Source organism: Vibrio sp. 1978 (assembly GCF_033344345.1).
The window spans coordinates 1-57,671 of record NZ_JAWPOP010000012.1 but is presented as its reverse complement, the minus strand read 5'-3'; the positions used below and the strand labels follow the sequence as shown (position 1 = coordinate 57,671).

56 protein-coding genes and 2 pseudogenes (1 of these 58 running past the window's edge) are annotated in these 57,671 nt (G+C 43.4%); 17 read left to right on the top strand and 41 right to left on the bottom strand.

Annotated features, from left to right (window positions below):
* From R8N49_RS13420 to R8N49_RS13355, 14 genes are all read right to left on the bottom strand, one after another.
* On the bottom strand, positions 1–84 hold the 5' portion of the coding sequence (locus R8N49_RS13420; protein WP_053307008.1) for an HrpE/YscL family type III secretion apparatus protein. Its footprint begins 555 nt before the window's first position; 84 of the gene's 639 nt are visible here — the first part of the coding sequence; it begins with the start codon at positions 82–84; the stop codon falls past the left edge of the window.
* Complete coding sequence (gene vscK, locus R8N49_RS13415) at positions 63–728, bottom strand: SctK family type III secretion system sorting platform protein VscK (protein WP_005377204.1); 666 nt, start codon at positions 726–728, stop codon at positions 63–65. The genes R8N49_RS13420 and vscK overlap by 22 nt, the downstream gene beginning before the upstream one ends.
* Positions 721–1,467 (bottom strand): type III secretion system inner membrane ring lipoprotein SctJ, encoded by a 747-nt coding sequence (sctJ, locus tag R8N49_RS13410; RefSeq protein ID WP_086012989.1) that lies wholly within the window; start codon positions 1,465–1,467, stop codon positions 721–723. Before sctJ ends, vscK begins: the two co-directional genes overlap by 8 nt.
* Positions 1,467–1,811: a type III secretion system inner rod subunit SctI gene (gene sctI / locus R8N49_RS13405; protein ID WP_005387149.1), complete on the bottom strand. Its 345-nt coding sequence runs from the start codon at positions 1,809–1,811 to the stop codon at positions 1,467–1,469. The genes sctJ and sctI overlap by 1 nt, the downstream gene beginning before the upstream one ends.
* 8 nt (positions 1,812–1,819) lie before the next feature.
* Positions 1,820–2,455 (bottom strand): YopR family T3SS polymerization control protein, encoded by a 636-nt coding sequence (locus R8N49_RS13400; protein WP_186584992.1) that lies wholly within the window; start codon positions 2,453–2,455, stop codon positions 1,820–1,822.
* Entirely contained in the window at positions 2,452–2,811 is a 360-nt protein-coding gene (locus R8N49_RS13395) for a YscG family type III secretion system chaperone (RefSeq protein WP_005377200.1), read from the bottom strand. Before R8N49_RS13395 ends, R8N49_RS13400 begins: the two co-directional genes overlap by 4 nt.
* Positions 2,812–2,814: 3 nt before the next feature.
* Positions 2,815–3,063 (bottom strand): type III secretion system needle filament subunit SctF, encoded by a 249-nt coding sequence (gene sctF, locus R8N49_RS13390; protein WP_005377199.1) that lies wholly within the window; start codon positions 3,061–3,063, stop codon positions 2,815–2,817.
* 18 nt (positions 3,064–3,081) lie between these two features.
* Entirely contained in the window at positions 3,082–3,285 is a 204-nt protein-coding gene (locus R8N49_RS13385; RefSeq protein WP_005377198.1) for an EscE/YscE/SsaE family type III secretion system needle protein co-chaperone, read from the bottom strand.
* A complete protein-coding gene (gene sctD / locus R8N49_RS13380; protein WP_053304386.1) occupies positions 3,272–4,573 on the bottom strand; it encodes a type III secretion system inner membrane ring subunit SctD in 1,302 nt (433 codons plus the stop codon). Before sctD ends, R8N49_RS13385 begins: the two co-directional genes overlap by 14 nt.
* Positions 4,574–4,578: 5 nt before the next feature.
* Positions 4,579–6,453: a type III secretion system outer membrane ring subunit SctC gene (gene sctC / locus R8N49_RS13375; protein WP_064353990.1), complete on the bottom strand. Its 1,875-nt coding sequence runs from the start codon at positions 6,451–6,453 to the stop codon at positions 4,579–4,581.
* Positions 6,450–6,878, bottom strand: coding sequence for a YscB family type III secretion system chaperone (locus R8N49_RS13370; RefSeq protein ID WP_085569994.1), 429 nt, complete (start codon positions 6,876–6,878; stop codon positions 6,450–6,452). The genes sctC and R8N49_RS13370 overlap by 4 nt, the downstream gene beginning before the upstream one ends.
* Before the next feature lie 12 nt (positions 6,879–6,890).
* On the bottom strand, positions 6,891–7,871 hold the full coding sequence (locus R8N49_RS13365) for a T3SS regulon anti-activator ExsD domain-containing protein (RefSeq protein WP_005377193.1): 981 nt from the start codon (positions 7,869–7,871) through the stop codon (positions 6,891–6,893).
* A 148-nt stretch (positions 7,872–8,019) separates the two neighbouring features.
* Entirely contained in the window at positions 8,020–8,880 is an 861-nt protein-coding gene (locus R8N49_RS13360; protein WP_005377191.1) for an AraC family transcriptional regulator, read from the bottom strand.
* 609 nt (positions 8,881–9,489) lie between these two features.
* Positions 9,490–9,903 carry a YscW family type III secretion system pilotin gene (locus R8N49_RS13355; RefSeq protein WP_047102708.1) on the bottom strand — a complete coding sequence of 138 codons (414 nt, stop codon included), beginning with the start codon at positions 9,901–9,903 and terminating at the stop codon, positions 9,490–9,492.
* 388 nt (positions 9,904–10,291) lie between these two features.
* Here R8N49_RS13355 and exsC point away from each other — a divergent pair.
* Together exsC and exsE2 are read left to right on the top strand one after the other, a co-directional pair.
* Positions 10,292–10,738, top strand: a pseudogene (exsC, locus tag R8N49_RS13350) (type III secretion system regulatory chaperone ExsC).
* Between the two features lie 8 nt (positions 10,739–10,746).
* On the top strand, positions 10,747–11,052 hold the full coding sequence (gene exsE2, locus R8N49_RS13345) for a T3SS regulon translocated regulator ExsE2 (protein WP_005377171.1): 306 nt from the start codon (positions 10,747–10,749) through the stop codon (positions 11,050–11,052).
* Positions 11,053–11,178: 126 nt separating this feature from the next.
* Here the strand turns inward: exsE2 and R8N49_RS13340 are convergent, their stop codons facing one another.
* The gene (locus R8N49_RS13340; protein WP_005377169.1) at positions 11,179–12,699 is read right to left on the bottom strand and encodes an aldehyde dehydrogenase family protein; all 1,521 of its coding nucleotides are present in this window, start codon (positions 12,697–12,699) and stop codon (positions 11,179–11,181) included.
* Between the two features lie 239 nt (positions 12,700–12,938).
* Here R8N49_RS13340 and R8N49_RS13335 point away from each other — a divergent pair, with 239 nt between their 5' ends.
* Positions 12,939–14,705, top strand: a complete 1,767-nt coding sequence (locus R8N49_RS13335; protein WP_047102709.1) for a sigma-54-dependent Fis family transcriptional regulator — start codon at positions 12,939–12,941, stop codon at positions 14,703–14,705.
* A gap of 61 nt (positions 14,706–14,766) precedes the next feature.
* On the opposite strand, the gene R8N49_RS13330 is transcribed toward R8N49_RS13335, so the two are convergent.
* On the bottom strand, positions 14,767–14,904 hold the full coding sequence (locus R8N49_RS13330; RefSeq protein WP_005377165.1) for a hypothetical protein: 138 nt from the start codon (positions 14,902–14,904) through the stop codon (positions 14,767–14,769).
* 578 nt (positions 14,905–15,482) lie between these two features.
* On the opposite strand from R8N49_RS13330, the gene R8N49_RS13325 reads away from it, so the two are divergent.
* Positions 15,483–15,686 carry a hypothetical protein gene (locus tag R8N49_RS13325; protein ID WP_054576969.1) on the top strand — a complete coding sequence of 68 codons (204 nt, stop codon included), beginning with the start codon at positions 15,483–15,485 and terminating at the stop codon, positions 15,684–15,686.
* A 93-nt stretch (positions 15,687–15,779) separates the two neighbouring features.
* On the opposite strand, the gene gnd is transcribed toward R8N49_RS13325, so the two are convergent.
* From gnd to zwf, 3 genes are read right to left on the bottom strand one after another with little or no spacing between them, the layout of a single operon-like run.
* Complete coding sequence (gene gnd / locus R8N49_RS13320) at positions 15,780–17,228, bottom strand: decarboxylating NADP(+)-dependent phosphogluconate dehydrogenase (protein ID WP_005377160.1); 1,449 nt, start codon at positions 17,226–17,228, stop codon at positions 15,780–15,782.
* A 38-nt stretch (positions 17,229–17,266) separates the two neighbouring features.
* Positions 17,267–17,983 carry a 6-phosphogluconolactonase gene (pgl, locus tag R8N49_RS13315; RefSeq protein ID WP_005387158.1) on the bottom strand — a complete coding sequence of 239 codons (717 nt, stop codon included), beginning with the start codon at positions 17,981–17,983 and terminating at the stop codon, positions 17,267–17,269.
* Positions 17,980–19,482, bottom strand: a complete 1,503-nt coding sequence (zwf, locus tag R8N49_RS13310) for a glucose-6-phosphate dehydrogenase (RefSeq protein ID WP_017634563.1) — start codon at positions 19,480–19,482, stop codon at positions 17,980–17,982. The genes pgl and zwf overlap by 4 nt, the downstream gene beginning before the upstream one ends.
* A gap of 537 nt (positions 19,483–20,019) precedes the next feature.
* On the opposite strand from zwf, the gene R8N49_RS13305 reads away from it, so the two are divergent.
* Positions 20,020–20,985: a helix-turn-helix domain-containing protein gene (locus R8N49_RS13305; RefSeq protein WP_047102711.1), complete on the top strand. Its 966-nt coding sequence runs from the start codon at positions 20,020–20,022 to the stop codon at positions 20,983–20,985.
* Positions 20,986–21,084: 99 nt separating this feature from the next.
* Positions 21,085–23,220: a TonB-dependent siderophore receptor gene (locus R8N49_RS13300; protein WP_213968878.1), complete on the top strand. Its 2,136-nt coding sequence runs from the start codon at positions 21,085–21,087 to the stop codon at positions 23,218–23,220.
* Between the two features lie 91 nt (positions 23,221–23,311).
* Here R8N49_RS13300 and R8N49_RS13295 read toward each other — a convergent pair whose 3' ends face one another.
* Both R8N49_RS13295 and R8N49_RS13290 read right to left on the bottom strand, forming a co-directional pair.
* Entirely contained in the window at positions 23,312–23,998 is a 687-nt protein-coding gene (locus R8N49_RS13295) for a response regulator (RefSeq protein ID WP_017634565.1), read from the bottom strand.
* A complete protein-coding gene (locus tag R8N49_RS13290) occupies positions 23,995–25,614 on the bottom strand; it encodes a sensor histidine kinase (RefSeq protein WP_005377131.1) in 1,620 nt (539 codons plus the stop codon). Before R8N49_RS13290 ends, R8N49_RS13295 begins: the two co-directional genes overlap by 4 nt.
* 476 nt (positions 25,615–26,090) lie before the next feature.
* Here R8N49_RS13290 and R8N49_RS13285 point away from each other — a divergent pair, with 476 nt between their 5' ends.
* The 5 genes from R8N49_RS13285 (at position 26,091) to R8N49_RS13265 (ending at position 31,185) form a co-directional block, all read left to right on the top strand.
* Complete coding sequence (locus R8N49_RS13285) at positions 26,091–26,318, top strand: hypothetical protein (RefSeq protein WP_005377125.1); 228 nt, start codon at positions 26,091–26,093, stop codon at positions 26,316–26,318.
* Positions 26,319–26,448: 130 nt separating this feature from the next.
* On the top strand, positions 26,449–27,864 hold the full coding sequence (locus R8N49_RS13280; RefSeq protein WP_025768106.1) for a TolC family protein: 1,416 nt from the start codon (positions 26,449–26,451) through the stop codon (positions 27,862–27,864).
* A 3-nt stretch (positions 27,865–27,867) separates the two neighbouring features.
* Entirely contained in the window at positions 27,868–28,848 is a 981-nt protein-coding gene (locus R8N49_RS13275; RefSeq protein WP_149192518.1) for an HlyD family secretion protein, read from the top strand.
* Between the two features lie 22 nt (positions 28,849–28,870).
* Positions 28,871–30,037 carry an ABC transporter permease gene (locus R8N49_RS13270; RefSeq protein WP_213894317.1) on the top strand — a complete coding sequence of 389 codons (1,167 nt, stop codon included), beginning with the start codon at positions 28,871–28,873 and terminating at the stop codon, positions 30,035–30,037.
* Positions 30,034–31,185, top strand: coding sequence for an ABC transporter permease (locus R8N49_RS13265; RefSeq protein WP_318190001.1), 1,152 nt, complete (start codon positions 30,034–30,036; stop codon positions 31,183–31,185). Before R8N49_RS13270 ends, R8N49_RS13265 begins: the two co-directional genes overlap by 4 nt.
* A gap of 287 nt (positions 31,186–31,472) precedes the next feature.
* Here the strand turns inward: R8N49_RS13265 and R8N49_RS13260 are convergent, their stop codons facing one another.
* The 6 genes from R8N49_RS13260 to aspT form a co-directional block, all read right to left on the bottom strand.
* Positions 31,473–32,381, bottom strand: a complete 909-nt coding sequence (locus R8N49_RS13260) for a LysR family transcriptional regulator (RefSeq protein WP_017821360.1) — start codon at positions 32,379–32,381, stop codon at positions 31,473–31,475.
* A gap of 143 nt (positions 32,382–32,524) precedes the next feature.
* Positions 32,525–32,953, bottom strand: coding sequence for a hypothetical protein (locus tag R8N49_RS13255; RefSeq protein ID WP_047102715.1), 429 nt, complete (start codon positions 32,951–32,953; stop codon positions 32,525–32,527).
* Positions 32,954–32,970: 17 nt separating this feature from the next.
* A complete protein-coding gene (locus R8N49_RS13250; protein ID WP_017634571.1) occupies positions 32,971–34,140 on the bottom strand; it encodes a patatin-like phospholipase family protein in 1,170 nt (389 codons plus the stop codon).
* A 210-nt stretch (positions 34,141–34,350) separates the two neighbouring features.
* Positions 34,351–35,208, bottom strand: coding sequence for a pyridoxal kinase PdxY (gene pdxY / locus R8N49_RS13245; RefSeq protein ID WP_033906186.1), 858 nt, complete (start codon positions 35,206–35,208; stop codon positions 34,351–34,353).
* A 125-nt stretch (positions 35,209–35,333) separates the two neighbouring features.
* Entirely contained in the window at positions 35,334–36,929 is a 1,596-nt protein-coding gene (locus R8N49_RS13240) for a bifunctional aspartate transaminase/aspartate 4-decarboxylase (protein WP_186584977.1), read from the bottom strand.
* A gap of 95 nt (positions 36,930–37,024) precedes the next feature.
* On the bottom strand, positions 37,025–38,740 hold the full coding sequence (aspT, locus tag R8N49_RS13235; RefSeq protein ID WP_186584976.1) for an aspartate-alanine antiporter: 1,716 nt from the start codon (positions 38,738–38,740) through the stop codon (positions 37,025–37,027).
* Positions 38,741–39,166: 426 nt separating this feature from the next.
* Between aspT and R8N49_RS13230 the strand changes: the two genes are divergently transcribed.
* The 6 genes from R8N49_RS13230 (at position 39,167) to R8N49_RS13205 (ending at position 47,382) form a co-directional block, all read left to right on the top strand.
* Positions 39,167–39,379 carry a DUF1656 domain-containing protein gene (locus R8N49_RS13230; RefSeq protein WP_005377106.1) on the top strand — a complete coding sequence of 71 codons (213 nt, stop codon included), beginning with the start codon at positions 39,167–39,169 and terminating at the stop codon, positions 39,377–39,379.
* A 10-nt stretch (positions 39,380–39,389) separates the two neighbouring features.
* Positions 39,390–40,253, top strand: coding sequence for an HlyD family secretion protein (locus R8N49_RS13225; RefSeq protein WP_186584974.1), 864 nt, complete (start codon positions 39,390–39,392; stop codon positions 40,251–40,253).
* Between the two features lie 13 nt (positions 40,254–40,266).
* Complete coding sequence (locus R8N49_RS13220; RefSeq protein WP_186584972.1) at positions 40,267–41,622, top strand: FUSC family protein; 1,356 nt, start codon at positions 40,267–40,269, stop codon at positions 41,620–41,622.
* 302 nt (positions 41,623–41,924) lie between these two features.
* Positions 41,925–43,580: a hypothetical protein gene (locus R8N49_RS13215; RefSeq protein ID WP_186584970.1), complete on the top strand. Its 1,656-nt coding sequence runs from the start codon at positions 41,925–41,927 to the stop codon at positions 43,578–43,580.
* A 209-nt stretch (positions 43,581–43,789) separates the two neighbouring features.
* Entirely contained in the window at positions 43,790–45,829 is a 2,040-nt protein-coding gene (locus tag R8N49_RS13210) for a carboxylesterase family protein (RefSeq protein WP_318190000.1), read from the top strand.
* Between the two features lie 101 nt (positions 45,830–45,930).
* Positions 45,931–47,382 carry a phospholipase D family protein gene (locus R8N49_RS13205; RefSeq protein ID WP_130546142.1) on the top strand — a complete coding sequence of 484 codons (1,452 nt, stop codon included), beginning with the start codon at positions 45,931–45,933 and terminating at the stop codon, positions 47,380–47,382.
* 58 nt (positions 47,383–47,440) lie between these two features.
* Here the strand turns inward: R8N49_RS13205 and R8N49_RS13200 are convergent, their stop codons facing one another.
* The 14 genes and pseudogenes from R8N49_RS13200 to R8N49_RS13135 form a co-directional block, all read right to left on the bottom strand.
* Positions 47,441–49,099, bottom strand: a complete 1,659-nt coding sequence (locus R8N49_RS13200; RefSeq protein ID WP_250157698.1) for an autotransporter assembly complex protein TamA — start codon at positions 49,097–49,099, stop codon at positions 47,441–47,443.
* Positions 49,100–49,435: 336 nt separating this feature from the next.
* Positions 49,436–49,900, bottom strand: coding sequence for a DUF2846 domain-containing protein (locus R8N49_RS13195; protein WP_005377099.1), 465 nt, complete (start codon positions 49,898–49,900; stop codon positions 49,436–49,438).
* A 169-nt stretch (positions 49,901–50,069) separates the two neighbouring features.
* Positions 50,070–50,696 carry a LysE family translocator gene (locus R8N49_RS13190; RefSeq protein ID WP_186584964.1) on the bottom strand — a complete coding sequence of 209 codons (627 nt, stop codon included), beginning with the start codon at positions 50,694–50,696 and terminating at the stop codon, positions 50,070–50,072.
* 326 nt (positions 50,697–51,022) lie between these two features.
* Complete coding sequence (locus R8N49_RS13185; RefSeq protein ID WP_042523838.1) at positions 51,023–51,649, bottom strand: LysE family translocator; 627 nt, start codon at positions 51,647–51,649, stop codon at positions 51,023–51,025.
* 129 nt (positions 51,650–51,778) lie between these two features.
* Positions 51,779–52,132 (bottom strand): DUF1428 domain-containing protein, encoded by a 354-nt coding sequence (locus tag R8N49_RS13180; protein WP_017821465.1) that lies wholly within the window; start codon positions 52,130–52,132, stop codon positions 51,779–51,781.
* Between the two features lie 97 nt (positions 52,133–52,229).
* Positions 52,230–52,835, bottom strand: a complete 606-nt coding sequence (locus R8N49_RS13175; RefSeq protein ID WP_186584962.1) for a hypothetical protein — start codon at positions 52,833–52,835, stop codon at positions 52,230–52,232.
* Between the two features lie 81 nt (positions 52,836–52,916).
* Positions 52,917–53,213, bottom strand: a complete 297-nt coding sequence (locus R8N49_RS13170; protein WP_033907479.1) for an antibiotic biosynthesis monooxygenase family protein — start codon at positions 53,211–53,213, stop codon at positions 52,917–52,919.
* A 143-nt stretch (positions 53,214–53,356) separates the two neighbouring features.
* The gene (locus tag R8N49_RS13165) at positions 53,357–53,644 is read right to left on the bottom strand and encodes a putative quinol monooxygenase (RefSeq protein WP_053306982.1); all 288 of its coding nucleotides are present in this window, start codon (positions 53,642–53,644) and stop codon (positions 53,357–53,359) included.
* Between the two features lie 138 nt (positions 53,645–53,782).
* Entirely contained in the window at positions 53,783–54,424 is a 642-nt protein-coding gene (locus tag R8N49_RS13160; RefSeq protein WP_258489660.1) for an alanyl-tRNA editing protein, read from the bottom strand.
* Positions 54,425–54,566: 142 nt separating this feature from the next.
* The gene (locus R8N49_RS13155; protein ID WP_186584958.1) at positions 54,567–55,112 is read right to left on the bottom strand and encodes a GNAT family N-acetyltransferase; all 546 of its coding nucleotides are present in this window, start codon (positions 55,110–55,112) and stop codon (positions 54,567–54,569) included.
* Positions 55,113–55,365: 253 nt separating this feature from the next.
* Positions 55,366–55,929, bottom strand: a complete 564-nt coding sequence (locus R8N49_RS13150) for a sugar O-acetyltransferase (protein ID WP_005389307.1) — start codon at positions 55,927–55,929, stop codon at positions 55,366–55,368.
* A 131-nt stretch (positions 55,930–56,060) separates the two neighbouring features.
* Complete coding sequence (locus R8N49_RS13145) at positions 56,061–56,474, bottom strand: RDD family protein (RefSeq protein ID WP_031778951.1); 414 nt, start codon at positions 56,472–56,474, stop codon at positions 56,061–56,063.
* Between the two features lie 141 nt (positions 56,475–56,615).
* Positions 56,616–57,224, bottom strand: coding sequence for a pyridoxamine 5'-phosphate oxidase family protein (locus R8N49_RS13140; protein ID WP_005389306.1), 609 nt, complete (start codon positions 57,222–57,224; stop codon positions 56,616–56,618).
* 143 nt (positions 57,225–57,367) lie between these two features.
* Positions 57,368–57,598: pseudogene (locus tag R8N49_RS13135) on the bottom strand (DUF2007 domain-containing protein); the annotation flags it as partial.
* Between the last annotated feature and the right edge of the window lie 73 nt (positions 57,599–57,671).

Here is a 57,671-nt window from a genome sequence, read left to right as displayed (position 1 = left end):
ACTGGCATAATCTTTCGCTTTCAGCACCTTTAAGCCAGGTGCCAGCTGCAAATTGTCTGTTTTTATTTCAACAAATGAAACCATTGAGGAATAACCTGTTTTGCGATTTTTTTTGTGAGTCGATACGCCAGATCCCGTTGATCTGCTTCCAACCAGTTAGCTGTTTCCGCGTTTTCGCTAAGTTGCTTTTCCAATTTGAATTGCCAACGAAGAACAACATCTTCCGGTGAGTTAATCAAAATAAACCTCATCCAAAAATATCCCAGCGCCCTCATGCTTGCTTCAACAGACCTTTCATCCAGTAGTTCTGGTAACGAACGCTGCCAGCCTTGCGGCCAGCAGGATAACAGCATCGGCCCGTTTTGAATTAAGAACCGAGCGCCTTCCAAACCAAAAACGTTGTTCAGAACCTGTTTAGGATGTTTTAAGACAACGCTTCGCATCGCAACACAATGCAAAGCTCCACCCACCATCAATACGAGTTGATTCAACGCGTCTGTCGGGAGCAATGCCAAACTATGACAAGGTCTGTTAAAAGCCGTCTCAGGAACGGGAGATAACGCCCACTCATTGATACACCATTGGTTGAACATGGGGTTATCTCTCCAGCCTTCGATATTTAGTAACCAAGGCTGCTTTTGCTCTATCCAACTTCTATGGATGTACTGGCAAGGCGCATAGTTAAACTGGTGTTGTACCTGCGCGAGTGGTGTTTCTGGTTTAACCACGCTTCGTGTTCCTACGACACCATGTAAAAGTAGCGATATTCGAGCCGATGAGTGCCGCTACCAAGAACACCAAAATGGCGATAAGATTATTCGCCGTCTCTTTGGTGACCTGAACCGACAAAATGCTTTTAAATTGATTGTTTTGAGTAGCAACTCGAACCTCTGATGAGGGTACCATCACTACGCTGATTCGATCGTAGTTCAGCCCCTCAATGCTATTGTTCACTAATAATTTGATCTGCGGAACATATGAATCAAGCGCAATATCTGCTGCGTGTTTAATAAATACGGAGGCAGAAGCTGGAGTTGGACGCTCTCCTGGACGCAGATCTTGATCTTCCAAAACAACATGAACACGTGCCACCAGCACACCATCAATCTGAGATAAGGTTGAGGAGAGCTCTTGAGATTTCGCGTACACCAAACGTGCTCGCTCTGCTAATGGTGACGAGATCAAATCGTCTTTGGGAAACACCTCTTTCAGTGTGGAAAACTGCTCTCTTGGATAACCTTTTCGCTTTAGCGCGTCTACCGCGAAGGCGATTTGAGAACTGTCTACCATTAACTTGACGGTGTTGTCTTTGTCAGGTTCTTTTGTTGCAACGACACCTTCGGATAGTAAGATCGACAACATCTCATTACCCTCTTTCTGAGTAACGTTGGTGTATAACTCGGTCTGACAACCTACCAGAAACAACGTGAGCATGATGAAAACTGCTCTCATTTTATTCATCATCACTATTGTGCCTTCAATAAGGTTTCTACGTTTTGTGTGGTTTTACCCACGGTTTTCGCGATCAGCTCTTCTTGAAAAGTAATGCGTGTGAGCGCCCACTGCATTTGCAGTAATTGCGCCGGATCATCACCCACCATCTTCATGTTGTCTTGCAGGTTACTTTTCGCGTTATCGATAGTGTTTTTCAACTCGCTGATGTTTTCTAGCAAACCTCCCTCCAGGCCATTACTTGCCTCGGGAACCGACATGGCTTGCTCAAAACGTTCGCTTAAACCGTCTTCGACTTGCGCATCCTGTAACTTATCAATGTTGGTTTGCATCACCTCGGTGTACTGCGTGTTTATCATATGTACTCCTAAGATAAATCTAACTTGTGACTGTGAGTCATGATGTTTTTCACCATCGCATTTTTTTGGATCATGAAGCTAAGTTCATCACGAACCATGTCCAGTGTTGATGCCATATCAGGTAACGACTTCAACTCTGCCCAGCAATGCCATAAGGCTTGTTCTTTCTGGGCACCCAGTGGAAAATGCTGCGCTAGCATTGCTTTTAGTGCTGTTTTATCAGCAGGTGGTTCGGCAATAAGCTGTCCCGAAAAATTCCCTAGTAACTCCTGCTTCAACACCTTTAACAAATCAGATTGTGGCTGCTCGTTGCCTTTTGCACTCTTCGCCTCATGAAAGGCGTACCACATTGCCTCTCGTTTAACTTGAGGGTCGGAGAACGCTTCATTTAACGATGATAAGACACTTTGTTTACTGACAACCTCTGCGTCTTTTAATGATTCGTACCACGCTTTAATCTCCGCCAGTTTCGCTTCTGTTTTCTCTAGCGTCTCTTTTGGAGAAACATGTGAAACTTGCTCTTGCTTGTCACTTCGCTCCATGAACGTTTTCATCTTGTCTTCATCGCTCCGCTCATAATGGCGCGACTCCGACTGACGCAAAGATTGGTGTTGAAGACTTAGGTTACTTGAATCAATGATCATCCAAGATTCCTAATGTCCTGAGAAAAGCTCGCAGCAAATGCTTGGCTTTCTTCGCTTCCTTGTGACGCAAGTTCTACCCAGCTTTCCGCTTTGCTCAGTAAACCGGCTTTGGCAGAAGCAAGAGCCGCTAAGCTGATCAGATCTGGATAGGCGTTACAAAGTGGTTCGAGTAATTGATGAGCCTCTTCATACAAGCCTTTATTCATGAGGCTCATTGCACGAATCATCGCAACGGTCTCTTCAGAACCTGAGCTTGCTTCAAGGCCATCTGCAATCGTGTTGGCTTCTTGATGACGATGCATACCTGTTGCCATCAGCGCGATTTCAGCCAGCAGTTGGCGCGTTTCTCGTTCCATGCTTTACACCTTCTGGAGAATCGACTGCATCACATCTTTAATCGCACGAGTGGTGGTCGCATTGATATTGTAAACAACAGACCATTTGTTGATCGCGTGCTGAAGCTCGGCAAGCTTTGATGGATCATCGGCATTGGTTTCTAGGTTCTTGATGGCTGCCGTCACTTCTGTGTTGGCATCTTTCGCTTGTTGTTCTAACTTAGCTTTAACATCATCAAGGTTTACACTGTTACTAGCATCGTAAAATGACATAAGACTTCCTCGTATTTTTTAGTTAGCTTCGTATGATTCAACGACCGCATGGGCGGCTGTGTAAGCTTCATACTGTTTGAGTAGCAATTGGTACTGCTGTGGTGAGCACCCTAAATCCAACTGACGTTTCACCACCGCTTGTGCTTCTAAGAGCTTGCTCTTAATCTTGTGCACTTCCGCACCGTTTGTGTCGTTATTTAAAATTTGTTCAAGATTTGTCATTGTTCGTCTCGCCTTCATATCCAAGTTCTATTGTTATCACCCGCCCGCCTTTAACCAACTCAATACCAGCAGGTGTAACACTGGATATTCGGTAGCCCTGAGGCGTTCTTGCACCGACCATATAGCGAACATTATCGGTCAGAATCACATATGGAACCTGGCCAAAGTTAACGCTACGAAACGGGAAATCGATGTTGGTGCCTTTACTCACCTTAGGTATGGATTTCAAAACTAAGTACGGTTTCTCACCATATTGTTCCCGGAAGTCTCGGGTCACACCGTAAAATCGAGTCGTTTCGATATCATCAAGCTCACCACGAACTTCGATGCGATCACCGCTGGTGACCAACTGGACTTTTTTCAGTAGCTCCGCATCCGTCAATAACGCTTTTAGCGTATCCATGTAGGCACCCGCTCGCTGCAGTTCAACCTTCCACGCAATAAGACCCGGCACGTCTCGCTCCAAGATTTGTTCAACTTGGTTCCAGCGGCTTGCATCATCGATATAGCCCGTCAGCAGCAGTGTTCCGGTCTCATCGCCATTTTCGACTTTCACTTGGTGATAGCCGAGGTTGCGCAAAATAAATCGAACCCCGCGACGGATTTCTTCCATCGTTCTTAAGTCACTTTTGTAATTGATGCCCAATACATCAATTCGACCAAGCAGATCGAGTTTCTGTGTTCGGTCTTCAACATAGCCCTCTAAGACTGCTTGGCGTGCGGCGGCATTCCATTCCACACGAACGTCGCTAAGTTTGAGCTCGCCTAAGATGTTACGTACCAAAACAATGGGTTCTGCTTCTGTAACAATTTCATTGTTGTTTCCGTTAGCTTGGCTGTACCACATACCGGCAAAAATGACACTCGGGACAAAACTACAGAGCAAAGCGATGAGCGTTGTTTTTTTCCAGCTAGAGCGTTGCACAGCAACCACAGGTGTATTCTGTTGGCTAGATTCGTCGCTGACGTTACTCACAATTAACGCATCTTCCGCGTATCCCAGAGCGAACTTCACAACGCCGACCGAGACAACAGCATGGCGTGACAACTCGATACCATCACCTGCAACAGCGATGTCTTCACTGTTAATATTTGCCTCTTCGCAGCCTCGTAAAATGACCGAGTCTTGCTGGCAAACGAGGGTGAAATGGTTCGCTTCGACCCCAGCATCAGACAGTACAAGATCAGCAATAAAGTCGTCACTGCCAAGCACGAGAACACCTTCAGGTAAGGTGACTTCTACTCCGGTATGCACGCCTGATAAAATACGAATTTTCCATTGCTGCATCGCGGTTAAGACTCCTCTGAAGGGCGCACACACTCACTTTGTGAGTCATCACATTCCAATACTTTCACCCGCCAACCCTTTTGCCCTGTTGGTAATTGGCACTGCGTTAATTGAGACGACTTTTTCTGTGACAATAAGTCTTGTTGATAGCGCTCGGCCTGAACCCTCGATGTGCAGCTATATACTTCCACTACCGATTTAAATTCAGCGCTATTGTTGGAGATGTTGTTAAGCCTGCCTATACTTGGTCGCAAGTCATATTCGTTGCCAATCAACACACTATCGCCAATACCATCCACAACAATTCGAGGTTCTAAAATAAACATTCGTACTGTGCGGCGCTTAGTATTGGTATTACTTCTAAACAGCGCGCCTAAATATGGGATGTCTCCTAGCAATGGCACTTTACGTAACTGATGGCTCACTTCATCTCGGTACACACCACCGATAAGTAAGCTTTGCCCTTGTTTAACCGTCGCTAAGGTGCTGATTTCAGTTTTACGAACGGAAGGAAGATCATCGACACCACCATCAGCGATCTTTGCACCGTCTTCGAGATGAAGGCTCAGGTTAATTTCAGGTCGTGCAGCAAATCTATCACCAACGATACGTGGGACAATTCTCAGTAACGTGCCATACGTGACCTCTTCCAGCGCTGCGGTTTCTTTACCAACCAGCTTGACGTAAAACGTGCTGCTGTTGTTCAGTACCGCTTCGACATTTTCCTGAGTTAACAATGTTGGCCTTGAAACCACTTGAGCACTGCCTTTGGATTCCAATAAACGAATTTGAGCCAGCAAGTAATTTAGGTTGGTTGAATCAAGCAAGGACTTAAAGTTCTGTCCACTGCCGAGCGTCACATCCCCCGAATTCACATCACCTGTTGTTTTGATATCGACAATGCGGTTGTTTCCGACAGACACTCCCGCTCGCCAATCCACTCCTAACTGACTTAAATCGTTGGCACTGATATCGACAATCGATAGCGCGACTTCAATTCTTGATTGCGGCTGGTCTAATTGCGCGACCAGTTTACGATAGAGCGGTAATCGTGCTTGAGTATCACGAACGATAATCGCATTAAGGCCCGGCTCTGCTTCAACTGTTGCGCCACCATGAACTGAGGCGGTTTTATTACTTTTTACAGGCTTATCTGGACTGGTAACTTCTTTGCTAGACGCACTCGCCACTTGCGTTTGAACACCAGACACGACCCGTTTTAACACCGATGCGATGCCCGGGACCGTAATTGTCTGATCTCGATATGCAATTTCTCTATCCGTTGCAGAAGCGTACTTCAAAGGAATTATCTCAACGAATAATTCGTCGGTTGAATTCGATTTCTGCAGCAAGCGCGTTTCCAATGCCTCCGCCGTTTGTACCACTAAGTCGACATAACGTGGAGGACCAGCAAGATAGACTAACCCTTTGCTCTCAGCAGCTCTCCAACCATAACGAGAATCCCAAACGCCGGTGGAAATTAACGTACTGCGTAGCTCTCTAGCCGTAAGTAATTCCAATTGAAGTAAACGTGAGCGAGTTTCTGTCGCCTTATAGACATGTAAGACGGCTCCATCGAAATACCACATCAAGTTGTACACTTGCGATAAGTAATCGAGGAATTCCGCCGGATCTTCAGGGGTAAAACGCCCATTCACTCGATCGTTGACTTTGTCACTAACAGAAACCGAGACACGATAATTTGCACCGAAGTTATTCAACAACTCTTTTAATGAGTCATTATCTGCATAGTAGCGGAACGGTTGTTCGGGCCAGTGTAAGTCTGTTGCTTGCGCGTATCCCAAAGGAACAACACTCACTGCGCATAACAATGCCTTTGTTGCAGCACGCCTAATGTTGGGAAAGATTTTTAGCATCATGGTAACCACACTGTATGGTTGATTGTGTGGTTCACGCGTTCTTGTTCCAATAATGCAATGTAACGCTCACATAGATTGACGTGCTTAGAAAGCAAAGCAGAGAACCGTTCCACCGAACAGTCCTCAACCCGTACTTTACTTTGCAAAATCAATTGCTGATCATCATTGGTTGTCAGTACGCCGCCATCCTCACGAATGGTTTTTAATGAGAGCTGCATGCAACGTTGTAACGCTTGTTCTTGTTGATAATCTAGATGCTCTTTAAACTGGAAGGGTAACGTCGCTTCCCATAAAATCCATGACGCACGTTGCTTGATGGTCAGTGATAACTGGTCAACCTCGATGTTGTAAGAACCATTTTCTGAGGCAATAAAATCCCCTACCTTTAGCGCTTCCGCTAAAGATTTCATCATCTTATCTAACATTTAACGCCCTATTTAGATCTGGCTGAGGTGATTGCAAGCCTGGCCGCACTGACCACTTTGAGTATCAAAATAGTAGTGATCGATATCACCAACAGTTTGCATGTTCTTGAACCATTGCCATACTTTCGCAACCGCATTTTGGTCGTTGTAAACCACATCGCATGCATCCCAAACTTCGTTCAGCTCAGGGGCTTCAAGTCGCACTTCCGAACACCAATTTTTCCACTCAGAAATAAATTGTTCGGTTGTAGAGGTGTACTCCGCGAACCCTTTCAGCTCGTCTAAAGACGGTTGCCACTTCTCAATTAACAAACGATGACATTCAATCACTTGCAACTGTTGTTCGCTTAACGTCCCAAGTTGCTTTTTAAGTTGATGCTGCTGGCTCTTAATAAGATCGAGTTGCTGTTGAACAAAGACGGCACTGGTGTCTTCCCCTGATAGCTTCGACCAATATTCCTTCTGAATATCGAGTTGATTGATAAGTTGTTCAACTTTAATCGAAGCATGAAGAGCACTTTGATCGACTTGTCGGTTAATCCACTCGTTGAGTGATAAATGGAAACAAAGCATCAACGTTTTTGGGACAGCCAAATTAAAGCGAAAGCCCAGACGAGAGTTGATGTAGTCCAGCCTTTGTTCGAACGTTGTGATTGTGCTGCTATCACTGAGCTGCGATCCAATTTCCAAAAATAAACGCATGGCAAACCGGTCTATCGAAGCACCAAGTTTTTGATACGTTTTAACTAACTGGCTAGCGCATAGGCTATCGACGACATTTCTATCCAACAAGCGTTGAAGTAAAGATAACTGCTCATAATTTATGACGCCTTCACTCAACAATTGTCGGTGATTGACGTGCACAACATTGAGATCCTGCGTAGGTTTCGAGGCGCTTTCATAACGAGCTCCTCTTTGTAAAACAGTCACTTTCCGCTGTGTCACTATGCTGTCTGGAAAAAGCGAACGGCGTCGCCAATGCTGCTTTTTCATTTATGTTCGTCTCCGCACCCCTTTCGAACAATCCAGAAAGAAAGAGATGTAATAATTTTTAATCGTTCGTTGTTACACGATACATAATAGAATTTACACTGGTGAGTGACTTTCAAAATTAGTCAGAAAATTTTAGTCCCAAGTCATTTCATTTCGCGATAGCCACTTGATCGTCTCCCGAACGTACGCGGCTTGGGGTCGTTCCAAAACGACGACGGTAACTCTGCGTAAAGTAAGACTGGCTGGAAAACCCTGCCTCCATCGCCACATCTACGATGCTCATCTTGCTCGTCAACAGCAGTTTATGAGCATGCAGTAGTCGACGCTCACTGATCCAGGCTCTTGGAGAAATGCCATAGTGCTCATTAAAAAGCTCTTTAAAAGTGGTTAAGCTGGCACCAAACTCCTGCGCGTAGTCTGTCAACTTCCATTCTTTTAAGTAATGCTGTTCCATAAATCGACGTAACCGTTCCGACGTACGGTTTGTTTGTTGTGACAGCAACGCATACAGTGATTCTCCTCCTTTGCTGTGTAGCAAGAGAATGAGTAGTTCTTCGTATTTTAGGCACATAATGGCATCAGGGTACGCTTGTTGCTCAAGCGTCTGCATGCTGGAAAGCACTTGTTCAACGAGTATGTTCAAACCAAAAGTAAACAAACCAGAACAAACTTTGTCTACCTTAGGCAGCATCATCAAGAGATCACTGTGTTTTTGCAGCAACTGACTAACGAGTTCATTGTCGTAGGCAATAATCGACGCTTTGTATGCCCCATCTAGCGGAGAGTACTCTAACAAGTAATCTCCTTGGGATAGAAATACCCCATTTTCTGCAGCAACATCGATTGTGCAATCACCTGTTTGAACTCGAAGCTGACCATTGTGAACGACAACAATGTGAGACTGGTCTGAGTGAAATACTTCGTCAGATTTTTCATAGCAGGAAAAACTACGAATTTTTCGTGAACTCGAGTCGACCCTTTCTGAGTTTAGTTGGCCTGACACATCCATTTTCTACCCTTCATTATTTTGAGTTTCTCAGTGCAAATGTTGAGAAACTTTCAAAGCACTACTTTGATTGTTGTTATTTCTAAGTACTGCTGTATGAATTAAAGAAGCAAAGAAAAGAGCATAGAAGTTCTATCACTTACCATACCCCCCGAATAATTAGCGAATAACCCAAGCATTACCTTTACCTAAAGGTAAAAGTTTGACTTAGTAAATTTCTGCTGTCCGTCTTTATTATTTTTATCAGATAGCGTTTATCATTAGCCCAAACTTAAATATCATTTCGTTATTTAAGTTTGGTTGTTTTGTTATACATTAGAATACAATTAAATAGATTTCGGCATCGTTTCTAGAACAAAATTAAATTTCCAAAATCATAAAAATGTATGTTTTATAGCCTAAAACGCCAAGCCAACGTGTTCAAGGAGCGAGATATAATCATAAAAAATACTGTTTTTGCAACAAGTATGAGTCTAAAAAACAACTGACCCGATGACTTCAAAGTCATGTAATTAATGTTTATAAAAGACAACAAATCTTTCACAACAGGAAAGATATAGTCTTTATTTTTATAAATTAGAAAATTCTAATAAAAATGTAGTACTTAAAATTTTATCTGTTTATTTTTGGAACAAGAATCAAGTTTTCTTGTTTATTTCCCTCAAAAAATAAATAGTTCTTTTCTTTTTCCGCAACGAGATCACCGTTTGAATAAAGCTTTCCAATAATCTTCATTTTTCCTTCACCAGCTTGAATTGGTGCAATTAAAAACGAATACTGCACAGGCAACTGAACACCTTGGTAGCTCTGAGATGCCGATTTAAAGCATTGATTATCAATAATTTTACATATTTCCACTTCAAGAGAAGTAATCGAAGGTGGAAAGTAGCCGTCGACAGAAACCCAACCATAGACTGATGCCTGACTCTGTGTATCAAAGCCATCCACCCCATTAACGGACACAGTCTGACTGCACCCACTCAGTATGAATAACCCAATAAAACCAGCCCATATAGAATTGTTCATTATGACCCCATAAACTTATTTTATATAATCTAGCTCATTTGAAATTCACACAATTCTTTATGTAAAAATATAAAAGATCAACTTATATTTATACTACAAGCGGACAATAAATCGCACTTTTCAACAACACGTAGTTAACATGGACTGTAATTTCAAAAGCAGTTTCTGCTCACTTTCATTCCTTCCTTAATTGAAGTTTATTAGAGAAAAATGATATTCATATATCTCACTGCCATCGAGATATGCATCTGAACACATTTAATTTTGCCTTTCTATTTCTCTCAACACATTTAAAAGCCAAAATATAATAACAACCGACTAATATTGATAAACATGAAGAGATACATCTAATATTTTCCTTGATAAAATTTCAAAAGGGACTATTCCTATGTCAGCACGCCAAACTATCGATGAGATTTTGCTAAAGTTTGCTCATCAAATAGGCTTGCCTGCACTGCATCTAACGGAAAATGAAGTAAGCTTAGCCTTTGATGATAATCTAAGGGTGCATATCATCTTTCATCCTGAATCGACAACTCTGCAGCTCGAAGCTGAGATTGTTGGCCTTCAAATTGTAAATTCCGATCTCTATCGCTCTTTCTTGGCCTTTAATTATCACTGGCCTGAGCACCAGTTATTTTTTAGTTTGGATAACCACCGACATGTCCTATGTTTAAACCGACTCATTAACATTAGGCGACTGGATTACGAATAATTTGAAACAGCTTTAGCAGAATTGCTGACGCACAGCGAGTCGTGGGAAGCGTTATTGTCTTCTCATGTAACCATTGATGAGGCACCACCGATGCCACAAACTTTAGACTTGAGAGTTTAGGTGTCTTTATGTCCAATGACATCCAATCCACATACACCAATTCATCGGTTCATGACGTTCAACAAGCGCAGCAAAGTGATGCAGTGCCGCAAGGAACGTTTCATGGCCGTAAAGTCACCCTACTCTCCTCATCAGAAAGCAGTATGACGCGAACAAGCTCTAAAAGAGAGCTTGGTGAATGTTTAAATCAATTTGCCAGTCTCGAATCTTGCAATCGCGTTTTGGACTTTGATCCGCAACTCAATATTGACAAGCAAAACGCCGCCGTAGAAAAGCTTATGGAACGAAAAGTGGCGATAATTCAACGTTCCTGATATCACAATATAAGTAGGTTAAACATCTAAGTTAACCTTCAGCCGACAAGCTCACGCTAATAAAAAACCCCGAAGATTCGGGGTTTTGATTCATACTGCTTTTTCTTTATTAATTACTTAGTTTCACTAGAAGAAGCCTAACGGGTCGATGCTGTAGCTAATCAGCAAGTTCTTAGTATTCTGGTAGTGATCCAGCATCATCTTGTGCGTTTCGCGCCCGATACCCGATTTTTTGTAACCACCGAACGCTGCGTGTGCAGGGTAAGCGTGGTAACAGTTAATCCAGATCCGGCCAGCTTCAATATTACGGCCCATACGATATGCAACGTTCGCATCACGTGTCCAAACACCTGCGCCTAAGCCATATTCAGTGTCGTTTGCGATTTCCAACGCTTCAGCCTCATCTTTGAATTTGGTGATAGCGATCACTGGGCCAAAAATTTCTTCTTGGAAGATTCGCATCTTGTTGTGGCCTTCCAACATGGTTGGCTGAATGTAGTACCCCTGGTTGATAGACTCTGGCTGTTCTGACACTCCACCACCAAAGACCACTTTTGCGCCTTCTTCACGGCCGATTTCCAGGTAACTTAAAATCTTATCAAACTGTTCTTGAGAAGCCTGAGCACCAACTTGAGTATCGGTATCGAGCGGATTACCTTGTTTAATCAGCTGTGCACGTTCCGTCAGTTTCTCTACAAACTTGTCATAAATCGCTTCATGAACCAGTACGCGAGATGGACAAGTACAAACTTCACCTTGGTTGAAGAAACCAAGTAACGTACCTTCGATACACTTATCAAGATACTCATCTTCGTAATCGAAGATATCTGAGAAGTAGATGTTTGGAGATTTACCACCTAACTCAACTGTCGATGGGATCAAGTTGTCTGCTGCACATTTCAGAATGTGGTTGCCAACTTGCGTAGACCCGGTAAACGCGAGTTTCGCAATGCGGTTGCTGGTTGCTAATGCTTGACCCGCTTCAGAACCATATCCGTTTACAACGTTGATGACACCAGGAGGAAGAAGGTCACCGATTTTTTCCATCAGAACCAGAATGGATGTTGGGGTTTGCTCTGCTGGCTTCAATACCACACAGCAACCCGCCGCTAGTGCCGGTGCTAGTTTCCAAGCCGCCATCAACATTGGGAAGTTCCACGGAATAATTTGACCAACCACACCAATCGGTTCTGGGAAGTGGTAGCTTGCGGTGTGCTCATCCAGTTCTGCCGCACTGCCTTCTTGTGCGCGAATACAGCCAGCGAAGTAACGGAAGTGATCCACTACTAAAGGTAAATCTGCCGCCAAGGTTTCGCGAACTGGTTTGCCGTTTTCCCAAGTTTCTGCAACAGCAAGCTCTTCTAGATGCTGCTCAATACGGTCAGCAATTTTCAGCAAGATGTTCGAACGTTCTGTCACGCTGGTTTTGGCCCATTTTGCTCTGATGTTGTGCGCGGCATCCAGTGCTAAATTAATATCTTCCTCGCCAGAGCGAGCAACTTTACAATACGCTTGTCCGTTGATTGGTGAGATATTGTCAAAGTACTCACCACCCGTTGGTTTTACCCATTCCCCACCGATAAAGTTATCGTAATGCGATTTAAAGTTAACAATGGCATTTTCACTACCTGGCTGTGCATAGATCATAACTCTTCCTTTTGTTTCTCGTTCAATGTGTTATTGCAGTGTCGTATCGCACTGTTCACAAAGAGCATTACGCAAGTCACACGCCAACTACGCCACACTTGTTGTTAATTAAATGTAAAACTATGATTACCAAGCGATAACAAACCAAGTGAGCGATGTTTGAGCGGATGTATGGTGTGAACACCAATGTTCAAGTGTTCCAAAATGGCACACCCTCACTGTGACAAAATGGTACAGTCATGGAACTTCAACATATTAGCGATAACAATTGGCTTTCAACTTCATGGGTCAGAAGTGAACAAGCGGGTTTAAAACAGCGTCGACGCCCTGAAGATATTCGAGTAACGCCAGCAACGCTCCAAGATAGGCGTCACCAACTCAATTTTTTGCTAGAGGCAGTTACTCAATTTGCACTCCCTTTGTTTAATCAGCTATTTGCTCATAGCGACAGTCGCTTAATTTTGACGGATTCAGATGGTGTCATCATCGGCAGTTGGGGACAGCCTAGATTTCGTGAGAAGTTGACGGAAATCTCGCTAAGCTCTGGAGCATGCTGGCAAGAAAAGGTCAAAGGCACCAACGCTATTGGTACAGCCTTGGTTGAAGCAAAGCCCGTTTCTGTTATTGGTGATCAGCACTTTATCCAACACCATCGTTTTATTAGCTGTTCGGCTAATCCTATTTTCGATCATCTTGGTAACCTCATTGGCGTATTAGATATTACGAGCGAGCAAAAGAGACATGACTTCTCAACGCAAGTACTAGTACAAAACATGGTCCAGCAAGTGGAGAATCAACTACTTAACTTGATTCCACAAGGGCATATTCGTGTGGATTTAGCGTGCGAAAAAGGTTTACTGAATAGTGGTTGGCAAGGAATTATCATTGCAAATGAAGACGGACAAGTTTTGGCTCACAATCAAGTAGCCTCTCAACTTTTTGCGCAAAAAAGTATCATTGGGCAATCCTTAGACGACATTCTATCCACTCGGGGAAATGAGCACCCTTTCGTTTTCAAAACAAAACCGCTTACCGATAAAGATAGCAAGGTCAAGTCTCGTGCTGTAGCGGCGTCCAATGATCTTCATTATGGCGACTCCGCTGTTGAGCACTGTTGGCAGCAAGCCAATCGCGTCATCGATAAAGACATCAGTTTGTTGATTCTCGGAGAGACTGGTGTTGGCAAAAACGAGTTTGTGAAAGCGCTCCATAAAAACAGCCAGAGAAAAACGGGACCGTTGGTTTCCGTCAACTGCGGAGCGCTACCAAAAGATCTGGTTGAATCTGAATTGTTTGGCTACGTAGCCGGTGCCTTTACTGGCGCAAACAGCAAAGGCTATCAGGGAAAAATTCGCCAAGCGCACAAAGGGATTTTGTTTCTGGATGAAATCGCGGATTTACCCTTGGAAGCTCAAAGCCGATTGCTCCATGTATTGCAAGATAAAACCGTGCTTCCCGTGGGTTCCAACCAAAGCATTCAAGTCGATACGCAAATCATTGCAGCCACGCATAAAGATCTGGAACATTTGGTCAGCGAAGGATTGTTCCGCCAAGATTTGTATTATCGCCTTAATGGCTTGATCATTGAGCTACCTCGCTTTGAGGAGCGTGAAGATAAACGACAACTGATTGAGAACATTCATCGGCGTCACGCCGAATCTGAACAACAGCTTTGCCCTCACCTACTTTCTCTGATGCTGTCTTACTCATGGCCAGGAAATTTGCGTGAACTCGATAGTTTAATCAAAGTATCCGCCTTAATGGCGCAAGGTGAAGAAATATTGGAACTCACACACGTCCCAGCCCACCTAAGTAAGAAACTCAGCCAAGCTCAAGAAGGAGTAGTATCCGCTGAACCAACTTCAGAACTGCGTGCAACCGTCGAAGATAAGTTGCTCAAAACATATCAAGCCAACCGGGGGAACATTAGCAAAACGTCTCGTATGCTTGGTGTGAGCCGAAATACCATTTACAGAAAATTGAAAAGCCTTGGCATATTAAGTTAATTCTACGACCTCAGATACAAAAAGAGCACCGTTGCGGTGCTCTTTCTCTTTGAAACCTAGCTTACAGGCCGCCTTGTTGTTGTGCCTGTTTTACTAATGCCTGACGTTGAGTTTCCTTCTCAGAGATCACTTGATTGTCCTTGTGCATTTCCTGTTCCAATTCTGCTGGAATGAAAACAAAGTACTTGTTAAGAGTCATCTTAGAACCTCAATTTGCTGTGTTAATTACCTTCTTGGTCGACGTAAACAAAACCAGAAAAACATGTTTTACTGGATCCTTGTTGCTAGTTTCAAAAAATAAAGGATGTTCATATAATAAACATCCTCCATGTGGGCGCTAATTATAGGCGTAGTTTAAAGGCTTACCTAGCACTCTTTTTCACCTTTTGTGCAATCTGAGTTTCGATCGAAAAACGGATTTAATTGCCCGTAATTACTAAGGTATTGTTAAAAAGAGAAAAAAGCTTTTACTGTAACTGACGACAGGGATGAGCTTACGAGTGTAGGTTCACTTGCAATTGTGTATCGTAGAGTTCGAATACGATAATAATAACGCTACATGCCCTTAATCTGCGTAGTTAAAAACTTTGAAGTGATAGACAACCGAAGTCATATCTGTGCAACTCAGTTTAACGATTTGTCTACCGGTTCAATATTTCACCTTTTTTGAGAAATCTTTAGCCACTTTTTTGTGTGAAACGCCCCAAAAGAGCAGACAATTAAAAGTGTGGCATATGACCACAATTGTCTATCCCCACTTAGCTTCGGGAGGCGTTTATGAAAAGTAACAAACTTGGCCATGTGATGTCTTTCAGCAGGATGTTTTCCTTCATTGCATTCTTGACGGCCACATTCGCATGGATTCTCAGCATGTACGCCCTATTTACTGTTTCTTTAGTGGCTCTTGTGGTCAGTGCAATTCTCTACCTAAAAGACAGGTTTTATCAAAGCAAGAAAACGACCACTGAAAAGAGCGCCTAGGCGCTCTTGAAGTTCCGTAAAAGCAGACACAAAAAAGGATGCCACTTGGGCATCCCTTTATATCTTTATATTTAGTCGGTTTACTTAAAACAATTACACGTCGTAAGTTGTAGACGCTGTGTCGCCGCCTGTACCAGTCCAGTTAGTGTGGAAGAATTCACCACGTGGACGGTCAATACGCTCATAAGTGTGAGCACCGAAGTAGTCACGTTGAGCTTGAAGCAGGTTCGCTGGTAGACGAGCTGTTGTGTAACCGTCTAGGAAAGATAGCGCAGAAATCGTACATGGCATTGGGATACCAGACTCTAGAGACTTCGCTGCTACTTTACGCCATGCTGCTAGGCTGCCTTGTAGGATATTTTTGAAGTACTCATCAGAACCTAGGAATGCGATGTCTGGGTTCGCTTCGTACGCATCACGGATGTTGCCTAGGAACGCAGAGCGGATGATACAACCACCACGCCACATTAGGGCTACGTTACCGTAGTTTAGGTCCCAACCGTTCTCGTTCGATGCTTCGCGCATTAGCATGAAGCCTTGAGCGTAAGAGATGATCTTAGAAGCTAGTAGCGCTTGACGTAGTGCATCAACCCACTCTTGCTTGTCGCCTTCAACAGGAGTGATTGTCTTACCGAATAGAGATTCAGCTTCAACACGTTGGTCTTTCAGTGCAGATAGACAACGAGAGAATACAGACTCAGAGATAAGTGTTAGTGGAATACCTAGGTCTAGTGCGTTAATACCAGTCCATTTACCAGTACCTTTTTGGCCTGCTGTGTCTAGGATCTTCTCAACGAGAGGCTCACCGTCTTCATCTTTGTAGCCAAGGATGTCAGCCGTGATTTCAACAAGGTAGCTGTCTAGTTCAGTCTTGTTCCAATCAGCGAATACTGCTTGCATCTCGTCTGCAGACATACCAAGACCGTCTTTCATGAACTGGTAAGCTTCTGTGATAAGCTGCATGTCACCGTATTCGATACCGTTGTGTACCATCTTAACGAAGTGACCAGCACCGTCGTTACCAACCCAGTCACAACATGGCTCACCAGCGTCAGTTTTCGCAGCGATACCTTGGAAGATAGGCTTAACCGCTTCCCATGCTTCAGCAGCACCGCCAGGCATGATAGATGGACCGAAGCGCGCACCTTCTTCACCACCAGATACACCAGTACCGATGAAGTGGATACCTTTTTCACGTAGTGCAGCAACACGACGGTTTGTATCTGGGTAGTTAGTGTTACCACCGTCAATAATGATGTCGCCTTTGTCTAGCAGAGGTACTAGCGCTTCGATGAACTTGTCTACAACGTCACCAGCGCGAACCATCAACATTACTTTACGCGGCGTTTCTAGCTTCTCTACTAGTTCTTCTAGAGAGTATGCACCGATGATGTTCGTGCCTTTTGCTGGACCTTCCAGGAACTCGTCTACTTTAGCAGCAGTACGGTTGTGAGCAACCACTTTAAAGCCGTGATCATTCATGTTTAGGATAAGGTTTTGACCCATTACTGCTAGGCCAATTACACCGATATCACCTTTCATTGTTTCTCTCCAATTTTATTTCATCGACGAGCAGCGTCTTAAGCAATTTTTGCTGCCGCGTCTAAATCTAAATACCATTCCGTTAGGCCCGATTTCGCTTGAATCTTAGCCGCTGGGTATGGCAGTGCGTGTGCTGGTGAACTGTTAATTTCTTCAACAATGTCCGCTTTTCCTGCACCAAGCACTAAGTAACTAATGCGTTTCGCTGCTTCTAATACGCGTGCGGTTTTCGACACACGAAGTTGGCCCGATTCAGGATGCGACGCCACAAGAGATAGGTTCGCATCATCATAATTCGTTTGGCCAGGGAACAGAGAAGCTGTATGACCATCTGCACCAACGCCTAATAAGATCCAGTCAAACACAGGTGTGCCGTTTTCATTCGGGATTACCTCTGCCATCTCTTTTGCAAAGCGCTCGGCTTCTGCTTTAGGCTCATCTTCGCCACGGATGCGGTGAATGTTTTCTGCAGGAATATTTACTTGGCTAAACAACAACGTGTTCGCTTCACCGTAGTTGCTTTCTGCGTCGTCAGGGGCAACACAACGTTCGTCACCCCACCAAAAGTGGAGGTTTTCCCATTGAATGGAGGTTGCGTAAGCCTCTGAAGCCAGTAGTTTAAACAGCATTTTAGGAGTGCTGCCGCCAGAAAGAGAGATGTGAACAGGTCTGCCCATTTCGCTAAACGCTTTCATATCGTTAGCTAGGCTTTCAACTACCTGTTCTGCTGTTTGGTAGATCTTATGGTTGATCATAGTTCACAGTAATCCGTATCTGTTAAGTTTTTACATGGGAAACGCCAAGCGCGGCCATCACGCTGTAACAAGTCATCTGACTCTTTAGGTCCCCAAGTGCCGCATGCGTACCCGAAGAGGGATTGTGGATCTTGCTTAAAATCTAAGATTGGCTGTACGTATTGCCAACACGCTTCCACCGCATCACTACGTGCAAATAGCGTAGCATCACCATTCAAAGCATCAAGTAGAAGGCGCTCGTATGCCGTTAGCATTTGCGTTTCTTGCAGGTCAGCGTAATGGAAGTTCATTTTCACTTCCTTCGCTTCAAAGCCTGCGCCTGGCTCTTTCAAGCCAAAGCTCATTTGAATGCCTTCGTCTGGTTGAATACGAATGATCAGCTTGTTTTCTGGTGCGTTTTGACCAAACACAGGATGCGGTGTTTGTTTAAAGTGGATAACCACCTCAGTAACGCGTGTTGGAAGACGCTTACCAGTACGCACGTAAAATGGCACGCCATTCCAACGCCAGTTGTTGATGTACGCTTTCAAACCGATGTAAGTCTCTGTACGAGAATCGTCTGCAACTCCCGGCTCTTCACGGTAGCCGCGCAGGCTTTGCCCACGAACTTCAGACGCCGTGTATTGGCCTAATACTAGGTCATTGCGCAGAGCGTTTTCGTCTAATGGCTTTAGGCATTGAAGCACTTTTACCACTTCATCACGCATCGAGTCTGCATTGATTTGCGCTGGTGGTTCCATACCTACCATTGCTAATACTTGTAGCAAGTGGTTTTGGAACATGTCGCGCACAGCGCCAGAGTTGTCGTAGTAACCACCACGCTCCTCTACGCCGAGGAATTCTGCGCCTGTGATTTCAACGTAATCAATGAAGTTACGGTTCCAAAGCGGCTCAAACATCGCATTAGAGAAACGAAGCACAAGTAGGTTTTGTACCGTTTCTTTACCTAAGTAATGGTCAATTCGGTAGATTTGATGCTCTTGGAAGTGCTCGTGAATTTCTTTGTCCAGAATACGCGCCGATTCAAGATCATAGCCGAATGGTTTCTCAATGATCAGGCGTTTCCAGCCATCCTCTTCACTGTTAAGACCATGTGCTGCAAGACTTGCAGGGATCACACTGTATAAACTTGGTGGGGTTGCTAAGTAAAAAAGCGTATTGCGTTGCTCGAATTGATATTCGTCCGCAAGTTGGTCTAAGCGAGAAGATAGCTTACCGTAATCTTGTGTGTCAGAAGTATTAATTGCTTGGTAGTGCAGATGGTTAATAAATGCATCAAGCGTTTCTGGCTCAGTCTTTTCCATTTCCTGAAGCGATTTTTTCAGCTTCGCGCGGTAAGACTCATCACTGTATTCAGTGCGACTTACACCCAGAATGGCAAAATTCTCTGGAAGCTGCTTGTTCGCGTAGAGGTGGTATAAAGCAGGAATGAGCTTACGGTACGTAAGGTCACCTGAAGCACCAAAAATAACGATGCTGCTGTTTTCTGGTATTACCATCATCTTTCCCTTAAAAACGAGGTACTTATTGTGTGCCCGGATACGGCTAGAGAATGAGCCAACCCTATCAATGGCACCTCAAAATAGAAAATTGGTCTTACCTATTACGTTGATAGGTAAAGTCTATGGGCCCAAAGAACCTCAAGAAGTTGCATTTCCGATTCTTGAAAACACGACGTATTGAGGTCATTTAAGTCACTTATGTCTCAAAAGTACACACTGTACTCGCTTGAGGAGAGTCCGACACGGGGCAATATTGTCTACGACTATTTGATTTACATCAACACTTGCCAGTGCAAACGTTTAAATAAGTTGCACAAAACGTCATAAGCGATTGTATTTTATTGATAAAAAAAGTTTCATCTGAACGCTCCAAAATTTAAGCAAAAACTCTAATATGGGCAATAATTACTCATCCTTGCAATCCATTACAGTTTTATCGTGATCTGTGTTACTTACTTTTTATTTCATCATCCTATTGATAATGATACTCAATTAAAGATAATGAAATCACTATTAATGTGAAAGTAGAACGCCATGAAATCAAGCGCCATTAACCCACATCCCATAAACCGAATACAATCGGTGCTTGACTACATTCACACTAACTTAGACAGCACTCTGAGCGTAGATGAAATATCAAAAGCAAGTTGTTGGTCGCGCTGGCAACTGCAACGCGTATTTCAACAACACACTGGCGTATCCGTCGCTCACTATATCAGAGAGCTTAAACTTAGCCTTGCGGCTGAGCGCTTAATCCATACTTCTGACCGCTCGTTAGATATAGCGATAGAAATGGGATTTACATCTGAGCACGCATTTAGCCGAGCGTTCAGGAATATGTTTTCAAAAAGCCCCCGCGAATATCGAAAAACGCAACAACTCTCCGGGTTGAGGCAACCTTTGACGCTGCGTAAGACACCAGAAGAAGAGAAAAAACATCAGCGCTTTATTGAAGTTCGAATAGAAACAAAACCGGCTTTTGAACTTGCTGGTTATCATGAACCTATTCACGGATTGTTTTCCGCTACGCCCGATTTCCAATCCAAAGTACCGTCACTTTGGTCACGTCTTTATTCATCTGAAAACCTTAATAATTCGGAAAGTACTTACTTTGGCGTGATTGATGTGACGCAAGCGTATTCAAACAACCAACAACTTGAGTACTGGGCAGGTTATGAGTGTGGTCCAACAGCAAACGCATCAAGATCAACGAACTCTTCCAACTCGGGGTTAGACCTCTTGGCTGTTCCTGAGCAAACCTACGCCGTCATTACACACATAGGCAAAGCATCAGAGCTCGCCTCAACGCTGGAATGGTTTATTTTACATTGGCTACCCTACTCTAATTATCATGCTATCGATGGTTATGAGTTAGAGCTTTATCCAGAAGGTTATGATGTTGATAGCGAACAAGCACAAATGCAGTATTGGATTCCTGTCGAGCCAAACGACTCGCTATCTTTAAAACCTAAGAACAGAAGAATAAGTTCCAAAGATTAGTGTTTTGCACCAAATTGTTAACTTTTCCTATTTCTTTGAATATAGAATACAAATAACAATCATTATCAATAAATAGAAAAAGTAGTGGAATTTATAAATATGGAAAGTCCGATTCGATTTCATCGTTCAGCGGTTGCTATCGTCGTATCCGCATTGCTCGCTGGCCACGCCAATGCGACTGAGAGCGTATCCCAACACGAAACGATTACGGTGCTAGGAGAAACATACCGAAACACCGCAACTAAAACCGTTTTAGAACCGGAGGAAACACCGCAAGCGATCACGGTAATCACTAAAGATGACATGGACCTGCGCGGCGTAAACTCGGTGAGCGAAGCATTGCGTTACGCGCCTGGCGTAAATACAGAATTGCGTGGCGGTGCCGTTTCCCGACTTGACCTATTCAATATTCGTGGTTTTATTAACTACACCAACTTTTATGATGGTCTTCCTTTGCTGTACAACGGTTGGAACCTTCAACCTCAGGTCGATTCCGTTGCTCTTGAGCAAATCGAGGTTTTTAAAGGGCCAACGTCTGTTCTTTACGGCAATATTCCACCAGGAGGTATGGTCAACATTATCGCCAAGGCGCCTCAGTCAACACCCTCGCACTCTGTCTCGATTAGTACTGGGACTAACAGCCTAAAAGAACTGACGTTCGACACCACAGGACAAATTGGTGATTCTAATGTGGATTACCGTATTGTAGGCCTAGCTAAACAGCGAGATGGTCAAGCCGATACGTCTGAAGACGAACGTTATGTACTCGCCCCATCTTTCAATTGGCAAGCGACAGAAAGCACATTAGTGAACGTGAATGTTTACTATCAAAATGATCCATCAGCAGGTATCTACACGACTGTGCCTGCGTCTGGCTCAGTGATTAAAAACCCACTTGGCTCGATGTCACCAAGCACTTATTTGGGGGATGAGGACTGGAACACTTACGAACGCGAAGTTCTGATGATGGGTTACAAAGTCCAACACGACTTTAACAACAATTGGCAATTTCTACAGAATGCCCGCTACATGACCGCCGATGCCTATCAGGAAAACACATATAACGGTGCACTTGAAGCGGATAACCGTACCGTTGGTCGAAATGCCTATTTAACCGATGAAAAGTCCAAATCCTTTGTGATTGACAACCAACTATCTGGCTACGTTAAAACAGGAAATTTTGAACATAACTTATTGTTCGGGCTTGATTATCAGTATCTAGATTCAGATGTAAAATACAAAGACACGCTTGGGTATTCGCTAACTCAGGACATTTTTAATCCTGACCACAACAGCATTGATCGTAATGCACTGAATTTCCAATACAAACAAAACTTAGATATCAAAACGAAGCAGATTGGCGTTTATTTCCAAGATCAAGTTCGTTACGACCAACTTGTAATGATTGCAGGTCTTCGTTGGGATAAATACGATTCAAATACAGACGCCGTTAGCGATTATCTAGGAACAGTATCCAACAGCAAGGAAGAGTTAGACGATACCAACGTATCTTTCCGAGTCGGTGGTTTGTATGAGCTAGACTTTGGTCTCTCGCCATACCTTACTTACTCGGAAAGTTTCGAGCCAATTGCGGGTGCCGACTCTTCTGGTAAAGCATTTGAGCCATCAACCGGTCATCAATGGGAGTTAGGCTTTAAATACGCCCCATTATCTGGTGATATCTCAGGTAACTTAGCACTCTTCCATATTACGAAGAAAAACGCGATCTTGACCGATCCGAATAATCCTTATGCACCGAACTATCAAGCGGGCGAAGTGGTATCACAAGGTATTGAACTTGAGGCAAAATGGCAAGCCACAGCACAAGCTGATTTCACTCTAGGCTATACATATACCGATATGGAGATTACCGAGGACAGTTATTACAACCAAGAAGGTAAAACGCCGGTTTGGGTACCTGAGCAAACGGCCTCTCTATGGGCCAATTACTTCTTTGAAGGAAATCTTTCAGGCCTTCGTACCAGTGCTGGCGTTCGCTATGTCGGGGAAGCACAAATTGATGCACAGAATAGTCAAAAAGTACCGGACTACACCTTGTTTGATTTGGCAGCAAGTTACGATTTCTCAACGGTATCTGAATCAATGAAAGGGGCTAGCGTCACGCTTTCTGCAAGCAATCTATTCGATAAAGAATACTATTCTTGTTACGACAAAAATAACTGTTGGTTTGGCGCTGAGCGCTCTATCGAAGCGAAGTTAGAATACAACTTCTAACCTCTTAGAACGGAACAGCAGTAATTTGTAAAGCGATGGTTTCTACAACAAGCCATCGTTTTTTATTTTGCATAGAGCATCAATATAAACGCTACCGTGTCACTTTTTTATAGCACCTTTCCGGCCTACCTACCGACCCATAGTTTAAATCAGCCTCTAGTTCACCAGTGCTGATCAGATACTCCAAATAGCGCCTCGCCGTTGTTCGGCTCGCGCCGATCTTTTCGCCTGCCTCATCAGCGGTCAGTACACTGCCATTTGGGAACAACTCTCTGATCTTGTCTAGCGTTACACCATCAATCCCTTTCGGTAATCGGTTCGGCAAGTTGTCTTGATTAGCGTGAGACTGCAGCATTTTATCAACGAGGTTCTGATCCAAACTCTCTACGATGTCTAGTTGTTGGCGTTGGGACACATACTTTTTCAGTGCGGCATCTAAACGTGGAAACATCACGGGTTTTAACAGGTAATCGACAACGCCACCCCTCATCGCCTGTTGTAATGTATCGACATCCCTTGCGGCTGTAATCAAAATGACATCACACGTTTGGTTACTTGCACGCAGTGTATTTAATATCTCAAGCCCTGTGCCATCGGGAAGATAGACATCCATCAATAGTAAATCTGGCTTAAGAATGTCGAGTTGCATTTCCGCTTCCATTCTCGTGGTCGCAATTCCGACCACTTCCAAACCTGTCAGTTGGCTTAAGTATTTGTGGTGCAGCTCAGCAATAGCCAGATCATCTTCAATGATCATTACGCGAGTCGCCATACTCATAATTGTTCTTCCTTGGGTAAGTACACCGTTATTCTTGTCCCATAATTTGTATTGGGTATCATCTCAACATGGCCGTGATATCGAGTAGCAAGCTGATTGACAAGGTGTAACCCAACACCTCGATTTTGGCGAGATTTCGTCGAAACGCCTTTTGTAAATAATGTTTGTGGATCCATTGTTTTTGGGAGGCCACAGCCATGATCTATCACCTCAAGTATCACTTCATTTCCGTAATCGCTAACGGACACATCAATGTTTCTGCGTTCTGACGCAACATTTGATTCATCGCGAATTGAAGTTAACGTGGCATCGAAAGCGTTATCAATCAAATTACCCAAAATTGTGACTAGGTCTTCCGAATTTAGCCACTCAGGCAGGGGCTCCAGACGACTGCCTTCCTCAACCACCAGTTGTAAGCCTAACTCGCGAGCACGTTCAGTTTTTCCAAGCAACATACCTGCAATTAGCGGGTCCTTAACGGTATCTCTTAAAAACTCAATCATTGCTTGATAGTGAGCGGTTTCTTGTCCAATTAACTTTTGCACCGCATCAAGCTCACCCATTTGTACTAGCCCGCTGATAGTGTTTAGCTTATTGCGATGCTCATGGGTTTGCGAACGTAACAAATCTGCATATTCCTTGGTTTGTGATAGCTGCTCGGTTAGATCATTAATTTCATCCCTTAAACGGAAACTCGATACCGCCCCCACGATTTTTCCATCAACATAAATTGGAGAGCGATTTGCAATCAGGCGCTTATGATTAAGGAATATTTCAATATCATGATCTTCCTGCCCACTTTCTAACACTGTATATAGATCGCTATCACGCAGCGTATCAGTCAAAGGTTTATTGAGCGCTGATTCTCTATCAATACCGAGAATCTGGCAGGCACTACGATTTATCGAGCGAAGTATCCCTTGGGCATCAATGCTTAACACGCCCTCTTTGATAGTGCTCATCGTCACTTCTAATTCGCCGTACAACCGCCCTATCTCTTCAGGCTCAAAGCCTAAAATGGCGCGCTGAAACTTTCTCGACGCATAATTGGATACAATGGCATTAGCGACGACAACTACGATGACCATTAAAATCAAAAAGGCCAAAAATGGTTCGATGCGGTCTTGCAGTCGGTCGAGCAAATAGCCAACCGAAACCACACCAATGATGTTCCCTTCCTCGTCAAAAATCGCAGCTTTACCACGAACTGAATAACCTAACGAGCCCTGTGCCGTCGAAACATAAGACAACCCCTGTTCTAGCGCTCGACGATTGTCGCCACCTCTCATTGGCTTGCCCAACCGCTCATCAACAGGGTGGATTAAGCGTACTCCCTTATGGTCGCCAATAACGATGAATGCAGCACCTATGGCTTCGGTTAATTCTCTAAAGCGAAGTTGGTATGGCTGGGGGTTTTGGGTTTCGATCATTTCACGAACAACCGCTGAGTCCGCTAAAAAACGGGCAACACCCAGTGCTTTTTCTCCCATTTCTTGCTCTTGATTGATTTTGAGATAAGTGAACCCCGCGGCGACAAGCAATAACAGCTCTATCAACCCCGATAGCGTCATGATAATGAGCATCCGCTTACGAAAGCTGATGGTTTTCCAACTCATTGATACATCCTTGTGATTCACTCTTGAGCGTAACGTTAACACTCAGTTAACAGCATGACGTTGTCGCGGTGATAAATCTGTGAGGAAGGCAAACAAACCGCAGAGTTTACGGTTAATTAATCGACGAGCTGAAACATAAAATTACAACCATTCACCAAATTTAGCATTCCTCTCTGATACTCAATTCCATACATAAATTGCCCTTAAAATCATGATCGCGATCACATCGATTTTAGCGGTTTTTGAGGCGTTTTTAGACTTTACAACGTATAATTTTTAATCAACGAAACCAATGAGAGTTTCGGTTTGAAAGCAGTGAAGCTGGAAGTCTATTAAAAGCTCAACATTGATGTCAGTGGTTTGGACAAAAATAAAACAAAACACAAATACTGACTATATGACAAACACTTAGACACCATCTGAAAACTGGAAAACTATAAACAGAGGTGCATTTATAGTTAGAAGGAACACCAAACATGGAACGCGATACCTTTGGAATATGCCTGAATAAGGCGATGCTGTCAGAGAATATGTATTCAACATTTACACACGTCAGGGCTTATGAAAAAAACGGAGGCGGTACTTCTGATCTCAAAGTCCTGTTATCGTTCCCTCAAATGAGTGGAAAAGATCTATTGAATACGATGCGAGGTTCTCGTCAGCTCGAGTGGAGAGCGGAGTTTCACTGTCCATATACGAAATAAATTTGTAACATCTCCCGCGCCCAGCACAAATATAACTGGGCGCATACTACTGCCCAATTTTCCCTCCTACTTAACACGCAGTTACGAATCCTTTATATTAGAGCTAATACTCTACGACAAAGCAGCCATTATGAAAAAAACAGGAAAGGTTTGGATACTGGGCTTACTTAGCAGCTCGATTTCCCTTGCCTGTCATGCGGCACCGATCACTTTTGATACCGCATGGCAGCTATTGCTAGAAAACAACTATTCTCTTAAAGCTCAACGCTCAAACGTCGAGAACTACCAATACCAAGAGAGTGCCACCAGCAATCTCAACTTACCTCAGGTTACTATTGGCGCGAATTACACGCGTTTAGATACCGATATCACGCTGTCGGGAAAACAGATCCTAGACAGCACAGGAGCACACATTAACGTACCTCCTGCTTTTCAGCCTATTTTTGGTGCCTTAGCTAATACCACTTCGACCATAACCGAGCGCGATATTTTCTCTTCGTCTATTCGTGCCATTTGGCCAATTTTTACTGGTGGTAGAATTTCTGCGGCTCAATCAGCAGCAGAAGGCAAAACGGATGAGGCGAAAAGTCAGCTTCTAATGGAACAACAAGCGCGTTTTGAAGATTTATCGAAGTACTACTTTTCTGTCGTACTGGCAAAGGAAGTACTCGCAACGCGGCAAGCGGTTGAAGCTGGGCTAAAAAAGCATCGAGATTTTGCCATTAAGCTTGAAGAGCAAGGACAAATCGCGCACGTTGAGCGCCTGCAAGCCGAGGCTTCTTTAGATAAAGCATCCGTAGAAACACGTAAAGCTGCCAGCGATTTGAGTATCGCTCAGGCTGCATTAGGTAAATTACTCGCACAAGATGACGCCGTAGAGCCCGCTGAATCTTTGTTTATCAACGACAGTCTTCCCCCTCTTAGCGCTTTTGTCGATCAAACGTTGCTTACCTATCCGGGGTTAGAACTTCTGAGCGCTAAACACAAACAAGCCTCTAGCTTAATCAAAGCAGAAAAAGGGAAATACTACCCTGAAGTTTATCTTTACGGCGACTACAGCTTGTATGAAGACGATTCTCTCGCAAGCCAAATGAAGCCAGACTGGTTAGTTGGTGTTGGTGTCAGCATTCCACTGATTGAATCATCAGGGCGAAGCGAAAAAGTCAAAGCCGCTCAAAGCGTCGTCTCGCAGGTCGACTCATTAAAGTCCCAAGCCAAACAAGACTTATCGCTGTTAGTCCAAAAGACATACTTGGAGGCTCAGCAAGCCATTGATGAAGTACAAGGGCTCGCATCTAGCATTGAACTCGCTAACGAAAACCTGCGCTTGCGTGAAAAAGCATTTACTCAGGGTCTGTCGTCTTCGCTGGATGTTGTGGATGCACAACTTTATGTCGCGAGTATAGAAACACAGCGTTCAGCGGCGCGTTTCCGCTATTTAATATCTTTAACCAAGCTACTCGCATTGAGCAGTGAAATGAACAGCTTCGAACAATATCAAAATACCGCTTATATCCCTGCTTCAACATCCAAAGAGGTGAAATAAATCATGGCAGCTAAATCACTAAAACCCGTTTTACTCTCACTTTGTGCTTTGGGTGTTGCCTCTTGGGTTGGGTATCAATTTTACCAAGCCTATCATTCGGAACCGATCCGCTTACAGGGATTAATTGAAGCCCAGCAATACAGCATTTCCTCAAAAGTCCCAGGGCGTATTGATGAGGTAATGGTACGTAAAGGCGACGATGTAGAGAAAGGTCAGCTTATTTTTACCCTTCATAGTCCTGAAATTGAAGCGAAGTTAGAACAAGCAAAAGCAGGTGAAAAAGCGGCGGACGCTTTAGCTCAAGAAGCTGAGAAAGGCGCACGTGAGCAACAAATCCAAGCAGCAAAAGATCAGTGGATGAAAGCCAAAGCCGCTGCGAATTTAATGGAAAAAACCTACAATCGTGTAAATAACCTTTATAACGATGGCGTGGTTGCAGAACAAAAGCGCGATGAAGCTTTAACGCAGTGGCAAGCAGCGAAATACACAGAAAGTGCCGCGTTTCAAATGTACGAAATGGCAAAAGAAGGCGCTAGAAGTGAAACCAAAGTGGCTGCGGCGGAAAAAGCGCGCATGGCATCAGGTGCCGTAGCCGAAGTAGAAGCGTACGCGAAAGATACTCAGATCTACAGCTGGTTTGACGGCGAAGTCTCTCAAGTTCTACTTCAAAGTGGTGAATTAGCACCTCAGGGCTTCCCGGTTGTTACTGTGATAGATACAGAAGATGCCTGGGCGACACTTAATGTGCGTGAAGATTACCTTCAACACTTTAGAAAAGGAGCAACCTTTGATGCCTATTTGCCTGCCTTAAACAAAAATGTTGAGTTCAAAGTAACGCATGTTGCCGTTATGGGTGACTTTGCAACGTGGAGAGCAACCGATGCTTCTCAAGGTTTTGATCTTCGTACCTTTGAAGTAGAAGCTCGTCCAGCTCAACCCGAACCTGAACTGCGTATGGGAATGAGTGTTGTCGTTGAACTTTAATCACAACCACTAGGTTAATGCTATGACGATTAAGATTTCACAGCGGCATATCTTACGACGAGACAAGTGGTTGCTTTCGTGCCTTACTTGGATACCGATTTTGCTCGCGATGATGATTTGGGGAGTGTTCTCTGCGGGCATTGCCCGGGATCTGCCAATCGGTGTGGTTGATCTACAACATTCCCAACTTTCTCGAAAGCTCATTCAATCTTTGGATGCGTCGTCGAGTCTGGCTGTTAACTATCACTACACCAGTGCAAGCGAAGCAAAAAATGCGATGATTGAAGGCGATATCTACGCTTACGCGGTCATCCCATCTAAGTTCGACCAAGATATTCTCCAACACCGCCAACCTCAACTTTCTGTCTTTTACAACAGTCAGTACATTTTGGTAGCGAAACTGATCAACTCTGCCGTTGCGCAAGCACAAGGCTATTTCGACGCTCAGGTTGAAGTAATGGGAAACTTGGCTAAGGGTAACACCACAACGTTAGCAGCGGCTGGACAAGCTGTACCCGTGTCGACACAAATAACCGCATTATTTAACCGTAACAATAACTACGCACAATTTTTGGTAACGGCTATCGTTCCAGCCATTTGGCAAATATGTATTGTAGTAAGCACTATTTTGATTCTTGCCGCGCACTTTCGCATTTATGGTGGAAAGAATGGATTTGCATTTTTGGGCGAAAAGCCATACGCCAGGCTCACTACCCTATTAAGTCAGTACATTCCGGTCTTTATGGCGCAAGGTGCGTTGTTCTTGTACTGGTTTTATTCCGTGCTTGATTGGCCAATGGAAGGCAGTTTTGTGGTTATGCTACTAGCACAATTGGCGACGGTTATCGCCTGTATCATTATGGGAGCGTTGTTCTTCTTCTTGTCGATGGATCCTGCACGTGCGATGAGTTTTGCTGGCGCGTTTACGGCTCCAAGTTTCGCTTTCATGGGAATTACATTCCCAGTTTCTGACATGAACACACTCGCTTATGCATGGCGTTCATTATTGCCGATTACCCATTACATTGAAGTACAAGTGAGTCAAGCAAACTATGGAGCATCGGCCGCGCAATCTTTAAGCTCGCTATGGCCTATGATTGGTTACGTTATGCCTCTGCTCATTACCGCTGCCTTGATGGGTAAACATCGAACAGCTTCATCAACACGCCAAGCGAAGGAGGCGGTATGACATTGTGGCAACTGATTAAAGCGGAACTTAAGGCCGTTCTAACCAATCCAGTCGTTACGTTGACCGTGTTTGGTGGTGTCGTATTTTACTCGTTTTTATACCCTTTGCCTTATGCACAACAAACGCCTCGTGAACAACCAATCGCGATTGTTAATCTAGATGGTAGTCTGACGAGTTTAAAGCTGGAACGTATGGTTGATGCCACCCCACAAGTCAACGTAGTCACTCGACTTCATGCGATTGCCGATGCAAAGCAAGCATTTTTACAACGAGAGATCACCGGTTTTTTAGTCATACCGGAACACTTTTACAAAGACCTAATGCTAGGTAAAAGCCCGACTCTGGCCTACGCTGCGGACGCCTCGTATTTTCTCGTGTACGGAACCGTGGTAGAAGGATTGGCCCAAGCTGGAGGCACATTAGGGGCCCAAGTGAAAGTCAGTAAAATGGTGATAGATGGTGTGCCCATGAGTATGGCTAGCCATAATTACTCTGCTATTAAGCTTAATATGAAACCAACGTTCAACCCAACCATGGGTTACATCGAATACGTAGTGCCGGCAGTATTTGTTCTGATTTTACAACAAACGTTGATCATGGCGGTTGGATTACAAACGGGAACACAGCGTCATGGTCGTGGCTATTGGTCACAAGTATCAACGGGATCGCTGTTGCTTGTGAGAACGTTAGTATTTGTGGCAATTTATTATTTACTCGGCGCCTATTATTTTGGTTTTAGCTTCGAACGCTTAAACGTAAACCATATCGCCAACGCGGGCGAATTGCTAGCTATGTTGTTCCCGTTCTTTTTAGGTTGTTGCGGACTAGGCTTCTGGCTAGGTTACTTATTACCTCGGCGTGAACTTGTCACCTTAGTCGTCTTAGTGAGCTCTATGCCGCTCATTTTCTTGGCTGGTTTTATTTGGCCAATTGAAGCCATACCTACTCCCTTATTATGGATTGCTGATTTAAGCCCAAGCACTTGGGCGATAAAAGCTTTCTTAGCGCTAAACCAAATGGGGGCAACCTGGCAACAAGTCGCTCCACATTGGACGGCGCTTTGGGCACTCACCGTGCTTTGGGGTAGCGTTGCGTACTGGATTGCTAAGCGAAGTAACAAGCCAGTTGTAACAGAGAGCTTGGGGTGACAGCTGACATTTTTTATTACTATAAAAAAAGCCGGGTAACTAAACCCGGCTGAAAATCTGCGTCCTTGCAGCGGACATATGGTAAAAACACTTTTTGCTCTGGGCTTACCCATTGAGCGAGGTTAGATTAAGCCAAAAACTATGGACTCCATACTCTCATATAGAGGGTTATATCCTTCCAATAGACATTAGCTCTTCGCTAGAACGATAACGTTTTTCAGACACAAAAAAACAAGACTCACATTGAGTCTTGTTGTTGATAGGGATGAGCAGGATACATGTCGCCGCTAAGTCATATCACGGATTATTTTCTCTCGGTATTCTGTAACGACCTTCATGATTGAATTTTTTACATCACCGACTTGCTTAGAGGGTTGGCACCATAGGCCAAAACCAAACTTAAAACCTTCCAATAATTCAGAAGCTTCCACTGGCTCTATATGATTATTAGAAAACTCCGAATGGGCAAACGTTCTGGGGAGAATCGCCCATCCTAAACCTGCTTCAACCATTTTCACTACAAGGGCCAATTGGTCGACCTCTTCATGGTTCGAACTTACGATGACTTTTTCGCCCATTCCCTCTTCAATAAGAGACCGCAGTACAAATTGTTTACTATTCCTCAAGGCTGTCAATACTCGATCTGGTGCCACAGAAGCGAGTTCACCACCTTTCTGGACGAAAGGAACAAATTCAAAATGACCTAAAAACGTCGCATCCAAACTATGTATTGCTCGACTATCATGCACATTGACAATACCGAATTGATACTCACCATTCTGTAAACCCTCTTTAATTTCGTTGCGATTACGAACAAGAAAGTTAACTCGCATCATCGGAAAATCTGCTGCTAATTGAATACGAAGCAATACAAGAAAACGGTGTGGTATAGCGCTTGAATAGGCGATACTAACATTCTCTAACCCACCGTAAGCCAGACTTAATGCGACTTTATCGAAAGTACGTGCTTGTTCGATGGTTTGCTTAGCATAGTGGTAAAGAAGATGACCATCTTCTGTCGGTTCTACCGAGCGCCCCACTCGCTCAAACAGGTTGACCGCCAGTTGATCTTCAAGATTGGTAATCACCTGCCCTATTGTAGTTCGGTGCTTATTGAGTTTGACCGCCGCCTTACTAAACGAAAGCTGTTCATAAACGGTTACGAACGCGAGAAGTTGTTCAAAACTAAAATTCATAGGTTGTGCTTACTTTTTAGAGTTATCTAATTAAATTACCACAAGATCGTAGAATTGCTACTTGGTAACGGTAACAATCTGCGTTTGAATTCCTTCTCGACAACACAAAAAAAACCTACTAGCGTCAGTAGGTTTTCTCTAACTTAGTTGTACTCAACGACACGAGCTAAATAGTTGAATTCTCCTGAGTCACCATGGTAATCACGGTAGACATCGACACTGAAATATTTAGGTTGATCAGCGTAAATGTGGTCAACGACTTTTTGCTCAAGTGACTCCAACGTTTCACCGACCTGAGAGTACACGAACTGCTTGTTCACTTTTTCCAATTTACGTTGTTTCGCTTCTTTGTGTGACACATAGTTGTTGATCTCTTCCCACTTTCCCACGAACTCGACCGCCACGTAACTCGAGTTCTCGTCAATCATAATAAAGGCTGCACCTTCTTCTTTGATTGCAGACAGTTGCTGCATATCACTATCCACTTTTTGCTGGTCAAGATGGGCTCCACTTTGGGCGAATGCAGTCGCGGAAGCGGTAAGCATCATGAGTGTAAGAACGGCTTTTTTCATTGTATCGTTTTCCTGTATTAAGGGAGTTCAGTTACCCAAAGTTGCCCTTGGGTGGCTTTTTTGAATCCATATTCGTAAATCGTCAGCAAGTAGCGGTGATCGAACATATCTTTCGTTACTTTGGCGTATCTGAAATCTTGATCAATGTAGGTAAACTGCATCTCGATATCGTTGATTTCACTGATGTATTTCATTCGATAGAGATCACCACGAGTTTGCGCTAGCGTAAGGCTTGAGACACTCTTCGATACCAAGTCCAAACCTTTGTCTTTTAGTGGACGATACGGCGCTTTTAACGCACCATTGCGAATCACATCCAACTGAGGCGCTTTTTCTAACCCCAAAGCATCTGAGATTTGTTGATAGTTGAAGTTAGACGGATTAAAGAACACCTGCGCTGCGAGACCGCCATCTACGTGTAACTCCTCAAGTGTTTCTCCATCATGTTCAACATCGATAAATTGTGGAGGGAAAACACCAGGGATCGATGCGCTCGCAGCAAGCACCTTGTAAATAAGTTCAGATTTGTCCGCTAAATCACTGTTCGCAATCGCACCAATATTCCAAATCACCAGTTCGCCTGAATCAAAATGGGTACTGCCAATAAAGAGGCGTTTACCATTGCGGTGTTGCTGCGCCATCGCCTCGATCATGGGCTCAGGGTAAGCGTCTGCGATGAAATCATAGAGGTTCTCACCATCGGTAAACGCGTCCTTAAACAGGGTATTTAAGAAGTTCTTCTTACCCAAAATATTCTTATCATTGATGTTGAGCATGACTTCTTTCATCTTTGGCATCGCATCACCGCCAATGAAAACAAAAGGAGCGATTAGGGCACCCGCACTGACTCCAGTAATGATGGCATAATCTTTTAGCTCCCCCTTTTCCTGTAGCCCCATCAAAACGCCGGCCCCGTATGCACCGTTTACGCCACCACCCGATAAGGCCAAAATATTGAGCTGTTCACCCTCTACTTTGATCGGTGTGGTTTGATTGTGCGCTGAGTAGAGAAAATCCGGCGCTTCATTGGCCCACATTCGAAGTGGCTCATTTGGTGTCGAACTCGCGATCTCGACATCTTTATAGTTGCTTTGAGAAACACGAACATCCAGCGTATGAGGTGAACTACAAGCTACTATCAGCAGCGAAAGTGCAACCGTCACACCAGAGGAAATTAAACGATTCATAATCAGTCTCATTTAATGTTCTCTGGCGTATGACCAGAGACTCAGTTTGAAGTTAATTGGGTCAAAATGAAGTCCGTTTCGTTGTTTGGAGTTACTATAGCTAGGCACGGCTAAACCCCATAATCGCGATTGTAGGATGCTATCCATCAAAGCAATTATGCCAAGTTTCTATATGCTAACTTTACGCTTCTCCGTTAATTAGGTACTGCGCTAAGCAATTTTCACGACGTTGAACTCATGCGTCGGTTCGACAAATTCGTATTGGGCATTGATCGTCTGTAGCTCCCATGTGCCATAGCCTTTTGTGATCTCCAATACACCGTAAACGGCGTTATGTGTATGACGAAAGGCTGCGACAGGAGACATCTTCTTCACCAAACAAGAGGTAAAAATAGCAGAAATTAAATCACCGACTCCGACTGGCTGCATAGCAAATTCAACACTAGGTCGTTGGGCCAAATAGCTTGCTTTCGGCGTCGCTAAAATCATACTGAAGGCGTCATCTGTTAGTGCATGCAGGTGTTTCACCAATACCATTTTCGGTCCTAACTCTAAGGCTTTTTTACATGCAGTGACCGCATCATAAAGAGAGTTAATTTTCACACCTGTTAACTCGCTCAGTTCAAACTGGTTAGGAACAATCACATCAGCGATGGGCAACAAGCTATGGCTTATCGCTTCTTTGACACCGTCTGCCACAATGCAACCTTTGTCTGGATCACCCATAACTGGGTCACACACATACAGTGCACTATGGTTACGCGATTTGACTAAACTTACCGCTTCGGCCACCGCTCGACATTGCTCTGCGCTGCCTTGATAACCGGACAGTATCGCGCCACATTCGCCTAACTTCTCGATGTTATCTAAGCCTCTCATTAGAGAATGAATTTCATCTGCCCCAAACTTCTGTCCAGTCCAACCTTGCTGGTACTGAGTGTGATTTGAAAACTGAACCGTGTGAATTGGCCAGACTTCGAGGCCCATTCTCTGCATCGGGAAGACGGCAGAACTGTTTCCTGCGTGGCCATAAACCACATGAGATTGAATAGAAATAATGCTTTTCATAAGTCACTCTTAATTGAGAAGTTTGTTAGCTTGGCGACTAAATAAACACAATATCGCGCACTGTGCTTATTTGGTCGGAATAGCCTCGACAACGCCGAGGCTTATTCTTAATCAGGCTGGATTAATTAGCCTTGGAACTCAGCGAAGTACTCATCCAACACTTTGCGCGTTGCACGACCGATAAGCTCGTATTCGTGATGAGTAAGGTTTGCTAACGAAACTCGAACTGATGCGTGTACTACATCGAAGCCTTGGCCTGGAAGTAGGATAACGCCGGTTTCATGTGCAAGACGGAACAGGAAGTCTTTGCCCTTCTCGCTCGCTTTGAACCATTCAACGAAGGCTGGTCCGTACAATTTGCCGCCCAAAGTGTCGAGCTCAAGCAGCGTGTAGTAGTCCACACGATCTTTGTTTTCTTCAATTTCTACACCCATGTTTTTGTACAGAGTTTTGTAACGCTCGCGGATGATGCGTTTACATGCTTCTTTGTAGTTTTGTTCTGAGTCCATCAAGCAGTTCAATGAGAACAACGCCATTTGAACTTGTTGAGGAAGAGACAAACCTGCTGTGTGGTTAAGCGCTACGCTGCGGCTATCTGCAACGATACGGTCAATAAACTTGATCTCACGTGGTTCCGGAGTCAGCGTTTTGTAACGGTCGTCTAACTCAAGTTGACGCGCTTCAGGAAGGCAGCGCATTGCATCGTCAAACACGTTGTTGTGTTGAATCGCAATCGAGCCTAAACGCCAGCCTGTTGCACCGAAGTACTTAGAGAACGAGTAAACACAAAGCGTGTTGTATGGCAGTTTCGCGAACAGTGAGACAAAGTCGTCCGCAAATGTGCCGTATACATCGTCAGTCACAATGAACAAGTCGCTACGTTCGTTGTTCACAAAATTTGATAGGTTATCCAGAGTCTCATCCGAGAACTTCACAGACGCTGGGTTTGCTGGGTTCACGACACAAAGCAGTTTGATGTCTGTATCTGCAAGCTTTTCGATTTCAGCCATCGGCAGTTGCCATGTTGTCTCATCCAGACGTAGCTCAACGATTTCCAGTTCGTATTCACTAAGCTCTGGGATCTCTAGGTACGGCGTAAAGATTGGAGTGATTAGCGCAACCTTGTCACCTTTCTTTAATAGACCGTTGTTGAACATAGTTTGGAAGGTGTACGTCATAGACGCTGTACCGCCTTCAGTTGCAAACAGATCGAAGTCTGTTGTCATTGGCATCGGGCCGTACATCTCTTCTGCGATGTACTGCTTCACAACGGTTTCGATGTTCGTCAACATACGTGGTGGCACTGGGTAGTTACATGCAAGGTATGCGTTAACCAGCTCATTCAAAAATGCCTGTTTCTCTAGACCCAAACGGTCTTTTGCGTAGCTCAGCGACTTTTCCAAGAAATGTACGCCTTGGTCTTGTTTATTCTTGCTTGCAAACGTATCGAAGCGCTCAACAATGCCCACACCATCTGGAATGCCACCGAAACCACCATCTAGGAATGAATAAGTGCGCTCGGCTTCCAATATTGCGAACTCACCCAAACGAATGAACGCTTTACGCGGTAGTGTCGCTAGAAAATTAGGGTTACCACGACCTGCATCTAATAAAGCGCGGTCAGGAACAGTTTGTGCCACTTCAATAAGTTTATCTTTTAATTCAAATGGGCTTAAATCTGCAAATTTAGAAAAATCAATTGTTGTATTTTGCGTAGTCATAATATTTACCTGAATTTATTATTTAGTGAAATTTGGATAATACTTCCCCTACCGCCTATTTAATTAGGCGATAAGAGTGTTCGAATTTATTTAAATTACATGCCTGCGTTTAAAGTAATAATGCCGACAATAATTGGACCCCATAGGGTGAGCAGTACATTGGCGACAGCATAAGTCACGGTGAATGAGAATACTGGCGTTGCGTTACCTGTTTTTTCCATTAAAGCCGCGAATGCTGGGTTCGCACTTCGTCCACCTGTAACACAGCCAAGTGCTTCAACTGGATTCTTAATCTTCAATACAAAATATGAGAAGAAGAACGAAATAATCTGAGGGATAATCGTTACACCCATGCCAAGGAACAACAGAGACATACCGTGTTCTTTGATGGTGTCGACCGCTTGAGGGCCTGCCTCTAGGCCAACAATGCCCACAAATGCTGCCAAACCGAAATCTCGAATGAAGTTCGCCGCCCCTTCTGGGAACTGAGCAACGTGGGGATTGCGGCTACGCAACCAACCGACGATCAAACCTGAGATCAAACAACCTGCACCAGAACCGATGGTGACGGGAATACCTGCAATCTTAAAGCTGATAAGACCAATCAATAGACCAAGCACCATACCCATACCAAGCACAATGAAATCCGTCATGGTTGCAGAGCCCATGCGTTGACCGATGTTTTTCTCAACGCGATTAATGTCTTTTGCTGTACCTGTAAGCTGGATGACGTCGTTTTTCTTCACCACAAGGTCCGGCGTCATTTCGATAGAGCTGCCTTCACGAATGTAATCCGTCACATAAATGCCGCGCATTGAACCTTGGTTCGAAGCCTCTTTGATCTCTTGCAGCGACTTACCAATCAGTTTGCGGTTGTCTGCGATCAGTTGACGGTTTTCTTCAATAACTTCATAGCCTTCTGGAAGTGCAATCTCGTTGTCAGCCAAACCATCTTGCAACTGATGTACCGCATTACGACGACCTGTTACAACAATGACATCCCCTTCTTTCAGTGCTGTGAATTTGTCCACTTCTAACACTTTGCCATCACGTTGAATCAATTCAATACAAGCAGCTAGAGCGTGTTGGTTTAACTGAGCTAGGGTTTTGCCTGCTAGCCCGCCATCTTTGCTCACTTTAAATGCTCGTGTAACCAGCGCGGTTACTGCGTTGAACTCACCCGGCGCTAAATCACGCTTACCATTTGAATTTTTCTCTTCTAGCGCAATCGCTTCTGCTCGGATATCCCACTTCATCAGTGTTGGGAATACCCATGTCACCATCAGAATTGGACCAAGCGAACCAAAGATGTACGTAACCGCGTAGCCTACTGCGACGTTGGTCTGCATTAGGTGCTTCGCTTCTTCTGTCACACCACCAAGACGTGCGATCGCATCACCCGCTGTACCTATGATTGCCGATTGAGTCAAACCACCAGCTGCAAGGCCTGCTGCCGTACCTCTGTCTAGATCGAACATCCAAGCTGCTGCTAGTACACAAAGCAGGCCAGACACCGTCATCACTACAGCGGAAAGTAGAATGTTGATGGTTCTAAAGTTCAGTGCTTTGAAGAACTGCGCACCACCTTGATACCCTACTGCGTAAATAAAGAGCGCAAAGAAAATGCTTTTTACGCCGGGATCAATATGAACACCAAATTGCCCAATAATCACACCCATTAATAATGTTCCGGCAACACCGCCAAGAACAAATCGACCAATGGTAATTTTACCAACCATATAACCGAGAGAGAGCGTAATAAAGAGAGCAACAAATGGTGCCATGTCAAAAAGGTTAGAAATAATTTCCATGACAATTTTACTCTTACTAATAAATATAAAACTCAAATAATCTAACGAATAATCTTTCACTCATATTTGTTGGATTATTTAATTTAAAAAGCATCTCGTTTGCTTCGAAGCGAATATTAGAAACAAAACCTCACAACTCGTAATCCCATTTGAAGGATGAAACCATCACTTCGCATATTCAAACGCAAACATTGAACAATAATTGTCGAAAATTTAATAACTTAGTGGTCTTAAATGAGCATCAAATAAATTGGAAAATAAATTTATTTTTATGTTCACTGTCCAAAAAGCTACTTTGTTGCGCTATTCCCTCTATATAGCGCATGACACCTTTCTCTTGATGGATTAGATCCTACAAAAGCGATTATCACTGATGCCATCACTTGCCTTATCTTTACATTCATCAAGTTAATAGAGAAAAACACCATGAACTCAATGCCACATGAACTTGTGTGGGGCGAAGTTTACTTCCCTCCCTTGTTGCTGGTTATTGCATTGGCTTACATGCTCACCATTTTGGTTGGAACCGTTGCAACAAAACTGGGACTCCACAAATACGTTGCATTTCCTGCGCTCGCTGAGCTAAGCCTAATTGTGATTTTTACTGGCGTTATTGGTCGATTCATTACCATATTTTGAGGCAAATTCCGTGATAAAACGTTATCTCATCACACTGCTACTACTGTGTTCAGCTGGCACCGTGATTTTCAGCTACTACCAATCATACTCTGACAACCCTTGGACTAGAGATGGCCAAGTTAGCGCGCACATCGTTTCTATAACCCCCCGCGTAACAGGACAAATCATCCAAGTCTACGTCGAAGACAATTCGCAAGTGAAACAAGGCGATTTGCTGTTTGAGATTGACCCAAGCATCTATAAAGCGGCGTACCACAAAGCGCTAGCAGCTCAAAAGCAAGCCATTGCATTACTAGCAAAGGCCAAAAATGAAGAGCAGCGAGCACTTAAGTTAGAAAAGCGCACACCTGGCGCTGTACCTGTACTGACATTGAATAACCTAGACAATGCGGTGGAGACAGCCGTTGCCAACGTAGAGCTCGCGAAAGCCAATGTTGAAGAAGCCAAGCTAAACCTTGATTACACAAAAGTTCATGCGCCAACGAATGGTTATATAACTAATTTGAACTTACGCGTCGGCTCTCAAGTCGTCGCTAACTCCCCAGTCGTGGCTTTGATTGATGAAGACAGCTTTTGGATCGAAGGATATTTCAAAGAAACGGATTTAGTTGGCGTTGATCCACAAGATAAAGCCTACGTGACCTTAATGATGCACAATGAAGCTGTGCTGGAAGGAAAAATCAAAAGCATTGGCTACGGCATTGCGAAGCAAGATGGTAGTACTGGTAACGATCTTTTGCCCAATGTGAACCCTAACTTTCAGTGGATACGCTTAGCTCAACGCATTCCAATTAAAGTGAAATTAGATCACTTACCGAAAGATTTTCAACTACGTGTTGGTATGACGGCCTCTATCAAAATCATCAAACAATAATGCGGTGGAATGTATGTTTAATGCCTCAACCAAAGAAGCGATCAAAGCTGCGCTGTCTATCGTTATCGCGATCTGCCTTGCCTTATGGTTTCAATGGGAGAAACCGTATTGGGCAGCGATCGCAGTCGCGGTAATGGCATTAAATGAAAGCTTCGCTCACTCAATAAACAAAGGTCATAATCGCTTATTAGGAACCCTCCTTGGCATCGGTTATGCCTTTTTCCTCATCACGAAGTTTTCTCAAGATCGCTTTTTGTTTCTCACCTTCTTCACCTTGTTTTTAGGTGCGTGCATTTTTATGTCGAGCGACGAAAAGTATGGTTATGTGTTCTCTATCGGTTTTGCTGTGTGCTCCATCATCGCATGTATGGGAGGATTTGATAGTCAAGCAACGTTCCACTTCGCTGTTCTTCGCATGCAAGAGACGATTCTTGGTGTGATCACGTTTTCTGTTGTGTACCGATTAGTCTGGCCAGTCAGTACAGAACAAAACTTCATTCAACGTTTTGAGACCAGCAGAGAGGCGATGCTTAACGCTATGAAATCGCCCAATGATATAGATATTGAAGCTCTTGAGACCAACAGCGCCAACATAGAAAAGTTGTTCCAACTGGTCGGTTTACCACTTACTGGCAGCTACCACTTGAAAGAACATCGTCAGCTATGGCGTGCGCGTTTAAATGAGATGGCACAAATCCAAGACCGATTGCTAGAACAAGCAGATAAATCGCAAAGTCGTGACATCGATTGGCCAACGCTAACGCAGCAACTTCAAAGCTTTGATATTAAAAATCCAAGTACTTCGCTCATTGGTCACGTTGCTTATGTCATGCAAAGAGAGAAAAACACGGTTTGGCATCACGAGCATCGGACCTTCATCCAGCATTTGAATGAAGACGGCAGAAAGGTACTGCAAGGTGTCTCCATGTTCGTGACGTCGCTGTTGATCTGGATTTATCTTCCTGTGCCCGGAGGTTTCATTTTTCCGATGCTAGCAGGCGTGTTCTCTTCAATCGTTCCTACTATGCCACCAAGCATTATTAAAGATGCATTTTTTGGTGTGATAGGCACTGGCACGGTGATTCTATTGCAATACATTTTCCTAATGCCAATGATGACCGAGCTTTGGCAGCTTGGGCTATTCTACTTCATCAACATCATCGTGATTTGGAAGGTATTTTCCACACCAAAGCTGATGGTACACAGAATTCTAGGTATTAACTTATTGGTTGTCTTGACATCAGGAGCGCTCAATTTAACCCCAGCGTATCGAATTGAAACGCCCTTGCTGATGCTGGTAAACATTATGATTATTTTGATGATTGCCAAGTTGTTTACTGATCTGTTTCGTGTTCGCGTTACGGTCTAAGCGTCACCTCCGTTCTTGAAACTAAAGCCCTGCATTGCTTCTGCTCTGCGGGGCTGTTTGTTTGTGAGCTAGCCATTATTCCTCCGTAACCCATAAAGCGAGGATAGTATCCATCAAAAGCGATTAACGGGATTTCTCTACCCACCATAAAATCCTCTCATTGATTTACAAAATGCAATCGGAAACCATGCATTCACAACGTCAATCACAGCAAACATATCTATCTAACTGAACAAGAAGTTCAGTGACACATTAACTGTCTGAGTCTCGAAGGTTTGAGACTATTCAGAGTGGAAACTGTCATGAGTTTTTTTGAATTACGCGCCGGCAAGACGTCTTCTCTTACTGTGCTCGCGAGCGCACTAATGCTTACTACCCCCACTTTTGGCTTCGCCGCTGAAGAGACAACGACCTACAACGAAGTAATCGAGCAAGGCCGAGCACTGTTCGACAAATACGGTATCAGTCATGATTTACCAAAACTGGCCATCAGCTCTCTAGTTCAAGGCGAGCATTTGGTCGAGCATGCCCACCGAAGTGTTAAAATCGGTGATAGCGTTCGCGATTCGTCCGTCTACTTGGTTAAGAACACCGATAACAAAGGCAACATTGATCTGCGTATCAAGTACAACCCTGAACAACTCGATGAAAATGAAAAAGTACTTGATGAGATCGAAGCTTTCACACGAACAGAATACCGCCTTCGAAACTACGCGGAGAGTTTTGATCCGTCATCAGTAAGAGCAAAAGAGGATCAGAACGGTAATGTAATCATCAGCTTCAATTACTCAAAATACGGTCTTCCTCAAGATATCGCCTACTTTCGCTTTTTAAGCGTTGATATTGAGTTGGTTAATGGTGAACCGAAACGTATGGTCATTACCAACGATAAACCGTTCACACATCACAACTACCAAGTGGATTCTTACGATCAAGAGATCCTCTTCCAGAAATTAACATCAGGCAAAATTGCGATTGCCAGCAAAAACACCAAGATAGTTGGTTCAAAGAAAAATAAACCACTCGAAATGATGAGTAGCGTAAAACCGGTAGCGATTTATGAAGATAAGCTTGGCGTGCAAGTACTAGACGAACAACGCTTGAATGAGGTCTCTGATCCACGCATGCAAGAAGCCAGTGTTAAGCTAGACCGAGTTTTTCCTTTAATGGGTGATATGGTGCGTCGTCAAGGTATCGATTTGCCTCTGCCGTTTGGTGTGTCGCTAGCGTATCGAAATCAAGATATGAATATTCCATTTAATGATTTCACGATTGAAGGCATCGGCCTTAATGAACTGTTTGATCCAGAAGACAGTGTCGGCATCGTGAGTGCTGAGAGCATGACGCTTCGTGGCGATGTAAACATCCTGCCATTTTGGAATGTATTTGGTTACATCGGAAAAGTTAATGTCGATGCCAATGTTGATGCCGCCTACACGGGTGAAGGTGGCCAGTACATAAAAGATAAGCTGAACGATAAACTGCCAGGATTAGGTGATAAGTTTTGCGATGGTTTATCTGCACTTTGTAGTCGCGGACGCTTAGACGTGCCGCTGCATTTGGAATATGACCTTCGTGGTATAGGTACAACCCTTTCGGTTGGCTATAAAGAGTTCTTTGCTTCTGTCACTGGTACCTATTCGCAAACTCGCTTAAAGGGCTTAGATGATTGGGGCGATGGTATTGTTACTGTACAGCCGATGTTGGGTTATCAACTTGTCGATTATCGCACGCAGTTCTTTGTCGGAGCAGAATATCAAGGACTGGACGCTCGAATGGACGGGCATGTAAAAAGTGGTGATATCGAATTCGATTACGACATTGGTGTAGATCTTAATCAATGGGCGTTTTTGACTGGTTTCAATAAGCAAATCGGCAAAAACTACAACCTGACCTTTCTCTATAACAAAGGGGAAACTCGAGAGTCAGTAACCTTAAATCTTGGTTACCGTTTCTAGCTCTCATAAAGAGCCCGCCCCTAGACGATGGTAGGACTGCATCCTACAAAGGCGATTACTGAAACTGTCGCCGATGTCCTACCATTTGAGCCATCAATACAACAAGCCATCCAACCATTCACGGATTAATGCCAAAGCGTCAGGACGTCGCTTGTTAGATGCCGTTTAACATTTTCGGTGTACGCACCAAATGACTTTTGGACATAACAATGACTTTACTCAATCGCTCAACTTTAGCCATTACCATCACTCTTGCCTTAGCAGCTTGCAGTGATGACTCTGGTAAACCTAGCGTTCCTAACGGCCCGAAGCCACTACAACCCTTACCACCAGAGCAAATCGCTTTGGAAATTGGCGATGTAACCATTCAAGCGACCAAAGAGTCCCTTGTCATCACACCGCTTGATGCGGATGAAAAACTGGCAGCGGTAGAGGCGTTCAAAGGTATCCAATTTGCGCAAGCAGACCGCTTTAAGCACAGCCTTGTAGCCCCACTTGAAGGCGATATTGATGCGACTCAGTTCGGTGATGCGTGTCCGCAATTAAAAACCACGACTCAAACGCAGTCAGAAAATTGTTTGAACCTAAACATTTGGCGACCAACCGGGACAGAAGCGTACGCAGATTTGCCAGTGTATGTCTTTATTCACGGTGGAGACTTTGAATACGGCGCGGGCTCAGAACCGCTGATTCATGGTGATATGGTGGTTGCACAAGGTGCTGACGATGGTAACCCGTTTATTGCAGTTACTTTTAACTATCGCTTGGGCTTGTTGGGCAGTGTTTGGGTCGATGGTTTGGACAACCCAGAGGGCGGTAACTTTGGCCTAGGCGATCAAAAACACGCGCTTGAATGGGTTCAACAAAACATAGAGGCATTCGGCGGCAATCCGCAAAACGTGACACTCATGGGTCAAGGTGCGGGTGCCATGTCTGTGGGAATTTTACAGCAATCAAAAGGCGATGCTGCAATCGCAGGTGAGCACTTTCAACGTGCCATCATGCAAAGCAACGCTTACGGCTTTGAATATAAAAGTTACGATGTTGCCAAGAGCCAAAGACCAGAGCAAAGCGTTGAAGATCTTGCGTTACTGCCACTTGAAGAGGTTATGAAGGTACAGAGCGAGATGCTTGACCCTATTCAACGTCTTAAGAACTGGGTACTGACCGCCGCGAATATTCCGGTTATAAGCCCAACACGCGACAACAGCCCATTAGCTACGTTGATGCCATTTTCGCCTTACATCGAGCATCGCCCACCAGCGTTTCTAGTGAAAGAAGTACCGGGCTATCACTTTACTGAACAAGCGATTGAGAGTGAATGGATCGTACCGACGGTAATTGGCTCAAACAGTGCAGAAAGCAATACTCTGGGCATGCTGCCGAGCCTGACATTTTTGATCCCAACTATTATTGAAATCTTGGGCCAAGAAGCGCCAGAAATCATTGAAAGTGGTGACGAAACCTTAATCGTCGAATACATGGTTGAGTGGCTAGAATCGGAAACGAACTTAAACCGTTTACGTGCTGAATATCGTTCATTACTCAGCGATTCAGCTTCAATTGAACTCGATCTTTCTGACTTATTTGAACTGCTACCTAGCACCGCTTATGAGGCGATGACTAAGTTGTTCTTCGGTTTGGGGAACTCCGATTCAACCACGGAGTTACTTGCTCTGACTGACTTCTTCCCTAACGATGAAAGCGAACTGAATGGCGCGGCCAAAAACATGCAGCAATTCAAAACCACGTTGCATGATTTGCTCTTCACGGGTCCAAACCGTCATAAAGTTTCAACTGAAGAAGCAACAGGAGCGACGCCAAGCTTCTACTACTTTGACTACAAACCCGGATTCAACGTATGGACTTACAACACCAAAGGTGAAAATGGCGATCTTGACGTTGGTGATTTACTCAAGAGCATCAGTTGTATTGTGGGCGCTTGTAATGCATCGGAATTACCATTTGTGTTTAACAAGGCATTAAAGCTTGATGGTTCAAGTGTTCGCCCGGGTAGCAAAGACAAAGCAATGATGAACGAGCTCTCTCGTATGTGGTTTAGCGAACGTTTATTTGAAGACTTCCAATACAACAGCGCGACTGACCGAGTATTGCTGATCGATAACGATGGCGGTATTCAATCCACACAAGATTGGGACAATGCTCATCACTCAGGCATCGATCCAAAACTGCGCCAAGGTCGCCTCAACGGTCTCGAGGAACTTGGGCTGATTCTGAGTCACATGTAACGTTATCTTCAGTTACTAAAAACTCGTTACCAAATACCTAAAAGCCAGTTCACTGGCTTTTTTCATCCTTATTCCTTGAACATCATTAGGAAGGTTTACTCATGTTTCCTAACGCCCTTCGTGCCCTGCTACTCTTTATCTTCAGCGCACTATTGGTTGGCTGTGCCCAGCCCTACCCGCAAGTTGAACCGGATTTTGAAGCCAATTGGCAAACTACTCAGCATCAAGCCGAAGTTTACTTAATTCCTACCGCTCCAGAAGCCTTTGCGCGTCGCGTTGAACTGGTTAGAAATGCTCAGCAAAGCATCGATATGACTTATTTTTCTTGGGAGAGTGACGCGCTTGGTTTGATGCTACTCAATGAACTCAAGCAAGCAGCAGATCGAGGCGTGCAAATTCGACTCACTCTCGATGATCTATTGGTTTTTAACGAGAAATGGCTTGCTGATCTCAGCGCTCACGACAACATTCAAATTCGTTTATTCAATCCGTTTGATTCACGTAAGTCAGGTTGGATTGGTCGCGCCGTCAACTTCTCTACTCATCAACAACGTTTGGACAATCGTCTGCACGAGAAGTACTTCAACGTTGACCATCAATGGATGATTCTAGGTGGACGTAACATTGGCGACGACTATTTTGGTTACAGCCGCAAAGCCAACTTCTTTGATATGGATGTCTTGTTCAAAGGCAGCATTATTCGAACGTTCGACCAGAACTACCAACAACTTTGGGACAGCGAGCATGTTACGCCGATAGAAAACATCGTTAACGTTACCCCAAACTATTCCGCGTTTACTGAAGCGCTTAATAAAGGTGAGAAAGACAAAAGCATCATTCTGGCGGAAGTTGAAAAACAAGTTAAGCAACTGACCAGTCCCGACTTCATCGCTGCGCAAGTCACCCCCGTTTTCGACTCATTAAACAAGTTAGCAAACAACAAACCCTACTTTAGAAAACGTGCAGAACACCAAGTTTGGCAACAAATAACCACTGCATCCAAAGCAGTGATATCAACGCCTTACGTGGTACCGAGTGATGGTGAATTTGCCTTTATTGATACCTTGATGGAGCAAAAAGCGGACATCACGTTAATGACGAACTCGTCTGCCTCTAATGATTCTGGCTTTATTCCGGCTTATTACGAGGAGCATCGCCAAACCTTGTTGGATAAGGGCGTTCATATACTAGAGTACAAAAACCAAGCGAAAAATGATGACCATTACTTCCATGCAGATACTTATTATCACAACAAGACGGTGATACTCGATGATCGGCTGACTTATATCGGCTCATCAAACTTCGACCCAAGATCGGATTTCCTCAATGTGGAATTTGGTGTGTTGGTCCAAAGCGAAGCTTTTGCAGAACATGTCATGCACTACTTAACTCGACAACAAGATGAACTGTTTTGGCAAGTATCTCGAGATAGACAAGGCCAAACTCAGTGGCAATCAATGAATGAGATCCATACTAAGAATCCAAACTATGGTGGATGGCATAAGGCGCCTAACTGGATATTCAAGAAACTGAATGGTGAGTTCGAACTCTAAACAATCAAGACTTAAAAAGGCTCTCTATCTGCAAGGATGAGAGCCTTTTTAATGCCCGCTAAAACTGCGTGCCTAGCGAAAAGTGAACGCGGAATTGGTCTCCTTGAGGAGCATCTAAACCGTAAGCAAAATCCACTTTGACGGGCACGTATTTTGAGCTCCATATCAAACTCAACCCTGTACCGCTTTTCCAATCCACCCTATCGTTGAAGGCATCACCGACATCATAAAATGCCCCAAGCCACAATTGGCGGTAGACCTGATATTGATATTCCAGCCCAGCAGTAAACATGTAACGAGCACCGGTTAAATCGCCATTTTCATCTCTCGGAGAGATAGACTCATAACCATAACCACGAAGATTGCCATCACCTCCCGCAAAGAAACGTAATGATGATGGAATATCGCTCAAAGTGTCAGCGACATTAATGCCAACATTAGAACGAAAGTGAAACTTGTGTTTTTCACTAATGTCCCAAGACAGAACACTATTGCCCTCAATACGTAGCAAACGAGAATCCGAGAAAAAATTGGGGTCTGAGTATTCCAATGAGTAGACGTGACGGTGCTTTACTTCTAATTGATCGTTCTTACGATCAAGCAGTGAAAATGTCACCCCCGGTAATAACAACTGTGATTCGTTATTCTCCGACGCTTGTCGATAACTCTCTTGCAAATAACGAACGTGCATGGTGCTTTGCCAATCACTGTCTAACTGCCAGTGTTTTTCAAACGATAAATCATTAGAAAAACTCGATGTGTCTCGATAGTCGACATGCTTAGATTCAAACTGAATCCCGTAGTAATCCGTTAGAACATTTTGTGTGGGAATTTTGTAACCAAGTAATAGCGATTGTTCCGGTTTGGAAGCGTACGCTTGTGCCTCAAAACTGTGTCCACGTGCGTTATACCAAGGCTTGCTCCAATTCAGCGAAGCGCGTAACCCCAAGTCTGTCGAATACCCACCGCCGACTTGCACAATATTGCGTGAATTCGGCTCTGCTAGCACTTCTATCGGCACCTTATGACCATCGGATACCTCCTCGAAATCCGCTTTCACAATCACACTGCGAAACCAATCAGTACTGGAGAGATCGGCCTGATATTGACTCAATTTCACAGTGTCAAAATCGTCGCCCCACTCAAATGTTCTCATCGCTTCTATTCGAGCCGTTTCGATACCCGACGTAAGAACAGAGAGCTCTCCAAATTGGTAACGAGAACCACTAGAGAAATGCAGATTCACATGGGCTTGATTCAAACTTGGAATGACTTCCAAAGACGATTCGATAAAACGTCCATCTAAATAACCTTTTTGCTGAGCCAATGAAATCAAGTTTCGTTTTAGCGTGTCGTACTCAGAATGAAGCAACGGCTGCCCTTGTTTAAGTTGAGCTTGATTAATTAGTTCGATGAAATCTTGATCATTACTGGCCTCTCCCGACACAGCAAGATTAGATGTTTTGACCAACATCACCTCCCCCGCGTCAACCTCAAGCGTGATGAGATCATTCTCTGATCTCTGAACATTGAGCTCGGAATGATAGTAGCCATAAGGGTTTAACGCATTATTAACCATCTGCGTTAGTCGATTTGAGGTAATGTTTGAAACAGAGAGTTTCGTTAGTGGTGTAAGGTGACTTTCAAGATTTTTCTCTAATATTGGTGTTAGCCCTTTGATTTTAAATTGCGCTCCGAGTGCATGATGTAAAGGCATAGAAGCTAAAACTGATATACCTATTATTTGTTTAATGAGAGGAGACACACCGCTACCTAGTTTAGCAATACACTCGACAAGGTTAATGATGGAATGGCATATCTGTTAATCGCGTTTGTAGGATTGCTCCCTACGAAATCCTCTCGAAAATTCACGTTTCACAAGTAGATTCTTTGAACAATAAGTGGGCTCAAGCTAGGAGGTGGCAAATCATGCGGTCTGAAATAGGTATACTGTTTGCCAAAAATACAAAACCCAACGCTGAATGGATCTCATCAAGCGTTGGGTTACATTGATAATGTGTTTTTTAATCTAAAAAGCGGTCTGTTTGTAAAACTAGATCGAAGAACAGTTTCCTTTTTCTGCCATGTCGACTTTTAGTACTTCTGCTTTACCTTTGCTTTCGTCTACGAGTTCTACGCCCGCACCACCAACAAATACACCCATTTTAATGTATTGATTAACGAAATAATTACGGCCCTCTTCCGTTAAGATAGTTAAGTGATTTTCAGAAAACTCAGACTCTGTACTTACTTGATGTTCTTTATTGCCTTCGACCTCATGGTAGAAAAACACACCAGGAGCGGTTTCACCAATACATTCCCCATCGACGTAAACATACTTTTTAAGTGCTGCTCCGACAAAAGCGTCTTCTCGATAAATGTAAATCCCTGCGTTCCCCTTTTGAGGTGCTTCAAATGATTTCATTTGATTTGATACTGTCGAATCAACAGTAGGAACAGAAGCACAACCTGACAAACCCAAAAGGAATGCGGAACACAGAATTACTTTATTTTTCATGTTATTAACCTAGCTACGATAAAATCGCGCCAACCATACTATAAATAAATACGTTCACTTATTGGTATTTTTGAAATTTGTGATTCAACCTATGCAATAACACTCATTTAGCGTATAGGTTGAGCAAACCTTAGCCATATAATAATCACGAGAATAAAATGCCCTGTATCTAACGATCACTAAATACCACTTTACTCGCTAGACTGATAAGTAGAATACCTGAAACACCTTCAAGAGTTCTTGAATAACGCTGAGAGTGTGGACGACTAAATACCCAATTACCCACAGATGCGTACAAAACGTTACATGTCGTCGCAAGTACGCTGAACAGCAAGCCAAGTACTAATAATTGCATTGATGTTGAGCTTGCAGACGTATCAATAAATTGAGGCAGAAACGAGAGAAAGAATAGCGCTACTTTGGGATTCAAGACGCTGACGATAACCCCCTGAACAAACACATTTTTATTATTATCAACATTTTTGTTTTCAACGATTTTATTTTCTCCACGCCACATAGACAGTAATGACTGAACACCTAAATAAACTAGGTAAGCGGCCCCTAACCATTTAACAACGCTAAAAGCCAAAGATGAACTCAGAATTATTGCTGACAAACCTAAACATGCCGCTAGTGTATGAAAAAAGTAACCAACACCAAGTCCCAGAGCCGCTTTCAGCCCAGCAGATAATTTACCTTTCATTGTATTGGAAACAATATAAATTACATCAGGTCCAGGAATCATGTTGATAGCGAGACAAGCGACAACAAATAATAATAGTGAGTTTGAATCCATTCTTTTCTCCAAATTAACGTCTTGCGGGATAACATTTCATCGAACTACAAGTAATGCAACGTCCAGGTTTCAATTGGTTATATTTCGTATTAACAACACGTTACTAAACTACAGCACTGCGCGAAGAGCACAATCATGAACAGTGATACGAATTAAATTATGGGCCTTTGTTAGCCCTTTGAATGATAATATTTAGCATCATTGGGTTGTAAGCTTTTTCTAGCCAGCAGCTCTTATGGAAGTTAACAAATCGGCTACTTAGTATACTTAATAGACCGTCAAATCAGATAGATTATCTATTCTTATTTCTTCAAGCCTTTTGTGCTTCATTTTCCTGCCTCACTAAGCAGCAACTTAATACTTGCTACACCAAAAAATAACGCGAACACGCCTTCAAAAACTGCTTTGGATCTGAGATAGGTTTGTCTGACCTTTTTATGCGCGAAAAGAAAAGCATAGCCAAAGAAAACCAAAGCACTAACCAGCCCCACAACAAAAATGACCGACAACAATTCCAACGGACTGGCCTTAGGAGGAACCCCTATCGAATAAAGCGCACCGAAAAACAGAATAGCCTTTGGGTTAGTTAAGTGAATTAACACTCCGGTTAAGTAGTTACCCTTCTTTGTCGTTACGTATGTTTTGGGTAACTTTAGCTGCTCGATGTTGCAGGCTGAATGTACAGACTTTAAAGCCAAATATAAAAGATAAAATGCCCCACAATATCTAAGAATTTCAAAAAGCCAAACATTGCTATAGAGTATGGTTGCGAGACCAAAAGCGGCTGAGGTTGACCAAAATAAAGACCCCGTTAAAACACCTGCAGCCAAATACCCACCAAAGCGCCGACCGTGGTTCATTGACGTGCCTGCTATCGCAAGAGTTGCAGGTCCGGGGCTAGCGATGGCAGCGATAGCTGATACGACAATCAGTGAATAATTTATCTCTTCCATTTTTACTCTAAGCCTCCAAATGGAGTTTTATCAACACTTATCGCAGAATAGTCTATTGAACGTACATCAGAAGCGTAATACTGATTAAAACACCAAGTGTCACGAATCGAGTTGAGATTCTTTGGTATTTTACTGCTCCAAAATAACATCAAATCCGCCATAAATGAGACGCTTTCCATCAAAGGGCATTGGGTTATTATCTGGACTCATTCGAGGATCACCCATGATCCGCTGCCACCCTGAGTCCCGAACTTCTTTTGAAGGCCAGACTACCCACGAAAACACAACGGTTTCGTTGCTTTCAGCGTTAACTGCCATGGGAAATGATGTGATCTCACCATCTGGTACTTCACTCCCCCACGTCTCAACAACCTTTAAGGCCCCAAACTCCCTGAACATTTCTGCTGCTATTTTTGCGTGTGCGATATACTTTTCTTTATTCGCTGTCGGTACTGCAGCGACAAACCCATCAATGTATGACATAAGTAAACTCCTTTCATTGGAGTTATAACCATAGCTCAATAAAAAGAATGCACATGATGCCAAACCATAGAAACAGGTACGTAATACAGCTTGAGAGCTACATTCCTAGCTTGGACTTTATATGCATATTTGAAAGGTATGTGTTTGGATCAAGCTTGGTTAGCATATTTATAATCTCCAAAACACTCGAATACTCAATACGTTCCTCTTCAGCATGCCCGATCCCACCTATTGTAAAGTGAGTAAAGCGGTAATCACGATAAACGTTTTGCAGCTGGCTAGAAATATCTTTGAGTAATCTTTTACTGAGGGCGAATGCAGGGTATTCACTACTTTCTGAAAGCTCTGCTGTAGAGCCAATAGATACAATATTGCATTTATCGTTAAGTGAACCTAAAGCGTTAAGCTCATTGACTAAATTAAGATACCCAATCGGGCCAACATTCATAAACTCAATCAGTTCGCTTGTTGTCAATTCTGAAGACTCTCCCCACATCGACGCCAAATAAACGATGATGTCAAACTCTACACCTTTGAAGCACGTGTAATCTGGTTTTTTATCGGGATCAACGTCAATACAAACAGAAACTACTCCATCCTCAACTAGCTTTGATCTAGAAATCGTATAAATTTCTGTACCCTGTAAGTTCGTAGCCAAAAACCTTCCTAGCCCCTTACTACCTCCAACAATTAAAATCTGCATAACCCTATTCCTTGGTTAAGGTTGTCTTTCATATTGTCCGCCAAACTGTTCATTAGGTATCACTTTAACGTTTCTATTGCCCTACTTAGTTCTATCTTCAATTTCATCGAATGGTTCAACTGAAATACGCTCTGCAATTTCACTCATCTTCTTCATTTTTTCTGGGTTACTAGTTCCCCAAAACCGCTCCCAGTCTTCACGTGTTCGCCACTTGGCAATAGTTAAAACCTTTTCCGGTACATCGTAAGAACGAAGCATAAAACTACCAAGCGCCCCTTCTACTGACTGATGAATTGAATCTGTCGTCGAACGCCATATATTTTGAAACTCATCCATTTTTTCACTTGGCACACGCCATTCATACACAACTCTAAACATAACACTTCCATTAAAATTTCTAGATTTAATACGGCAAAGTATTAAGAACACTAAGCCAGGTGAATAGCTGAATAAAGCAACATAGTAGAGCGTAGAGCAACATGAAAAGCAAAGTGTAAACGCTCTAAATCACTCCGATTCGATTAGTCATGCACACATTCAAAGATTTCGTATTGCCGTTTAACATTGGCTGTTACTTTTCCCCAATGTGAGGCTTGAACTCTTTCCTGATGTTGTTTAAAAGAGGCTTTGTCGACGAACTCCTCATAGACATCAAAACGAAACGGATTAGTCGAGCTTTGAGTCACAAGAAAACTAAGGCAGCCCGGCTCTTCTAACGTGAGCCTTTTGTGAGTTATTAACGCATGTTTTACTAATTCTAGATCCTTTTCCGGAACTAAAATAAAGCCTTTCAATGTAACTTTCGACATATCATCCTCTCGCCCCTGTAACCTTTCGTTAAGAAGTAGCCAACACGCCCTCAATCTCAACCATCATATCGCAAATGTGAATCTCACCATGAATTAAAATGCCACGTGTTAGGAATCTATTTCTAATGCCCTATCGACTTACGAGCATAAGGTTATCTCTACCCTTTCTTTGCCTTTACCGATGTTCTTGCGTTTTAATTGAATTTGGCCGACTTCTGATGTGCGTTTTAAATGAGTGCCACCGCAAGGTACTTGCGCAAACCCATCCACTCTCCAATACCTTCTTTCACTCTCTTGATCGGAAAAGTCACTAATAATAACTGAATCAGAGTTAATCAAATCTTGAACATCAGTTTCAATTTCTTTCAATAACGGACCAATATTTTCAGACCACTCGAAATCTATGCGACTCTTATTTTCAGAAATATGCGCGCCTATCTTAACAATGCCTTCCCGACGCAGATAAAACATCTCGAGCACCACTTCAGCCGCAAAGTGTAGCTTCATTAAGGCGTATCTACGCTTCCAATCAATACTCGTAGTTACAATGTCACCAAGAGTAAAATTTGGAGAGGATTCCAATGTGTAAATAAGTCGAACACCTAACTTTTGAGCAATCAAAACCGGAATACCATTAATCGTTCCTTTATCACTCTCTTGGCCTCCAGACTCTGCAAAGAAGATAGTCTGGTCCAATTCAACCTTATTTCCGTCTACATTGGTCACTCTTGAGTTAAGTTCTGTTTGGTAGGGATTAACCCAAAATAATTTCTCGCTCATGCTGCTATCCTTGCAGTAAGTCCTATCCTTGATAGTACATTCAGTGACCACCAAGTCAATTCAAGAAACCTCGCCGTCAAGTGTAAGGCTGTGTATTGAGTACGAGCAGGCTAGATCTATTAGATGCTTTTAAGGCTGGGTACTAAACGCTGTCCAGGGGTTTAGCTAACAACCCGTAAATTGCTGAATCTGAGACTACTCCATTCACTTCCCAACGCTGCCTTAGGAAACCTTCCTTTATAAAACCTAACCGTTCCAAGACTTTACCTGAAGAAGCATTGTCTGGATCTATCTCAGTCTCGATTCGACGTAGATTCAGTGTTTTGAATGCGTGTTCGATTAATGCAGTTCCCGCCTCTAATACAATGCCTTTACCCCAGAAATGACGACTAACGCCAAAGCCAATTTCTGCGCGCCTAGACTCTTTCACGTAATTAAACAGCATTATCTTACCCAGAAGTTGGCCATTGCTCTTTAGGAAGATGCCTAGTGTCACTTCTGTATTGCTATTCATGGCCTGTGTACTCTTGGCTATAAATGTCCGCGCTTCTTCAATTGAAACCCAAGGGCCAGAGTTCCAATATTTCATGACCTCATGGTCTGAGAAGATGTCAAACAATTCGCTTGCATCATCTTCAACTAGCTCTCTTAGAATTAATCGTTCCGTTTCAATCTTTGTTACTAACATTTTGGGGTCAGCCTTTTGGTTTGTTATTGGTGACGAAAATCCAATAAAAGTGTGAGACACGTAATACAAATGATTTCGTATGAGACTTTTAAACAAGCTCAACGCACGGTAAAAGCACTACGTGTAACGACTCTATATTGAAGCAAATTTTAGACATTCAAGTGCGTCAACAAGTAACCGTTAAACGCATCAAAGCTTGGGGTGAGTTGATCATAAATCCTAAACTCAGGCTCAAAATAGTCCATATACTTTATTATCGCTTAGTGACGATTTCCTTCAGTACTCTGGCTGGGTTGCCACCAACAACGACATTGTCTCCAAAACTCTTTGTAACGACTGCGCCAGAGGCTACCACCACGTTGTTCCCAAGTGTTACGCCAGGGTTGATTACGGCATGGCCACCTATCCAACAATTGTCACCAATGTTTATGGGCTTTGCTAGCTCTAAACCACTGTTCCTCTCGATAGGATCTAAGGGATGAGTCGCAGTATAAATGCCAACTTGAGGCCCAAGTAAACAGTTATCACCAAACTTAACTTCCGCAACATCCAAAATCACACAACCAAAATTAGCGTAAAAATTATCTCCAACGTGAATGTTGGATCCGTAGTCGCAATTGAAAGAAGATTCAACATGAATATCGTCACCTGTTGTGCCGAACAAGCGCTTGGTTATTTGAACTCGCTTTTGTTTATGCTCAACAGACGTGGCATTCAATTTTTCAGTTAGTAACCTAGCGCTCAACCTTAACTTTAATAACTCTTCATCACTTGGGTCATAAAGCTCACCTGCTAACATTTTCTCTTTTTCTGACATAAAACTTGGACTCCAATACCAATTTTCTTACAACGCTACATTAAGTATGTGAGTAACGCTACCTCCTAAGCGAGGCTGTTCCACCACGAAAACAAAGCCCGACTTGAACCCTAGTCCTCAGCGCTATCAATTTAGTGCACTACCACCACCGTTCTCACTAACTTATCACCGAGACGTTGCCTCTTTTTACCAAGAATGAAAATTGAGTCAATAAAACCGAAGAATGGAGTAATAACATTTCGAAAGAGCGACTGAAAAATATTGCACTTTTTACCCGTTCTTGCACTTATAACTGCAATGCCCAAAAGTTTTTTACCCACACTTTGACCATTTGGTAAACAATCAGAAAAAAGGTAATACGATACAGTCGCAGTTACTGCTGTAGCGCGCACAAGCTCTTTTTCAATACCGATTTCTAAGCCGACCCATAAAACGAGAGTAAAAATGCTAAAACTGACAAAAAGATCAATCATTTGTCCAACACACCTAACTCCCGGACTAGCCAAAACGTAATTTTCTAGAGTAAATTTTTCTGCATTTTTCATTTTAAAATTTGGACTAACAATTGCTTATTGGTGAACTAACATTATTGAGACAGTAACATCCCCACTAAACCTAATCCATACTTCCGCAGAGCACGGTCGAACCTGATTTTTCTATCTTTTCAATATATTACCACGCTCGTTCTAAAGGCTAGATTGGTAATATTTCAACATCTCTTCTTGATTAAGCGCTTTACTTTCTAACTTTTGTTGATCTTTAAAGATTTGAGCTAATGAAGGGAGAATTGAGCGATTTACTTTATAGTCATCAGACCAAAGTTTCCCTCTCATCACCGCTTTCGCACAATGAAAGTACATACTCTCTATGACTATTTTGATAACAACCTTAGGATCTTTACTTCCATCGGGGCAAGCAGATATCAAGTTGGCGTCGGTGTGAATACTTGCGATTCCTTTAATACGGAGCACTTCATCAATACCATTTACCATCAATAACAACCCTACCTTGGGGTTACTAATGATATTTTTTAGACTATCGATACGATTGTTCCCCGAGCTATCAGGGAGCAACAATGTTGATTCATCTAAAACTTTTACGAAGCCAGGCTCCCCTCCTTTAGGAGAGAGATCGATATACCCTTGTGAATCAGCGGTACTTAGAACTGCAAAATGGCAATTATTAATTAATGTAATCGCATGAACATCCAGCACAGGCAGCGCTTTATTTTTAGCTCTCGCACTTGGCTCTGCGTAAATTTCTTTTAACTGCTCTATTGTTTTAATTTCACTCATTCAATGTTATTCCTTCACTATCGTATAATACTTTGCTTGTAAGCAAGCAGTAACTCTGACTTCTTGTATAGGCACTCGACCTAACTCATCGTAAAAATACTACGAGTACAAGTTGTCTCTTTAATGCCTTGTTATCTGAAGATTTAAAGTTTTTCACTAAACTCCCCACACTGCTTACACTTATAACCATGCTTGTAAAAAAACAGTGGAAAACCCAGTAAAATAAAAACTAAGAAAGCTGGGCGTTTACCTTTTGTAAATGCAAATAGATCTTTACTACCACATTTAGGGCAAACGTCTTTTTCTTCATCAACGTCAACTTCATTTCCCAATGATTCTGAGAAATCGCTACTAAGTATTTGTTTCGCATCTTGGATTCAAGTACGAAGTGCGACACCTCTGAACATAAAAACAGTGAGATGCGATAATCATGAAGTTTGCTCCCGC

Coding starts and splice junctions, on each gene's coding strand:
- sctI (WP_005387149.1), bottom strand. CDS start 1,811: ATGATAAACACGCAGTACACCGAGGTGATGCAAACCAACATTGATAAG.
- R8N49_RS13400 (WP_186584992.1), bottom strand. CDS start 2,455: ATGATCATTGATTCAAGTAACCTAAGTCTTCAACACCAATCTTTGCGT.
- R8N49_RS13395 (WP_005377200.1), bottom strand. CDS start 2,811: ATGGAACGAGAAACGCGCCAACTGCTGGCTGAAATCGCGCTGATGGCA.
- sctF (WP_005377199.1), bottom strand. CDS start 3,063: ATGTCATTTTACGATGCTAGTAACAGTGTAAACCTTGATGATGTTAAA.
- R8N49_RS13385 (WP_005377198.1), bottom strand. CDS start 3,285: ATGACAAATCTTGAACAAATTTTAAATAACGACACAAACGGTGCGGAA.
- sctD (WP_053304386.1), bottom strand. CDS start 4,573: ATGCAGCAATGGAAAATTCGTATTTTATCAGGCGTGCATACCGGAGTA.
- sctC (WP_064353990.1), bottom strand. CDS start 6,453: ATGATGCTAAAAATCTTTCCCAACATTAGGCGTGCTGCAACAAAGGCA.
- R8N49_RS13370 (WP_085569994.1), bottom strand. CDS start 6,878: ATGTTAGATAAGATGATGAAATCTTTAGCGGAAGCGCTAAAGGTAGGG.
- R8N49_RS13365 (WP_005377193.1), bottom strand. CDS start 7,871: ATGAAAAAGCAGCATTGGCGACGCCGTTCGCTTTTTCCAGACAGCATA.
- R8N49_RS13360 (WP_005377191.1), bottom strand. CDS start 8,880: ATGGATGTGTCAGGCCAACTAAACTCAGAAAGGGTCGACTCGAGTTCA.
- R8N49_RS13355 (WP_047102708.1), bottom strand. CDS start 9,903: ATGAACAATTCTATATGGGCTGGTTTTATTGGGTTATTCATACTGAGT.
- exsE2 (WP_005377171.1), top strand. CDS start 10,747: ATGTCCAATGACATCCAATCCACATACACCAATTCATCGGTTCATGAC.
- R8N49_RS13340 (WP_005377169.1), bottom strand. CDS start 12,699: ATGATCTATGCACAGCCAGGTAGTGAAAATGCCATTGTTAACTTTAAA.
- R8N49_RS13335 (WP_047102709.1), top strand. CDS start 12,939: ATGGAACTTCAACATATTAGCGATAACAATTGGCTTTCAACTTCATGG.
- R8N49_RS13330 (WP_005377165.1), bottom strand. CDS start 14,904: ATGACTCTTAACAAGTACTTTGTTTTCATTCCAGCAGAATTGGAACAG.
- R8N49_RS13325 (WP_054576969.1), top strand. CDS start 15,483: ATGAAAAGTAACAAACTTGGCCATGTGATGTCTTTCAGCAGGATGTTT.
- gnd (WP_005377160.1), bottom strand. CDS start 17,228: ATGAAAGGTGATATCGGTGTAATTGGCCTAGCAGTAATGGGTCAAAAC.
- pgl (WP_005387158.1), bottom strand. CDS start 17,983: ATGATCAACCATAAGATCTACCAAACAGCAGAACAGGTAGTTGAAAGC.
- zwf (WP_017634563.1), bottom strand. CDS start 19,482: ATGGTAATACCAGAAAACAGCAGCATCGTTATTTTTGGTGCTTCAGGT.
- R8N49_RS13305 (WP_047102711.1), top strand. CDS start 20,020: ATGAAATCAAGCGCCATTAACCCACATCCCATAAACCGAATACAATCG.
- R8N49_RS13300 (WP_213968878.1), top strand. CDS start 21,085: ATGGAAAGTCCGATTCGATTTCATCGTTCAGCGGTTGCTATCGTCGTA.
- R8N49_RS13295 (WP_017634565.1), bottom strand. CDS start 23,998: ATGAGTATGGCGACTCGCGTAATGATCATTGAAGATGATCTGGCTATT.
- R8N49_RS13290 (WP_005377131.1), bottom strand. CDS start 25,614: ATGAGTTGGAAAACCATCAGCTTTCGTAAGCGGATGCTCATTATCATG.
- R8N49_RS13285 (WP_005377125.1), top strand. CDS start 26,091: ATGGAACGCGATACCTTTGGAATATGCCTGAATAAGGCGATGCTGTCA.
- R8N49_RS13280 (WP_025768106.1), top strand. CDS start 26,449: ATGAAAAAAACAGGAAAGGTTTGGATACTGGGCTTACTTAGCAGCTCG.
- R8N49_RS13275 (WP_149192518.1), top strand. CDS start 27,868: ATGGCAGCTAAATCACTAAAACCCGTTTTACTCTCACTTTGTGCTTTG.
- R8N49_RS13270 (WP_213894317.1), top strand. CDS start 28,871: ATGACGATTAAGATTTCACAGCGGCATATCTTACGACGAGACAAGTGG.
- R8N49_RS13265 (WP_318190001.1), top strand. CDS start 30,034: ATGACATTGTGGCAACTGATTAAAGCGGAACTTAAGGCCGTTCTAACC.
- R8N49_RS13260 (WP_017821360.1), bottom strand. CDS start 32,381: ATGAATTTTAGTTTTGAACAACTTCTCGCGTTCGTAACCGTTTATGAA.
- R8N49_RS13255 (WP_047102715.1), bottom strand. CDS start 32,953: ATGAAAAAAGCCGTTCTTACACTCATGATGCTTACCGCTTCCGCGACT.
- R8N49_RS13250 (WP_017634571.1), bottom strand. CDS start 34,140: ATGAATCGTTTAATTTCCTCTGGTGTGACGGTTGCACTTTCGCTGCTG.
- pdxY (WP_033906186.1), bottom strand. CDS start 35,208: ATGAAAAGCATTATTTCTATTCAATCTCATGTGGTTTATGGCCACGCA.
- R8N49_RS13240 (WP_186584977.1), bottom strand. CDS start 36,929: ATGACTACGCAAAATACAACAATTGATTTTTCTAAATTTGCAGATTTA.
- aspT (WP_186584976.1), bottom strand. CDS start 38,740: ATGGAAATTATTTCTAACCTTTTTGACATGGCACCATTTGTTGCTCTC.
- R8N49_RS13230 (WP_005377106.1), top strand. CDS start 39,167: ATGAACTCAATGCCACATGAACTTGTGTGGGGCGAAGTTTACTTCCCT.
- R8N49_RS13220 (WP_186584972.1), top strand. CDS start 40,267: ATGTTTAATGCCTCAACCAAAGAAGCGATCAAAGCTGCGCTGTCTATC.
- R8N49_RS13215 (WP_186584970.1), top strand. CDS start 41,925: ATGAGTTTTTTTGAATTACGCGCCGGCAAGACGTCTTCTCTTACTGTG.
- R8N49_RS13210 (WP_318190000.1), top strand. CDS start 43,790: ATGACTTTACTCAATCGCTCAACTTTAGCCATTACCATCACTCTTGCC.
- R8N49_RS13205 (WP_130546142.1), top strand. CDS start 45,931: ATGTTTCCTAACGCCCTTCGTGCCCTGCTACTCTTTATCTTCAGCGCA.
- R8N49_RS13200 (WP_250157698.1), bottom strand. CDS start 49,099: ATGCCTTTACATCATGCACTCGGAGCGCAATTTAAAATCAAAGGGCTA.
- R8N49_RS13195 (WP_005377099.1), bottom strand. CDS start 49,900: ATGAAAAATAAAGTAATTCTGTGTTCCGCATTCCTTTTGGGTTTGTCA.
- R8N49_RS13190 (WP_186584964.1), bottom strand. CDS start 50,696: ATGGATTCAAACTCACTATTATTATTTGTTGTCGCTTGTCTCGCTATC.
- R8N49_RS13185 (WP_042523838.1), bottom strand. CDS start 51,649: ATGGAAGAGATAAATTATTCACTGATTGTCGTATCAGCTATCGCTGCC.
- R8N49_RS13180 (WP_017821465.1), bottom strand. CDS start 52,132: ATGTCATACATTGATGGGTTTGTCGCTGCAGTACCGACAGCGAATAAA.
- R8N49_RS13175 (WP_186584962.1), bottom strand. CDS start 52,835: ATGCAGATTTTAATTGTTGGAGGTAGTAAGGGGCTAGGAAGGTTTTTG.
- R8N49_RS13170 (WP_033907479.1), bottom strand. CDS start 53,213: ATGTTTAGAGTTGTGTATGAATGGCGTGTGCCAAGTGAAAAAATGGAT.
- R8N49_RS13165 (WP_053306982.1), bottom strand. CDS start 53,644: ATGTCGAAAGTTACATTGAAAGGCTTTATTTTAGTTCCGGAAAAGGAT.
- R8N49_RS13160 (WP_258489660.1), bottom strand. CDS start 54,424: ATGAGCGAGAAATTATTTTGGGTTAATCCCTACCAAACAGAACTTAAC.
- R8N49_RS13155 (WP_186584958.1), bottom strand. CDS start 55,112: ATGTTAGTAACAAAGATTGAAACGGAACGATTAATTCTAAGAGAGCTA.
- R8N49_RS13150 (WP_005389307.1), bottom strand. CDS start 55,929: ATGTCAGAAAAAGAGAAAATGTTAGCAGGTGAGCTTTATGACCCAAGT.
- R8N49_RS13145 (WP_031778951.1), bottom strand. CDS start 56,474: ATGAAAAATGCAGAAAAATTTACTCTAGAAAATTACGTTTTGGCTAGT.
- R8N49_RS13140 (WP_005389306.1), bottom strand. CDS start 57,224: ATGAGTGAAATTAAAACAATAGAGCAGTTAAAAGAAATTTACGCAGAG.